This window comes from Pseudomonas sp. B5(2017) (genome assembly GCF_002112825.1).
GTDB classification, from domain to species: Bacteria; Pseudomonadota; Gammaproteobacteria; order Pseudomonadales; family Pseudomonadaceae; genus Aquipseudomonas; species Aquipseudomonas putida_Z.
On record NZ_NEIR01000006.1, the window covers coordinates 1 to 56,949 of the forward strand.

General features: G+C 61.7%; 54 protein-coding genes (1 of these 54 only partly in view). 37 read left to right on the forward strand and 17 right to left on the reverse strand.

What is annotated here, in order from left to right; translation table 11 throughout:
- Positions 1-36 precede the first annotated feature (36 nt).
- On the reverse strand, positions 37-936 hold the full coding sequence (locus tag CAG00_RS10395; RefSeq protein ID WP_085664219.1) for a LysR family transcriptional regulator: 900 nt from the start codon (positions 934-936) through the stop codon (positions 37-39).
- A 108-nt stretch (positions 937-1,044) separates the two neighbouring features.
- Between CAG00_RS10395 and betC the strand changes: the two genes are divergently transcribed.
- The 3 genes from betC (at position 1,045) to CAG00_RS10415 (ending at position 5,216) form a co-directional block, all read left to right on the forward strand.
- Positions 1,045-2,562 carry a choline-sulfatase gene (betC, locus tag CAG00_RS10400; protein ID WP_085664220.1) on the forward strand — a complete coding sequence of 506 codons (1,518 nt, stop codon included), beginning with the start codon at positions 1,045-1,047 and terminating at the stop codon, positions 2,560-2,562.
- Between the two features lie 14 nt (positions 2,563-2,576).
- Entirely contained in the window at positions 2,577-3,506 is a 930-nt protein-coding gene (choX, locus tag CAG00_RS10405) for a choline ABC transporter substrate-binding protein (RefSeq protein WP_085664221.1), read from the forward strand.
- A gap of 144 nt (positions 3,507-3,650) precedes the next feature.
- A complete protein-coding gene (locus tag CAG00_RS10415) occupies positions 3,651-5,216 on the forward strand; it encodes a SulP family inorganic anion transporter (RefSeq protein ID WP_085664222.1) in 1,566 nt (521 codons plus the stop codon).
- A 131-nt stretch (positions 5,217-5,347) separates the two neighbouring features.
- On the opposite strand, the gene aroE is transcribed toward CAG00_RS10415, so the two are convergent.
- Together aroE and hemF are read right to left on the reverse strand one after the other, a co-directional pair.
- Positions 5,348-6,172 (reverse strand): shikimate dehydrogenase, encoded by an 825-nt coding sequence (gene aroE / locus CAG00_RS10420; protein WP_085664223.1) that lies wholly within the window; start codon positions 6,170-6,172, stop codon positions 5,348-5,350.
- A 25-nt stretch (positions 6,173-6,197) separates the two neighbouring features.
- Complete coding sequence (hemF, locus tag CAG00_RS10425) at positions 6,198-7,109, reverse strand: oxygen-dependent coproporphyrinogen oxidase (protein ID WP_019098072.1); 912 nt, start codon at positions 7,107-7,109, stop codon at positions 6,198-6,200.
- A 134-nt stretch (positions 7,110-7,243) separates the two neighbouring features.
- On the opposite strand from hemF, the gene CAG00_RS10430 reads away from it, so the two are divergent.
- Complete coding sequence (locus tag CAG00_RS10430) at positions 7,244-8,221, forward strand: NADPH:quinone reductase (RefSeq protein WP_085664224.1); 978 nt, start codon at positions 7,244-7,246, stop codon at positions 8,219-8,221.
- A gap of 395 nt (positions 8,222-8,616) precedes the next feature.
- On the opposite strand, the gene CAG00_RS10445 is transcribed toward CAG00_RS10430, so the two are convergent.
- The 3 genes from CAG00_RS10445 to dprA form a co-directional block, all read right to left on the reverse strand.
- Positions 8,617-8,928 (reverse strand): hypothetical protein, encoded by a 312-nt coding sequence (locus tag CAG00_RS10445; protein ID WP_013970269.1) that lies wholly within the window; start codon positions 8,926-8,928, stop codon positions 8,617-8,619.
- 441 nt (positions 8,929-9,369) lie between these two features.
- The gene (locus tag CAG00_RS10450; RefSeq protein ID WP_085616043.1) at positions 9,370-9,927 is read right to left on the reverse strand and encodes an L-threonylcarbamoyladenylate synthase; all 558 of its coding nucleotides are present in this window, start codon (positions 9,925-9,927) and stop codon (positions 9,370-9,372) included.
- A gap of 42 nt (positions 9,928-9,969) precedes the next feature.
- Positions 9,970-11,067 carry a DNA-processing protein DprA gene (gene dprA / locus CAG00_RS10455; protein WP_085664225.1) on the reverse strand — a complete coding sequence of 366 codons (1,098 nt, stop codon included), beginning with the start codon at positions 11,065-11,067 and terminating at the stop codon, positions 9,970-9,972.
- Positions 11,068-11,274: 207 nt separating this feature from the next.
- Here dprA and def point away from each other — a divergent pair, with 207 nt between their 5' ends.
- The 5 genes from def to CAG00_RS10480 are packed head-to-tail and all read left to right on the forward strand — an operon-like array spanning position 11,275 to position 15,804.
- Positions 11,275-11,781: a peptide deformylase gene (gene def, locus CAG00_RS10460; protein ID WP_003260000.1), complete on the forward strand. Its 507-nt coding sequence runs from the start codon at positions 11,275-11,277 to the stop codon at positions 11,779-11,781.
- 60 nt (positions 11,782-11,841) lie between these two features.
- Positions 11,842-12,774 carry a methionyl-tRNA formyltransferase gene (fmt, locus tag CAG00_RS10465; RefSeq protein WP_085664226.1) on the forward strand — a complete coding sequence of 311 codons (933 nt, stop codon included), beginning with the start codon at positions 11,842-11,844 and terminating at the stop codon, positions 12,772-12,774.
- On the forward strand, positions 12,771-14,081 hold the full coding sequence (gene rsmB / locus CAG00_RS10470) for a 16S rRNA (cytosine(967)-C(5))-methyltransferase RsmB (protein WP_085664227.1): 1,311 nt from the start codon (positions 12,771-12,773) through the stop codon (positions 14,079-14,081). The genes fmt and rsmB overlap by 4 nt, the downstream gene beginning before the upstream one ends.
- Before the next feature lie 23 nt (positions 14,082-14,104).
- A complete protein-coding gene (trkA, locus tag CAG00_RS10475) occupies positions 14,105-15,478 on the forward strand; it encodes a Trk system potassium transporter TrkA (RefSeq protein ID WP_013970264.1) in 1,374 nt (457 codons plus the stop codon).
- Positions 15,479-15,489: 11 nt separating this feature from the next.
- Positions 15,490-15,804 (forward strand): tetratricopeptide repeat protein, encoded by a 315-nt coding sequence (locus tag CAG00_RS10480; RefSeq protein ID WP_085616036.1) that lies wholly within the window; start codon positions 15,490-15,492, stop codon positions 15,802-15,804.
- 97 nt (positions 15,805-15,901) lie between these two features.
- Here CAG00_RS10480 and CAG00_RS10485 read toward each other — a convergent pair whose 3' ends face one another.
- Together CAG00_RS10485 and CAG00_RS10490 are read right to left on the reverse strand one after the other, a co-directional pair.
- Positions 15,902-16,789, reverse strand: a complete 888-nt coding sequence (locus CAG00_RS10485) for a lysophospholipid acyltransferase (RefSeq protein ID WP_003260003.1) — start codon at positions 16,787-16,789, stop codon at positions 15,902-15,904.
- Positions 16,790-16,830: 41 nt separating this feature from the next.
- Positions 16,831-17,382 carry a DNA-3-methyladenine glycosylase I gene (locus CAG00_RS10490; protein ID WP_003260004.1) on the reverse strand — a complete coding sequence of 184 codons (552 nt, stop codon included), beginning with the start codon at positions 17,380-17,382 and terminating at the stop codon, positions 16,831-16,833.
- Between the two features lie 83 nt (positions 17,383-17,465).
- Here CAG00_RS10490 and glyQ point away from each other — a divergent pair, with 83 nt between their 5' ends.
- From glyQ to CAG00_RS10510, 4 genes are read left to right on the forward strand one after another with little or no spacing between them, the layout of a single operon-like run.
- On the forward strand, positions 17,466-18,413 hold the full coding sequence (glyQ, locus tag CAG00_RS10495; RefSeq protein ID WP_025337182.1) for a glycine--tRNA ligase subunit alpha: 948 nt from the start codon (positions 17,466-17,468) through the stop codon (positions 18,411-18,413).
- Positions 18,410-20,461 carry a glycine--tRNA ligase subunit beta gene (gene glyS / locus CAG00_RS10500; RefSeq protein WP_085588885.1) on the forward strand — a complete coding sequence of 684 codons (2,052 nt, stop codon included), beginning with the start codon at positions 18,410-18,412 and terminating at the stop codon, positions 20,459-20,461. Before glyQ ends, glyS begins: the two co-directional genes overlap by 4 nt.
- A gap of 3 nt (positions 20,462-20,464) precedes the next feature.
- Entirely contained in the window at positions 20,465-20,992 is a 528-nt protein-coding gene (gene gmhB / locus CAG00_RS10505; protein ID WP_025337180.1) for a D-glycero-beta-D-manno-heptose 1,7-bisphosphate 7-phosphatase, read from the forward strand.
- A gap of 46 nt (positions 20,993-21,038) precedes the next feature.
- Positions 21,039-21,824, forward strand: coding sequence for a 1-acyl-sn-glycerol-3-phosphate acyltransferase (locus CAG00_RS10510; RefSeq protein WP_025337179.1), 786 nt, complete (start codon positions 21,039-21,041; stop codon positions 21,822-21,824).
- A 323-nt stretch (positions 21,825-22,147) separates the two neighbouring features.
- Here CAG00_RS10510 and CAG00_RS10515 read toward each other — a convergent pair whose 3' ends face one another.
- Positions 22,148-23,767: an MFS transporter gene (locus tag CAG00_RS10515; protein WP_085664228.1), complete on the reverse strand. Its 1,620-nt coding sequence runs from the start codon at positions 23,765-23,767 to the stop codon at positions 22,148-22,150.
- A gap of 98 nt (positions 23,768-23,865) precedes the next feature.
- A complete protein-coding gene (locus CAG00_RS10520; RefSeq protein WP_085664229.1) occupies positions 23,866-25,512 on the reverse strand; it encodes a GMC family oxidoreductase in 1,647 nt (548 codons plus the stop codon).
- A gap of 297 nt (positions 25,513-25,809) precedes the next feature.
- On the opposite strand from CAG00_RS10520, the gene CAG00_RS10525 reads away from it, so the two are divergent.
- Positions 25,810-26,697 (forward strand): LysR family transcriptional regulator, encoded by an 888-nt coding sequence (locus CAG00_RS10525; protein WP_013970255.1) that lies wholly within the window; start codon positions 25,810-25,812, stop codon positions 26,695-26,697.
- On the opposite strand, the gene CAG00_RS10530 is transcribed toward CAG00_RS10525, so the two are convergent.
- The 3 genes from CAG00_RS10530 to CAG00_RS10540 are packed head-to-tail and all read right to left on the reverse strand — an operon-like array spanning position 26,686 to position 29,696.
- Positions 26,686-27,504, reverse strand: a complete 819-nt coding sequence (locus CAG00_RS10530) for a sulfite exporter TauE/SafE family protein (RefSeq protein WP_013970254.1) — start codon at positions 27,502-27,504, stop codon at positions 26,686-26,688. The two genes, CAG00_RS10525 and CAG00_RS10530, sit on opposite strands and share 12 nt — an antisense overlap.
- Complete coding sequence (locus CAG00_RS10535) at positions 27,501-28,772, reverse strand: FAD/NAD(P)-binding oxidoreductase (protein ID WP_085664230.1); 1,272 nt, start codon at positions 28,770-28,772, stop codon at positions 27,501-27,503. Before CAG00_RS10535 ends, CAG00_RS10530 begins: the two co-directional genes overlap by 4 nt.
- 39 nt (positions 28,773-28,811) lie before the next feature.
- Positions 28,812-29,696, reverse strand: a complete 885-nt coding sequence (locus CAG00_RS10540; protein ID WP_085664231.1) for an MBL fold metallo-hydrolase — start codon at positions 29,694-29,696, stop codon at positions 28,812-28,814.
- 222 nt (positions 29,697-29,918) lie between these two features.
- On the opposite strand from CAG00_RS10540, the gene CAG00_RS10545 reads away from it, so the two are divergent.
- Both CAG00_RS10545 and CAG00_RS10555 read left to right on the forward strand, forming a co-directional pair.
- Positions 29,919-31,211, forward strand: a complete 1,293-nt coding sequence (locus tag CAG00_RS10545) for a sigma-54-dependent Fis family transcriptional regulator (protein ID WP_085664232.1) — start codon at positions 29,919-29,921, stop codon at positions 31,209-31,211.
- 278 nt (positions 31,212-31,489) lie between these two features.
- Positions 31,490-31,897: an RcnB family protein gene (locus CAG00_RS10555; RefSeq protein WP_015268427.1), complete on the forward strand. Its 408-nt coding sequence runs from the start codon at positions 31,490-31,492 to the stop codon at positions 31,895-31,897.
- A gap of 63 nt (positions 31,898-31,960) precedes the next feature.
- Here CAG00_RS10555 and gyrB read toward each other — a convergent pair whose 3' ends face one another.
- The 4 genes from gyrB to dnaA are packed head-to-tail and all read right to left on the reverse strand — an operon-like array spanning position 31,961 to position 38,185.
- Positions 31,961-34,381 carry a DNA topoisomerase (ATP-hydrolyzing) subunit B gene (gene gyrB / locus CAG00_RS10560; protein WP_013970249.1) on the reverse strand — a complete coding sequence of 807 codons (2,421 nt, stop codon included), beginning with the start codon at positions 34,379-34,381 and terminating at the stop codon, positions 31,961-31,963.
- Between the two features lie 4 nt (positions 34,382-34,385).
- Positions 34,386-35,489 carry a DNA replication/repair protein RecF gene (gene recF / locus CAG00_RS10565; RefSeq protein ID WP_003260018.1) on the reverse strand — a complete coding sequence of 368 codons (1,104 nt, stop codon included), beginning with the start codon at positions 35,487-35,489 and terminating at the stop codon, positions 34,386-34,388.
- A 13-nt stretch (positions 35,490-35,502) separates the two neighbouring features.
- Positions 35,503-36,606 (reverse strand): DNA polymerase III subunit beta, encoded by a 1,104-nt coding sequence (dnaN, locus tag CAG00_RS10570; protein ID WP_003260019.1) that lies wholly within the window; start codon positions 36,604-36,606, stop codon positions 35,503-35,505.
- A gap of 40 nt (positions 36,607-36,646) precedes the next feature.
- Positions 36,647-38,185, reverse strand: a complete 1,539-nt coding sequence (gene dnaA, locus CAG00_RS10575; protein WP_085664233.1) for a chromosomal replication initiator protein DnaA — start codon at positions 38,183-38,185, stop codon at positions 36,647-36,649.
- Between the two features lie 168 nt (positions 38,186-38,353).
- Here dnaA and CAG00_RS27855 point away from each other — a divergent pair, with 168 nt between their 5' ends.
- From CAG00_RS27855 to CAG00_RS10675, 21 genes are all read left to right on the forward strand, one after another.
- Positions 38,354-38,695 carry a hypothetical protein gene (locus CAG00_RS27855; protein WP_139832759.1) on the forward strand — a complete coding sequence of 114 codons (342 nt, stop codon included), beginning with the start codon at positions 38,354-38,356 and terminating at the stop codon, positions 38,693-38,695.
- 85 nt (positions 38,696-38,780) lie between these two features.
- A complete protein-coding gene (gene rpmH, locus CAG00_RS10580) occupies positions 38,781-38,915 on the forward strand; it encodes a 50S ribosomal protein L34 (protein WP_003253163.1) in 135 nt (44 codons plus the stop codon).
- Positions 38,916-38,928: 13 nt separating this feature from the next.
- The gene (gene rnpA / locus CAG00_RS10585) at positions 38,929-39,333 is read left to right on the forward strand and encodes a ribonuclease P protein component (RefSeq protein WP_003253166.1); all 405 of its coding nucleotides are present in this window, start codon (positions 38,929-38,931) and stop codon (positions 39,331-39,333) included.
- Positions 39,326-39,571 carry a membrane protein insertion efficiency factor YidD gene (gene yidD / locus CAG00_RS10590; protein WP_015268406.1) on the forward strand — a complete coding sequence of 82 codons (246 nt, stop codon included), beginning with the start codon at positions 39,326-39,328 and terminating at the stop codon, positions 39,569-39,571. Before rnpA ends, yidD begins: the two co-directional genes overlap by 8 nt.
- Before the next feature lie 2 nt (positions 39,572-39,573).
- Positions 39,574-41,256, forward strand: coding sequence for a membrane protein insertase YidC (gene yidC, locus CAG00_RS10595; protein WP_025341164.1), 1,683 nt, complete (start codon positions 39,574-39,576; stop codon positions 41,254-41,256).
- A gap of 88 nt (positions 41,257-41,344) precedes the next feature.
- Complete coding sequence (gene mnmE / locus CAG00_RS10600; protein ID WP_085664234.1) at positions 41,345-42,715, forward strand: tRNA uridine-5-carboxymethylaminomethyl(34) synthesis GTPase MnmE; 1,371 nt, start codon at positions 41,345-41,347, stop codon at positions 42,713-42,715.
- Between the two features lie 570 nt (positions 42,716-43,285).
- A complete protein-coding gene (gene mnmG / locus CAG00_RS10605) occupies positions 43,286-45,178 on the forward strand; it encodes a tRNA uridine-5-carboxymethylaminomethyl(34) synthesis enzyme MnmG (protein WP_085664235.1) in 1,893 nt (630 codons plus the stop codon).
- A complete protein-coding gene (gene rsmG / locus CAG00_RS10610; protein ID WP_013970242.1) occupies positions 45,175-45,825 on the forward strand; it encodes a 16S rRNA (guanine(527)-N(7))-methyltransferase RsmG in 651 nt (216 codons plus the stop codon). Before mnmG ends, rsmG begins: the two co-directional genes overlap by 4 nt.
- An 18-nt stretch (positions 45,826-45,843) precedes the next feature.
- Entirely contained in the window at positions 45,844-46,635 is a 792-nt protein-coding gene (locus CAG00_RS10615) for a ParA family protein (RefSeq protein ID WP_012274913.1), read from the forward strand.
- Positions 46,636-46,644: 9 nt separating this feature from the next.
- On the forward strand, positions 46,645-47,517 hold the full coding sequence (locus CAG00_RS10620) for a ParB/RepB/Spo0J family partition protein (RefSeq protein ID WP_075046821.1): 873 nt from the start codon (positions 46,645-46,647) through the stop codon (positions 47,515-47,517).
- 149 nt (positions 47,518-47,666) lie between these two features.
- Positions 47,667-48,074 (forward strand): F0F1 ATP synthase subunit I, encoded by a 408-nt coding sequence (locus CAG00_RS10625; RefSeq protein ID WP_008092225.1) that lies wholly within the window; start codon positions 47,667-47,669, stop codon positions 48,072-48,074.
- 16 nt (positions 48,075-48,090) lie between these two features.
- A complete protein-coding gene (atpB, locus tag CAG00_RS10630) occupies positions 48,091-48,960 on the forward strand; it encodes a F0F1 ATP synthase subunit A (protein ID WP_003260030.1) in 870 nt (289 codons plus the stop codon).
- Positions 48,961-49,104: 144 nt separating this feature from the next.
- On the forward strand, positions 49,105-49,362 hold the full coding sequence (gene atpE / locus CAG00_RS10635) for a F0F1 ATP synthase subunit C (RefSeq protein ID WP_003097235.1): 258 nt from the start codon (positions 49,105-49,107) through the stop codon (positions 49,360-49,362).
- Between the two features lie 56 nt (positions 49,363-49,418).
- Positions 49,419-49,889 carry a F0F1 ATP synthase subunit B gene (locus tag CAG00_RS10640; protein ID WP_003260032.1) on the forward strand — a complete coding sequence of 157 codons (471 nt, stop codon included), beginning with the start codon at positions 49,419-49,421 and terminating at the stop codon, positions 49,887-49,889.
- A gap of 12 nt (positions 49,890-49,901) precedes the next feature.
- Entirely contained in the window at positions 49,902-50,438 is a 537-nt protein-coding gene (locus CAG00_RS10645) for a F0F1 ATP synthase subunit delta (RefSeq protein ID WP_003253191.1), read from the forward strand.
- Between the two features lie 21 nt (positions 50,439-50,459).
- Positions 50,460-52,004 carry a F0F1 ATP synthase subunit alpha gene (gene atpA, locus CAG00_RS10650; RefSeq protein ID WP_013974906.1) on the forward strand — a complete coding sequence of 515 codons (1,545 nt, stop codon included), beginning with the start codon at positions 50,460-50,462 and terminating at the stop codon, positions 52,002-52,004.
- Positions 52,005-52,052: 48 nt separating this feature from the next.
- A complete protein-coding gene (gene atpG / locus CAG00_RS10655; protein WP_013974905.1) occupies positions 52,053-52,913 on the forward strand; it encodes a F0F1 ATP synthase subunit gamma in 861 nt (286 codons plus the stop codon).
- Between the two features lie 27 nt (positions 52,914-52,940).
- Entirely contained in the window at positions 52,941-54,317 is a 1,377-nt protein-coding gene (atpD, locus tag CAG00_RS10660) for a F0F1 ATP synthase subunit beta (RefSeq protein ID WP_013974904.1), read from the forward strand.
- Between the two features lie 43 nt (positions 54,318-54,360).
- Positions 54,361-54,780, forward strand: coding sequence for a F0F1 ATP synthase subunit epsilon (locus tag CAG00_RS10665; protein WP_003260039.1), 420 nt, complete (start codon positions 54,361-54,363; stop codon positions 54,778-54,780).
- A gap of 121 nt (positions 54,781-54,901) precedes the next feature.
- Positions 54,902-56,269, forward strand: a complete 1,368-nt coding sequence (gene glmU / locus CAG00_RS10670) for a bifunctional UDP-N-acetylglucosamine diphosphorylase/glucosamine-1-phosphate N-acetyltransferase GlmU (RefSeq protein ID WP_085664236.1) — start codon at positions 54,902-54,904, stop codon at positions 56,267-56,269.
- Positions 56,270-56,574: 305 nt separating this feature from the next.
- A protein-coding gene (locus CAG00_RS10675; protein WP_015268400.1) for a DeoR/GlpR family DNA-binding transcription regulator crosses the window boundary here: on the forward strand, positions 56,575-56,949 show its beginning. Its footprint extends 402 nt past the window's final position; only the first 375 of its 777 coding nucleotides appear in the window; its start codon is at positions 56,575-56,577; its stop codon lies beyond the right edge, outside the window.

Consider the following 56,949-nt stretch of genomic DNA (forward strand, 5'->3'; position numbering starts at 1 on the left):
TTGCCGGCGATGGGCCGCAAAGCGGCCCCGGGGATGTCACAGGCTGCGCTCGCGCTCCAGCCAATCCACGAACCGCTCGATCAACGCCCCACGCCGCTTGCGTGGTGGCAGCACCGCGTAATACCCGCGCGCCGAGCGCAAACTCCCCTCCAACGGCCGGCACAGCAACCCCTGCTCCACCAGCCCATCCACCAGATGCCCCCAGCCAATCGCCACCCCTTGCCCGGCAATCGCCGCCTGGATCAGCAACGTATAGTTATCAAACCGCAACTGCCCGGCCGGCGGCGGGCTGGCCACCCCAAACCCGCGAAACACCCCCGCCCAGTCAAACCAACGGCTAGCCTGCTCGCCCTTCAAGTGCAGCAAGGGCAATCGTTGCAAAGCCACGGCTGACAAGGGTTTGCCATGAATCAGCCGGGGGCTGCACACAGGGAAAACCTCCTCATCGAACAGCCAGCGGCTCTCGCCCTGGTGAAAACGCCCGTCGCCAAACAGCACCGCCACATCGATGTCCGGTCGCAACATGCCCTGGCTGCGCTCACCGGTCACCAGGCTCACGTCCACCTGTGGATAAGCCTCGTGAAAACGCTGCAGCCGTGGCATCAGCCAGAACGCCGCAAAGGCGAAGTCGGTAGCCACCTGCAGCACTTCGCGCTGGCCGCGCCCACTGGCCTGGGCAATGCCGTCCTCCATGGCCTGCAGGCCCTGATGCACCTGTTCGAACAGCACCTGGCCAGCCTCGGTCAGCTCGATACCCCGGTAAATGCGGTCGAACAGGCGCGTGCCCAACTGTGCCTCCAGCCGTTTTACTTGCTGGCTCACCGCTGGCTGCGTGGTACCCAGCTCCAGCGCCGCGGCGGTAAAGCCGCGCAACCGTGCGGCGGCCTCGAACACGCGCAAGGTATCCAGCGACAGCTCGGCAAGGTGGTCAAACATAAGCGTGGCTAATCCCAGTTATTGCCCACCGTGGGCTTTACCCATGTTATCCACAGTCGCATCTTGATAGGCAAGCGGTTCGCATAACCCTCAACGATGGAAGCCACCATGACGCGCCCGAATATCCTGTTCATCATGGCCGACCAGATGGCCGCGCCCTTGCTGCCGATCTACGCCTCTTCGCCGATCCAGATGCCGCACCTGAGCCGCCTTGCCGAACAGGCGGTGGTGTTCGACTCGGCCTACTGCAACAGTCCGTTGTGCGCGCCGTCGCGCTTCACTCTGGTCAGCGGCCAGTTGCCCAGTCGCATCGGCGCCTACGACAACGCCGCCGACTTCCCCGCCGACGTGCCGACCTACGCCCACTATCTGCGCCGCCTTGGCTACCGCACCGCGCTGTCGGGCAAGATGCACTTCTGCGGCCCGGACCAGTTGCATGGCTACGAAGAACGCCTGACCAGCGACATCTACCCGGCCGACTACGGCTGGGCGGTGAACTGGGATGAACCGGACGTGCGCCCGAGCTGGTATCACAACATGTCCTCGGTACTGCAGGCCGGCCCGTGCGTGCGCACCAACCAGCTGGATTTCGACGAGGAGGTGGTGTTCAAGGCGCGCCAGTACCTGTACGACCATGTGCGCGAAAACGATGGCCGACCGTTCTGCCTGACCGTGTCGATGACCCACCCGCACGACCCCTACACCATCCCCCGGCGCTATTGGGATCGCTACGAGGGTGTGAATATCCCCATGCCCCGCGCCGAATTCGACCAGGCAGAACTCGACCCGCACTCGCAGCGCCTGCTGAAGGTCTACGACCTGTGGAACAAGCCGCTGCCTGTGGACAAGATCCGTGACGCCCGCCGTGCCTACTTCGGCGCCTGCAGCTACATCGATGACAACATCGGCCTGCTGCTGCAGACCCTGGAGGAATGCAACCTGGCCGACGACACCCTGATCGTGTTCTCCGGCGACCACGGCGATATGCTTGGCGAGCGTGGCCTCTGGTACAAGATGCACTGGTTCGAGATGTCGGCGCGGGTGCCGCTGCTGGTGCACGCGCCGAAGCGCTTCGCGCCAGCCCGGGTCAGTGCCTCGGTGTCTACCTGCGACCTGCTGCCGACCTTGGTCGAGCTGGCCGGAGGTGCTGTGGATAACCACCTGCACCTGGATGGCCGCTCGCTGGTCGGCCACCTGCAAGGGCAGGGCGGCCATGACGAAGTGATCGGCGAATACATGGCCGAAGGCACCGTCGGCCCGCTGATGATGATCCGCCGCGGGCCGTACAAGTTCGTGTACAGCGAAGACGACCCATGCCTACTCTATGACCTGAGCCGCGACCCGCACGAGCGGGAGAACCTCACCGGCAGCCCGGAACACCAGGCGCTGCTGCAGGCATTTGTCGATGAAGCACAGCAACGTTGGGATATCCCCAGCCTGCGCCAGCAGGTTCTTGCCAGCCAGCGGCGCCGCCGCCTGGTGGCCGAGGCGCTGGCCATCGGCAAGCTGAAAAGCTGGGACCACCAACCGCTGGTGGACGCCAGCCAACAGTACATGCGCAACCACATCGATCTCGACGACCTCGAGCGCAAGGCACGTTATCCACAGCCCGCCCCCCTGGATTGAGAAAAGAGGCCGCCATGCACAAGTTCTCCGCCGCCGTGTTCGCCCTGGCCCTGAGCCTGGGTACCGCCACGGCCCACGCCGCCGACAGCGACGCGCAATGCACCACCGTGAAGATGGCCGACCCCGGCTGGAGCGACATCGCCACGACCAACGCCTTGGCCCGCCTGCTTCTGGAAAGCTTGGGTTACCGGGTGAAAATCGACAGCCTGGCCGTGCCGATCATCTACGGCGGCCTCAAGGATGGCCGCGTCGATGCCTTCCTCGGCAACTGGATGCCGGCACAGCAGGGCTTTCATGAGAAGTTCATCGCCAACGGCGATGTGCAGCAGCTTTCACGCAACCTGGAAGGAACCGAGTTCACCCTGGCAGTGCCCGACTATGTGTGGAATGCCGGGGTGAAGGATTTTGCCGACTTGCAGAAACACGCCGACCAGTTCGACAAGAAGCTGTACGGGATCGGTTCCGGGGCACCGGCCAACCTGTCGTTGAAGGAAATCATCGACAAGAATGAGTTCAACCTAGGCCAGTGGAAGCTGGTGGAGTCCAGCGAGCAGGCGATGCTGGCGCAGGTCGACCGGGCGGTGAAGAAACAGCAGTTCATCACCTTCCTCGGCTGGACCCCGCACCCGATGAACGTGAAGCTGAAGATGCATTACCTGAGCGGCGGGGAGAAGTGGTTTGGCAGCAAGGGCGAGGTGTATACCCTGACCCGCAAGGGTTATCCACAAGCCTGCCCGAATGCGGCCAAGCTGCTGGGCAACCTGAAGTTCACGCTGGACATGGAAAACACCATCATGGCCGAAGTTGTGGACAAGAAGATGAGCTTCGATGATGCGGCCAAGGCTTGGCTGAAGGCGCACCCCGAGTTGCTGGAAGGGTGGTTGACCGGGGTGACGACCAAGGCCGATGGCAATGCGCTGGAGGCCGTCAAAGCCAAACTGTAACCTCACAAGCAAAACCTCTATTCCTGTGGGAGCGGGCATGCCCGCGAACACCGGCGAAGCCGGTGCCATCCACCGCGGCGGCTTCTTCGCGGGCGCGCCCGCTCCCACAGGGATTGGCGAAACAGTAAGGAATGTGGATAACCCATGCATCGCCTCACTCACCTGCTGCCCTTCCTCTCCTGGCTCCCCCGCCAATCGGGCCGCAGCCTGCGCCAGGACCTGCTGGTGGGCCTGAGCGGTGCAATCCTCGCCCTGCCGCAATCCATCGCCTATGCCCTGATCGCCGGCCTGCCGGCCGAGTACGGGCTGTACGCCGCCATCGTGCCAGTGCTGATCGCCTGCCTGTGGGGCTCGTCCTGGCACCTGATCTGCGGCCCGACCGCTGCCATCTCCATCGTCCTCTACGCCAGCATCAGCCCGCTGGCCGTGGCCGGCAGCGCCGACTATGTCACCTTGGTGCTGCTGCTGACCTTCCTCGGCGGCATCTTCCAGTTGCTGCTGGGGCTTTTGCGCTTCGGCGCACTGGTCAATTTCGTCTCCCATTCCGTGGTGCTCGGCTTCACCCTGGGCGCCGCTGTCGTCATTGCCCTGGGCCAGCTGCCCAACCTGCTGGGCATGGACCTGCCAAGCCAGGCCACGGCGTTGAAGACCGTGCAGGACCTGGCCAGCCATGCCGGCGAGGTCGACCTGCCTTCCTTGATTCTGGGCCTGACCACAGTGGTGATCGGCGTGGCCTTCAAGCTCTGGCGCCCACGCTGGCCCAGCCTGTTGATAAGCCTGATTTTGGTAAGCCTGCTGGCCTGGCTGCTGCCTGGGTTCTTTGGCCATGTGCCGCGTGTGCCGGCATTCACCGGGCAGCTGCCACCCTTCAGCCCGCTGCCCTTGCTGGATGTGGAACTGATACTGCGCCTGCTGCCCAGCGCCGTGGCAGTGGGCATGCTCGGGCTGGTCACCAGCCTGTCGATCGCCCGCTCGTTGTCGGCACGTTCGGAGCAGTTGACCGACGCAGACCAGGAAATACGCGCACAGGGCCTGTCGAACATCGTCGGTGCGTTTTTCTCCGGTTACCTGTCTTCCGGCTCCTTCACCCGCTCCGGGCTGAGCTACGACGCCGGCGCCCGCTCGCCCATGGCCGGGGTATTCTCGGCGCTGTGGGTGGCGGTGTTCGCCGTTGCCGGGGCCGGTCTGATCGCGCACCTGCCGATCCCGGCCATGGCCGGCAGCATCCTGCTGATCTGCTGGGGGTTGGTGGACCACCGGGGGATTCGTGCGCTGTTCCGGGTCAGCCGCTCGGAGTTTCTGGTAATGGCACTGACGGCGGCAGCGACCTTGTTGCTGGAGCTGCAGACGGCGATCTATGCCGGAGTGCTGGCGTCGCTGTTCTTCTATCTGAAGCGCACCTCGCGACCACGGGTGCAACAAAGCCGTGAAGGGGAGGCGGACGTGCTGCGGGTGGGCGGGTCGATCTTCTTTGGTGCGGCGCATTACCTGCAGGTGCGCTTGCAGCGCTGCCAGGGGCCGCATGTAGTGATCGATGCGCGGCAGGTGAACTTCATCGACTACTCGGGTGTGGATATGTTGCACCGCGAGGCGCGGCGGTTGCGGCGGGCGGGGGGGAGTCTGACCCTGCACCGGGCCAGGCCGCAGGTGATCGAGGAATTGCAGAAGCTGGAAGGGGTGGAGCTTTGTCCGATCCGGTTTGAGGAGTGATAGCTGAGATCCTGGGGCTGCTTTGCAGCCCATCGCGACGCAAGGCCGCTCCCACAAGGGTATGGTGTACGCCGATCCAATGTGGGAGCGGCCTTGTGTCGCGATGGGCCGCAAAGCGGCCCCCAACAATCTCAGCCCCGAGCCAGCTGCCGGCGCAACTCAGCCAACACTGGCGCCGTATCCGGCCGCACCCCACGCCAGATATAGAAAGCCTCAGCCGCCTGCTCAGCCAGCATCCCCAGCCCATCCAGCACCTTGGCCGCCCCCAGCTTCTCTGCCCACTGGCAAAACGGCGTAGGCTCCTTGCCATACATCATGTCGTAGCAAACCGTGCGCCCCGCCTCGACCAGGCTGTCGGCAATCGGCGGCAACTCACCGGCCAGGCTCGCCGAGGTGGCATTGATGATCACATCCACCGGTTCCTGCAACCAGGCAAACCCGCTGGCTACCACCGGCCCCAGCTCATCGAACTCACGCGCCAGCTGCTCGGCCTTCTCCACAGTCCGGTTGGCAATCACCAGCGACTGCGGCTTGTGCGCAAGGATCGGCTCCAGCACCCCACGCACCGCACCACCAGCACCCAGGATCAGAATGCGTTTGCCCGCCAGTTCGACCCCGGCATTCACCGTCAGGTCGCGCACCAGGCCAGCGCCATCGGTGTTGTCGCCCTGCAGGCTGCCATCGGCCAGCTTGCTCAGCGTGTTCACCGCGCCAGCGCGCTGGGCACGCGGGGTCAGGCTGTCGCACAGGCGGAAGGCCTCTTCCTTGAACGGCACGGTGACGTTGCCACCGCGGCCTTGCTTGAAGAAGCCGCGCGCGCAGTCGCTGAACTCGTCCAGCGGCGCCAGCAGGGTGGCGTATTCCAGGTCCTGGCCGGTCTGTTCGGCGAACAGGCGATGGATCAGCGGCGACTTGCTGTGGCCGATGGGGTTACCAAAAACGACGTACTGGTCCATGACGGCTCCTTGATTATCCACAGGCTTACTGGCCGAGCCAGTCGCGGTCCTGCAGGAAGTACTCGGTCAAGCGCGCTTCTTCGCTGCCGGGCGCGGCCTTCCAGTCGTAGCCCCAGCGCACCTGCGGCGGCAGCGACATGAGGATGGACTCGGTGCGGCCACCGGACTGCAGGCCGAACAGGGTGCCACGGTCGTATACCAGGTTGAACTCCACGTAGCGGCCACGGCGGTATTCCTGGAACTCGCGCTGCTGCGGGGTGTAAGGGGTGTCCTTGCGGCGCTGGATGATCGGCAGGTAGGCGTTGACGTAGGCGTCACCGATGGCGCGGATGAAGGCGAAGCAGGTGTCGAAGTCCCACTCGTTCAGGTCGTCGAAGAACAAGCCACCGATGCCGCGTGGCTCGCCACGGTGCTTGAGGTGGAAGTAGCGGTCGCACCAGGCCTTGTAGCGCGGGTACACGTCGGCGCCGAACGGCGCGCAGGCCTGCTCGGCCACACGGTGCCAGTGGATGCAGTCTTCTTCATTGCCGTAGTACGGTGTCAGGTCGAAGCCGCCGCCGAACCACCAGACAGCCTCTTCACCTTCCTTTTCGGCGATGAAGAAGCGCACGTTGGCGTGGGAAGTGGGCACATGCGGGTTGTGCGGGTGGATCACCAGCGACACGCCCAGGGCCTCGAAGCCACGGCCCGCCAGCTCGGGGCGGTGGGCACTGGCCGACGGCGGCAGACCAGCGCCGAACACGTGGGAAAAGTTGACCCCGCCTTTCTCGATCACCTTGCCATCGCCGATCACCCGCGTGCGGCCCCCGCCACCGGCTTCGCGCACCCAGGCGTCCTCGACGAAGCGGGCGCCGCCGTCTTCAGCTTCGAGGGCAGAGCAGATGCGGTCTTGCAGGTCGAGCAGGTAGGCTTTCACGGCCTCGGTGCGGCTAGTCATCGGGTCACCAGGAACGGGCAGGGAAGAATTCGCCGCGTAGCATACCACCCCCAGCCCGCGCGCCGCAGTTGACGGCGATCAAGCAAAGGCGTCCGATAGAAGGCCTTTCCCGACCCATACGACAGGAGTGCGAGATGGCCAAGCGTATCCAGTTCAGCCAGCATGGCGGCCCGGAAGTGCTGCAGTTTGTGGAATTCGAACCTGCCCCGCCAGGGCCACAGCAGGTGCGTGTACGTAACCATGCGATCGGCCTGAACTTCATCGATACCTACTTCCGCAGCGGGCTGTATGCACCGCCATCCCTGCCTTCGGGGCTGGGCACTGAAGCGGCTGGCGTGGTCGAGGCCGTGGGCGAGGGCGTGACCCGGCTGAAAGTGGGTGACCGCGTGGCCCATGCCGGCGGCCCGCTGGGCGCGTATAGCGAGGTGCATACGCTGCCGGAAGCCAACCTGGTGAAGCTGCCCGACACCATCAGCTTCGAACAGGCGGCGGCGGTGATGCTCAAGGGTTTGACCGTGCAGTACCTGCTGAAGCAGACCTATGAGGTGAAGGCGGGTGACGTGATCTTGTTCCACGCAGCAGCTGGCGGCGTGGGTTCGTTGGCGTGCCAGTGGGCCAAGGCCTTGGGCGCCAAGCTGATCGGGACCGTGAGCTCTGCCGAGAAGGCCGAGCGGGCCAAGGCGCTGGGGGCGTGGGCGACCATTGATTACAGCCGTGAAGACGTGGCCCAGCGGGTGCTGGAGCTGACCGACGGCAAGAAATGCCCTGTGGTGTATGACGGTGTGGGTGCCGACACCTGGCTGACCTCGCTGGACTGCCTGCAGCCGCGCGGGTTGATGGTGAGCTTTGGCAATGCCTCGGGGGCAGTGAGCGGGGTGAACCTGGGGATTCTGGCGCAGAAAGGGTCGCTGTATGTGACCCGGCCGACTTTGGCGACCTATGCCAACAGTGCCGAGAATACCCAGGCCATGGCCGATGACCTGTTCGCCATGATTGGCAGCGGCAATCTGGTTGTGGATATCCAGCAGCGGTATCCGCTGAGTGAGGCGGCAAAGGCACAGGCAGAGCTGTCGGCGCGCAGGACTGTGGGGTCGACTGTACTGATCCCCTGAGCCCACTCCCACAGGTTCCCAAGAACTGGGGCCAATCACTTTACCTGTGGGAGCGGGTTTACCCGCGAAGAAGACACCGCGGTGCATGGCACCGGCTTTGCCGGTGTTCGCGGGTGAACCCGCTCCCACAGGTACTGCGTCGGCGTTGAATACGGCGCTATCCCTGTGGGAGCGGGCATGCCCGCGAAGCAAGCACCGCGGTGCATGGCACCGGCTGCGCCGGTGTTCGCGGGCGCGCCCGCTCCCACAGGTACTGCACCAGCGTTGAATACAGCGTTATACCTGTGGGAGCGGGTTTACCCGCGAAGAAGACACTGCGGTGCATGGCACCGGCTTTGCCGGTGTTCGCGGGTGAACCCGCTCCCACAGGTACTGCGTCGGCCTTGAATATGGCGCTATGCCTGTGGGGGACGGGTGGTTGGTATCGACTCGATACCATCGAGAATCGCCTCCACCAATCCCTCCGCAAGTTCAATGGAATGCAGGCTCGACCAATACATGCCACGGCCTTCTTCGCGCAGGTACTCGAGGGCTTTCGAGCCCGTTTCGTAGGCGCCTCGCAGATACAGAGCTACATGAACCAAGGCGTCCTCGGCGGAAATGTTCGGGTTTACGGTGAACAGCGGTTCGTGGCCGGCATCGCAGCGACCGAAGGGACGAGTAGAGGTGCAGGGAAGCGGTGGATCGGGGACTATTTTCTTCATCATTGGAAAATGCTCCTCATTGCCGCCACCAATCACTACCACGTGAATGGGTGGCGACTGTACGCGAGGTGGTAGACCCGGGCATTTTCCAATCCAGGCAGGCTCGAAAGCCTCCCACGCACAGTCACCATAGACTGCCATGGAAAAAATGCATCCGGGCTACCACACCCGATCGCCAAGGTATTCAGCGACGGATGAAGCCTAGAGGCACTGGTTCCCACTGAGAAGGTGATGGCAGGGGACGCGGCTCGTAGGATATTTCCCAAGCCGCAAGCTGGACAGCCATTCGAGACAAAATCAGAAAAATCCGCGGGGACTTGGCCCTGACCTGTGGGAGCGGGCATGCCCGCGAACACGGGCGAAGCCCGTGCCAGACACCACGTTGGATTCTTCGCGGGCTCGCCCGCTCCCACAGGAGGTCGCGGCCAGGCCTGTGGATATGTATCAGCCCGGGCGAACGACTTCGCCAGTCACCAGGTCACGAATCACACTCGGGTTCTTCCTTCCACCCAATGCGCCACCCAGTACCAGATCCAGCTGGCCATGGAAGTACTGCTCCACCCGCAACCGGGTCTTCGCCGCCGGGCGCCCGCCCGGGTTGCACGAAGTGGAAATCAACGGCCCCACCAACGCACACAGCTCGCGCACCAACGGGTGGTCGCTGACCCGCAGCGCCACGGTGTCATGCTCCCCGGTCACCCACTCGGGCAACAGGTCCTGGTGCGGTACCAGCCAGGTGTTCGGCCCCGGCCAGGTGCTGCCCATGCGGTCGATCCAGTCTTCGGGGAAATCCTCGAACAAGAAGTCGAACTGGCGGATGTTGTCGGCTACCAGGATCAGGCCTTTATCCACAGGCCGCGACTTCAGCGCCAGCAGGCGATACACCGCGTCCTCGTTCCACGGGTCGCAGCCCAGGCCCCAGACCGCTTCCGTCGGATAGGCGATCACTGCGCCCGCCCGGATCTCACGTGCGGCTTGTTGCACACGAAAACTGCTCACCATTTCTGTTACTCCGCCTATATACCTTGCTTGTGAGCAGTGTACTTAGCCCGCGCGGGCAAACCAACGCCCGGCTTCATTGCTGACCCGGCCTTCCAGCTCCAGTTCGGTCAGCTGCGCCAGCACGTCGGCCAGCGGCAGCTCGCTGCAGTGGGCCAGGCTTTCGCTGGTTTGTGGCGCAGCATGCAGCAGGGCGAGCAGGGGATGGTCGAATTTATCCACAACCGCAGGCGGCAGGTTCTGCCAGCCCTGCAGGCTTTCCAATATCTGCTCCACGCTCTCCACCAGCAGCGCGCCGTCACGGATCAACTGGTGGCAGCCCTTGGCACCGGGGTGGTGAATGGAGCCCGGTATGGCATACACCTCGCGGCCTTGCTCGGCAGCCAGGCGTGCGGTGATCAGCGAACCACTGGCCAGGCTGGCCTCGACCACCAGCACGCCCAGCGACAGGCCACTGATGATGCGATTGCGCCGTGGGAAGTTGCCAGGTAGCGGCCCGGCATCCAGCGGGTACTCGGAAACCAGCGCGCTACCGTTGTCGATCATCGCTTGCGCAAGCGACTTGTGGCGCTGTGGATAAAGTTTTTGCAACCCCGTACCTAGGACGCCAACCGTGCCCCCACCAGCCTGCAATGCGGCCCGATGAGCGGCACCGTCGATGCCCACGGCCAAGCCGCTGGTAATGGTGAAACCGGCCTGCGCCAGGTAGCGGGAAAATGCCGCAGCAGTGTCGAGCGCCGGGGGTGAAGCACGCCTGCTACCCACAATTGCCAGCTGTGGGCGCTCGAGCAAGGCCGGGTTGCCAGCGACGAAAAGCAGCGGAGGGGCATCGTCGATTTCCGCCAATAGTGGCGGGTAGCCAGGGCCGTCCCACATCAGTAAATGCTGGCCCGGGCGCTCTAACCAGGCCATTGCGGCCAGTGCGCCCTCACGTACTTCGGCACTGCGCCGGGCATCGATGGTGGCCTGTGGTATGCCCAATGCGCGCCACGCGCCGGCCGGTGCGCACAGTGCCGAAGAGGCACTGCCAAAGGCCTCCAGCAAGGTGTTAAAGCGACGCAATCCCATTTCCGGCAGCCGGTGCAGGCGTAATCGCGCCTCCAGTTCGGCAGGCGGAAGAGGCGACGAATGGTAAGTCTGCATGGGGATCATCCTTGATCGAATTGGGGCCATCGACGTGGCACAAACTGTGGATAACTTTGTTGATAACGCTTTGACAACCTGTCCATCGAATGGGCTATAAGCGGCCCTTGAAAACCCTAGCCGAGCTTTGCCAGGTGCTGAAATCCCCGTTTCCCTTTATTATGTGTGCTCAGTTTTCAACCGAACGCACAGTGACTGCCTGACCTTATGGCCATCTTGAACATTCTCGAATTCCCGGACCCGCGCCTGCGCACCATCGCCAAGCCGGTGACGGTGTTCGACGACGCCCTGCGTCAGCTGATCGACGACATGTTTGAAACCATGTACGAAGCCCCTGGCATCGGCCTGGCCGCCACCCAGGTCAACGTGCACCAGCAGGTCGTGGTCATGGACCTCAGTGAAGACCGCAGCGAGCCGCGCGTCTTTATCAACCCCACGGTCGAAGAGCTGACCCATGACATGGGCCAGTACCAGGAAGGCTGCCTGTCGGTACCTGGCTTCTACGAGAACGTCGACCGCCCGCTGCGTGTGCGGGTCAAGGCCCAGGACCGCGACGGCAAGCCGTACGAACTGGAGTGCGAAGGCCTGCTGGCGGTGTGCGTGCAGCACGAATTCGATCACCTCAACGGCAAGCTGTTCGTCGACTACCTGTCGCAGCTCAAGCGCGACCGGATCAAGAAAAAGCTGGAAAAGCAGCACCGCCAGCAAGCCTGATCCCCACCTTCCAGAAGGCTTGCTCCGGCAAGCCTTTTTCTTTTTTGAAGCGAGAACTCCATGCGCATCGTCTTTGCAGGCACTCCAGAGTTTGCCGCCGAACACCTCAAGGCCTTGCTCGACAGCCCCTACGAGATCGTGGCCGTCTACACCCAGCCCGACCGCCCGGCCGGCCGCGGCCAGAAGCTGATGCCGAGCGCGGTCAAGCAACTGGCTGTGGCCCATGACATCCCGGTGTTCCAGCCGCCGACCCTGCGCAACGCCGAAGCCCAGGCCGAACTGGCCGCGCTGAAGCCGGACCTGATGGTGGTGGTCGCCTATGGCCTGATCCTGCCGCAGGTGGTGCTGGATATCCCGCGCCTGGGCTGCATCAACAGCCATGCCTCCCTGCTGCCACGCTGGCGCGGTGCCGCACCGATCCAGCGCGCCGTGGAAGCCGGCGACGCCGAGAGCGGTGTGACCGTGATGCGTATGGAAGCAGGCCTGGACACCGGCCCGATGCTGCTCAAGGTAGTCACCCCGATCAGCGCCGAAGACACCGGCGGCAGCCTGCACGACCGCTTGGCCGAGATGGGCCCGCCCGCAGTCGTCCAGGCCATTGCCGGCCTGGCCGACGGTTCGCTGCAAGGCGAAGTGCAGGACGATGCCCTGGCCACCTACGCGCACAAGCTGAACAAGGACGAAGCGCGCATCGACTGGAGCCGTCCGGCCGTCGAGCTGGAACGCCTGATCCGTGCCTTCAACCCGTGGCCGGTTTGCCACAGCACCCTCGATGGCGAAAGCGTGAAAGTGCTGACCGCCAACTTGTCCACAGCGACAGGCACCCCCGGCGAGATCCTCTCCGCCAGCAAGGACGGCCTGGTGGTCGCCTGCGGTGACCAGGCGCTGAGCCTGACCCGCCTGCAACTGCCCGGCGGCAAGCCGCTGAACTTCAGCGACCTGTTCAACAGCCGTCGCGAGAAATTCGCCAGCGGCAAGGTGCTGGGCCAATGAACCCACGCCTCGCCGCCGCCCGTGCCCTTGCCGCTGTGCTCAGTGGCAAGGCCTCGCTGAACAGCTCGCTGCCGGCGCAACTGGACAAGGTCGATGAACGCGACCGCGGCCTGACCCAGGACCTGGCGTTCGGCACCGCGCGCTGGCAGCCACGCCTCGACCTGCTGGCCGCGCAGCTGCTGCAGAAGCCGTTCAAGGCCGCCGATGCCGATGTGCAGGCGCTGCTGCTGGTCGGCCTGTACCAGCTGTTCTACAGCCGTATTCCGGCCCACGCGGCCATTGGCGAGACCGTCGGCTGTGCCGACAAGCTGAAGAAGCCGTGGGCCAAGGGCCTGCTCAATGCCGTGCTGCGCCGCGCCCAACGCGAAGGCGAAGAATTGCTGGCCGGCATGGAGCGCGACCCGGTGGTACGCACTGCCCACCCGCGCTGGCTGCAGAAGTCGCTCAAGGCCTTCTGGCCGGAGCAGTGGGAGGCCATCTGCGCCGCCAACAACGCCCACCCGCCGATGATCCTGCGGGTCAACCGTCGCCACCATAGCCGCGATGCCTACCTGGCACTGCTGGCCGAGGCAGGTGTAGTCGCCAGCGCCTGCCAGTACAGCCGTGACGGTATCGTGCTGGCCGAAGCCTGCGATGTGCGCGGCCTGCCAGGCTTTGCCGAAGGCTGGGTGAGCGTTCAGGACGAAGCCGCGCAGCTGTCCGCCGACCTGCTGGAACTGGCCCCCGGCCAACGCGTGCTCGACGCCTGCTGTGCACCGGGCGGCAAGACCTGCCACCTGCTGGAAGCCGAAGCCGGTCTGGCCCACGTTGTGGCCATCGACCTCGAAGCCAAGCGCCTGACCCGCGTGCGCGAGAACCTCGACCGCCTGCAACTGGACGCCGAGCTGATCGCCTGCGATGCCCGCGACACCGCCAGCTGGTGGGACGGCAAGCCGTTCCAGCGCATCCTCCTCGACGCACCATGCTCGGCCACCGGCGTGATCCGCCGTCACCCGGACATCAAGCTGACCCGTCAGGCCGACGACATCCCGGCCCTGGCCACGCTGCAAGGCGAGCTGCTCGATGCCCTGTGGCCGACCCTGGAAGTGGGCGGCATGCTGCTGTACGCCACCTGCTCCAGCCTGCCGACCGAGAACACCGAAGTGATCGATGCCTTCCTCGCCCGCACCCCGGGCGCCCGTGAGCTGGACCTGGCCACCGAAGCCGGCCTGCGCCAGCCCCACGGCCGCCAGTTGCTGGCCCAGGAGGGCGGCCACGACGGTTTCTACTATGCCAAGCTGATCAAGATCGCCGCCTCGCGCGGATAAGAACAAAAGGTAGGGAGTAGCGGATGAAGATCATCATCCTCGGCGCAGGGCAGGTAGGCGGTACGCTGGCGGAGCACCTGGCCAGCGAAGCCAACGACATCACCGTGGTCGACACTGACGGCGACCGCCTGCGCGACCTGGGCGACCGCCTGGACATCCGCACCGTGCAAGGCCGCGGCTCGCTGCCTACGGTGTTGCGCCAGGCCGGTGCCGACGACGCCGACATGCTGGTGGCGGTAACCAACAGTGACGAGACCAACATGGTCGCCTGCCAGGTGGCCTATTCGCTGTTCCACACCCCGACCAAGATCGCCCGGGTGCGCGAGTCGGCCTACCTGACCCGTGAAGAGCTGTTCGACAACGACCATATCCCGGTCGACGTGCTGATCAGCCCCGAGCAGGTAGTGACCAACTACATCAAGCGCCTGATCGAGCACCCGGGCTCGCTGCAGGTAATCGACTTCGCCGAAGGCAAGGCCCAACTGGTGGCAGTGAAGGCGTACTACGGCGGCCCATTGGTAGGCCAGCAACTGCGCCAGATCCGCGCGCACATGCCCAACGTCGACACCCGCGTGGCGGCCATCTTCCGCCGCGACCGCCCGATCACCCCGCGGGGCGACACGGTGATCGAAGCCGACGACGAAGTGTTCTTCATCGCCGCGAAGAAGGACATCCGCGCGGTGATGGGTGAGCTGCGCCGTATCGACGAAACCAACAAGCGTGTGGTCATCGCCGGTGGCGGGCAGATCGGCGAACGCCTGGCCGAGGCCATCGAAAGCCGCTACCAGGTGAAGATCATCGAGATGAGCCCGGCCCGTTGCCGACACCTCTCCGACACCCTGGAAAGCACCGTGGTGCTGCAGGGCAGCGCCTCGGACAAGGACCTGATGCTGGAGGAGAACATCGCCGACGCCGACATCTTCCTGGCCCTGACCAACGACGACGAGGCCAACATCATGTCGTCGCTGCTGGCCAAGCGCCTGGGTGCGCGCAAGGTGATGACCATCATCAACAACCCGGCCTATGTCGACCTGGTGCAGGGTGGCGACATCGACATCGCCATCAGCCCGCAGCTGGCCACCATCGGCACCTTGCTGGCGCATGTGCGCCGGGGCGACATCGTCAGCGTGCACTCGCTGCGCCGTGGCGCGGCCGAAGCTATCGAAGCGGTGGCGCACGGGGATTCGAAGTCGAGCAAGGTGGTCGGCAAGGCGATCGAAGACATCGCCCTGCCGCCGGGCACTACCATCGGCGCGATCATTCGTGACGAAGAGGTGATGATTGCCCACGACGACACCATGATCGAATCGGGCGACCATGTGATCCTGTTCGTTGTGGATAAAAAGCATATTCGGGATGTGGAGAAGCTGTTCCACGTCGGCTTGAGTTTCTTCTAGGAGCACAGGGCATGCGCGAATCGCTGGAGAAGATGCTGGCCAAGGGTGTGGATAACCCGTTGTTGAGGTTCGGCTTGGGCAAGGCCTGGCTGGACGAAGGCAATGGTGCTGAAGCGGCGCTGCATCTGGCACGGTGCGTGGAACAGGACCCGAAGTACTCGGCGGCGTGGAAGCTGCTGGGCAAGGCGCATCAGCTGCAGGGTGACCTGGCGGCGGCGCGCAAGGCCTGGGAGGAGGGGATCGTGGCGGCGCAGGCCCATGGGGACAAGCAGGCAGAGAAAGAGATGACCGTGTTCCTGAAGAAGCTCAACAAGACATCAGGTTAACGCGGTCCCTGTGGGAGCGGGTTCACCCGCGAATGCGATGTTGGATTCACCGACGCATTCGCGGGTAAACCCGCTCCCACAGGGGACAGTGAAAATCTCAATACCAGCGCGGCTCGCCAGCCGGGCGCTTCTTGAAGCGCTTCATGCTCCACATGTACTGGCTCGGGTACTCGCGCACATAGCGCTCGACCACCTTGCTCATCGCCGCTGCCGACACGGTCACGTCGGTGCTGTACATCTCTTCTGGCGCCGCCTCCAGGAACACCTTGAAGCCCGAGCCATCCGGCAGCCGCAGGGCATGCAGGAACACCCCCACCGCCTTGCCCCCGGCCAGCATGTTCGGCACGAACTTGCTGGTCAGCGCCTGAGTACCCAGGAACGGCACGAACACCCCCGCCGACTCCGCCGGCTCCGGGTCGGCAGGAATACCCACCTGGCCACCACGGCGCACTTCCTTGATCACGCTGAGGATGCCTTCCTTGGTCGAAGGCGCCACGCGGTTGCCCATCTGCACCCGCTGCTCACGCAGCAGGTCATCCACCGCCTTCAGCTTCGGCGGGCGGTAGAAGATGATCGGTTTGCACTGGTTGCAGTAGAAGTGGTTCAGCACTTCCCAGTTGCCCAGGTGGCTGGTGATGCCGACCACGCCCTTGCCCGAGGCCAGGGCCTGCTCCAGCACTTCCAGGCCGTGCACTTCCTTGACCAGCTCCAGCGAGCGCTGCGGCGGCCAGATCCAGGCACAGGCACTTTCGACGAAGGATTTACCGATATCCTTCAACGCGCGGCCAACCAGCTGCTCGCGCTCGGCCGGGTCCATCTCCGGGAAGCACTTGGCCAGGTTGATGCGCACGACATTGCGCGAGCCGTTGGGGATCTTCCACATCAGCCAGCCGATACCGGCGCCGACGCGCTGCACAGCGCCCCAGGGCAGCTTGGCAAACAGACGCAGCACCCCGACCATCAGGGCGCCCTTGAACTTTTCCACAGGCGAATTCCTTATTTCAGCAAGGCGCGCATTGTAACCCCTCAGCGCAACAAGGCGGCGTAGCGATCGCAATCGGTGGTGTGGTCCATGACCATGCCGGTGGCCTGCATGAAGGCATAGCAGATGGTCGGGCCAACGAACGTGAAGCCGGCTTTCTGCAGGGCTTTGCTCATCGCCTTGGCTTCATCGGTAACCGCTGGCACCTCGCTGCGGCCCGTGAAGTGGTTGATCTTCGGCGCACCACCAACGAATGACCAGAGCCAGTCGGCGGGGTTGTCCACAGCCAGCCAGGCCTGGGCATTGCGCCTGGCAGCCTTTAGCTTGAGGCGGTTGCGGATGATGCCGGCATCCTGCATCAGCTCCTCGATGCGTTCGTCGCTCATGACGGCGAGTTTCACAGGATCGAAGCCGTGCATCACCTCGCGATAACGCTCGCGCTTACGCAAAACGGTGATCCACGACAGCCCCGCCTGGAACCCTTCGAGCAAAAGCATCTCGAACAGCAACGCCGGGTCACGCTGGGGCGTTCCCCATTCCTGGTCATGGTAGGCCTGGTACAACGGATCGTCGGTACACCAAAAGCAGCGTGGCATAAGGCTCCAATGAGTAGAGGGCGAGGCGAATCAGGTTATACTCCCGCTCTTTACATCCGCATCCCCAGATACAGGTGAATTTCGTGAGCCAGCCTACGCCAGCCGTGCGTACCTTCCAAGACCTGATCCTCGCCCTGCAGAACTACTGGGCCGAGCAAGGTTGTGTGGTGCTTCAGCCCTACGATATGGAAGTAGGCGCCGGCACTTTCCACACCGCTACATTCCTGCGCGCCGTGGGTCCAGAAACCTGGAACGCCGCCTATGTGCAGCCTAGCCGTCGCCCTGCCGACGGGCGGTATGGCGAAAACCCCAACCGCCTGCAGCACTACTACCAGTTCCAGGTGGTACTGAAGCCCAACCCGGCCAACTTCCAGGAGCTGTACCTCGGCTCGCTGAAAGCCATCGGCCTGGACCCGCTGGTCCACGACATTCGCTTCGTCGAAGACAACTGGGAATCGCCGACCCTCGGCGCCTGGGGCCTGGGCTGGGAAATCTGGCTCAACGGCATGGAAGTCACCCAGTTCACCTACTTCCAGCAGGTAGGCGGTATCGAGTGCTACCCGGTCACCGGTGAAATCACCTACGGCCTGGAGCGCCTGGCCATGTACATCCAGGGCGTCGACTCGGTGTACGACCTGGTGTGGGCCGACGGCCCGTTCGGCAAGGTCACCTACGGCGACGTGTTCCACCAGAACGAGGTGGAGCAGTCGACCTACAACTTCGAGCACGCCAACGTCGAGAAGCTGTTCGAGCTGTTCGACTTCTACGAAAGCGAAGCCAACCGCCTGATCAAGCTGGACCTGCCGCTGCCGACCTATGAAATGGTGCTGAAGGCCTCGCACACCTTCAACCTGCTGGACGCCCGCCGCGCCATCTCGGTAACCGAGCGCCAGCGCTACATCCTGCGTGTACGTACCCTGGCCCGGGACGTGGCGCAAAGCTATCTGCAAGCCCGCGCACGCCTGGGCTTCCCGATGGCCACCCCTGAACTGCGTGACGAAGTGTTGGCTAAGCTGGAGGCTGCACAATGAGTGCTCAAGATTTCCTGGTAGAACTGGGCACCGAGGAGCTGCCACCGAAGGCCCTCGCCAGCCTTGGCGAAGCCTTCCTGGCGGGTATCGAGAAAGGCCTGCAGGCCGCTGGCCTGAACTACACCGGCAAGCAGGTTTACGCCGCGCCGCGTCGCCTGGCCGTGCTGATCCGCCAGCTGGACGTGCAGCAGCCTGACCGCAGCATCAATATCGACGGCCCGCCCCTGCAGGCTGCTTTCAAAGACGGCGAGCCGACCCAGGCTGCCTTGGGCTTTGCCAAGAAATGCGGTGTGGATCTGTCGGAAATCGACCAGACCGGCGCCAAGCTGCGTTTCTCCCAGCACATCCCGGGCAAGGCCACCGCTGGCCTGCTGCCGACCATCGTCGAAGATTCGCTCAACGACCTGCCGATCCCCAAGCGCATGCGCTGGGCGGCCAGCCGTGAAGAGTTCGTGCGCCCGACCCAATGGCTGGTGATGCTGCTGGGCGACCAGGTGGTCGACTGCACCATCCTGTCGCAGAAGGCCGGCCGTGAATCCCGTGGCCATCGCTTCCACCACCCGGAAAACGTGGTCATCACCACCCCGGCCAACTACGTCGAAGACCTGCGCAAAGCCTACGTGCTGGCCGACTTCGCCGAGCGCCGCGAGCTGATCAGCAAGCGTACCGCCGAACTGGCCATGCAGCAGGAAGGCAGCGCCATCGTGCCGCCGGCACTGCTGGACGAAGTGACCGCCCTGGTCGAGTGGCCGGTGCCGCTGGTGTGCTCGTTCGAGGAGCGTTTCCTCGAAGTGCCGCAGGAAGCCCTGATCACCACCATGCAGGACAACCAGAAGTACTTCTGCCTGCTGGACAGTGAAGGCAAGCTGCTGCCGCGCTTCATCACCGTGGCCAACGTCGAGAGCCGCGACCCGAAGCAGATCGTGCAAGGCAACGAGAAGGTCGTGCGCCCACGCCTGACCGACGCCGAGTTCTTCTTCAAGCAGGACAAGAAGCAGCCGCTGGAAACCTTCAACGAGCGCCTGAAGAACGTGGTGTTCCAGGCTCAGCTGGGTACCGTGTACGACAAGGCCGAGCGCGTTTCCAGGCTGGCCGCCTTCATCGCCCCGCTGATCGGCGGCGACGCCCAGCGCGCCGGCCGTGCCGGCCTGCTGTCGAAGTGCGACCTGGCCACCGAGATGGTCGGCGAATTCCCTGAGATGCAGGGTGTTGCCGGTTACTACTACGCGCTCAACGACGGTGAGCCGGAAGACGTGGCCCTGGCCCTGAACGAGCAGTACATGCCGCGCGGTGCCGGCGCCGAGCTGCCGCAGACCCTTACCGGTGCTGCCGTGGCCATCGCCGACAAGCTCGACACCCTGGTCGGCATCTTCGGCATCGGCATGCTGCCTACCGGCAGCAAGGACCCGTACGCCCTGCGCCGTGCCGCCCTGGGCGTGCTGCGTATCCTGATCGAGAAGCAGCTGGACCTGGACCTGACCGGTGCGGTCGAGTTCGCGGTCAAGCAGTTCGGCACCAAGGTCAAGGCCGCCGGCCTGGCCGAACAGGTGCTGGAGTTCATCTTCGACCGCCTGCGTGCGCGTTACGAAGACGAAGGCATCGACGTGGCCACCTACCTGTCGGTACGTGCCCTGCAACCAGGTTCTGCCCTGGACTTCGACCAGCGCGTGCAGGCTGTACAAGCCTTCCGCAAGCTGCCGGAAGCCGAGGCCCTGGCCGCGGTGAACAAGCGCGTGTCGAACCTGCTGAGCAAGGCCGAAGGCGCCATCGCCGATCACGTCGAGCCGAAGTACTTCGACAACGCCAACGAGTTCTCCCTGTACTCGGCCATCCAGCAGGCCGACCAGGCCGTGCAACCGATGGCTGCTGCACGCCAGTACAGCGAATCGCTGGCCCGCCTGGCGGCCCTGCGTGACCCGGTCGACGCCTTCTTCGAGGCGGTGATGGTCAACGCCGAGGATGCCAAGGTACGCGCCAACCGTTATGCCCTGCTCAGCCGCCTGCGCGGCCTGTTCCTGGGCGTGGCCGACATTTCGCTGCTGGGGTAAGCCTTGAAACTGCTGATTCTCGACCGTGACGGAGTCATCAACTACGACTCCGACGCCTATATCAAGACGCTGGACGAGTGGGTGCCGATCCCTGGCTCGGTCGAAGCGATCGCGCAGTTGAGCAAGGCGGGCTGGACGGTGGCCGTGGCCACCAACCAGTCCGGCATTGCCCGTGGCTACTATGCGCTGGCAACCCTCGAGGCCATGCACGCGCGCCTGCGCGCGCTGGTGGCCGAGCAGGGTGGCGAGGTGGGTCACATCGTGTATTGCCCGCACGGGCCGGACGAAGGCTGCGATTGCCGCAAGCCCAAGCCTGGCATGCTGCGGGCGATCGCCGAGCATTACCAGGTCGGCCTGGAAGGCGTCTGGTTCGTTGGCGACAGCAAAGGTGACCTGGAGGCCGCCCTGGCCGTCGGTGCACAACCCGTGCTGGTGAAAACCGGCAAGGGCGAGCGGACCCTGGAAAAAGGCGTCCCGGAAACTACACTGATTTTCGACGATCTGGCAGCTATCGCCAGAGAACTAATTTAAACAGTGCGCCTTCGGGCGCATTTTTCTCAGGCGGGCATGCCCCGCAATGGTACAAGCCACTATGTCGATCCTGCAGGCGATCAGAATCTTTCTTTTTTACCTGCTGCTGGGCACCAGTTCGCTGCTGTGGTGCTCGCTGAGCTTCTTCGTCGCGCCGTTCCTGTCGTTCCCCAAGCGCTACAAGTTCATCAACGTGTACTGGTGCCGTTGCGCGTTGTTCCTGGTGCGCACCATCCTGGGTATCGACTACAAGATCACTGGCGCCGAGAACGTGCCTGATGAGCCTTGCGTGATCCTGTCCAACCACCAGAGCACCTGGGAAACCTTCTTCCTTTCCCAGTATTTCTCGCCGCTGAGCCAGGTGCTCAAGCGCGAGTTGCTGTACGTGCCGTTCTTCGGTTGGGCCATGGCCATGCTGCGGCCGATCGCGATCAACCGCGATAACCCCAAGGAAGCCCTGCGCCAGGTAGCCAGCAAGGGTGACGAGCTGCTCAAGCAGAAGACCTGGGTGCTGATCTTCCCGGAAGGCACCCGCGTGCCATTCGGCACCATGGGCAAGTTCTCCCGTGGCGGTACCGCGCTGGCAGTGAATGCCGGGCTGCCGGTGCTGCCGATTGCCCATAACGCCGGCAAGTTCTGGCCGAAGACCGGTTGGGGCAAGCGCGCTGGCACCATCGAGGTGGTGATTGGCGAACCGATGTACGCCAACGGCACCGGGCCACGGGCCATCGCCGAGCTCAACGACCGCGCCGCGGCGTGGAACGAAGCGACCCAGCGGGCCATGGGTTCGCTGCCGCCAGCAGAGGAAAAACCCCAGGAACAGATGGCCTGACCATCTGTGGATAACTTGTGAACTGTTTTTGGATTAAAAGCCTGAATTGATAGCTAAGTGTTTGAATTAGCTGTTTATTTCTGTGTATGACATTTTTCTGAAAATCGTGCATAAGTTTTTTCTGGGCATAAGAAAACCGGCTTTTACAGCCGGTTTTTTTATGGGCTCATGCGGGTGTGGGTGATCGGTGTAGGAGCGGCCTTGTGTCGCGACAGGGCTGCAAGGCAGCCCCAGCAATTTGCGCATCACTGCTGATGCCCCGGGGCCGCTTTGCGGCCCTTTCGCGACACAAGGCCGCTCCTACAAGAAGCCCGTGCCAACCGTCAGATTTTGTCGATATCCACGTCCTTGGTTTCTTTCAGGCAGAAGATCCCCACCACCAGGCTGACCCCGGTCACCAGCACCGGGTACCACAGCCCGTAGAAGATATCCCCGGTATACACCACCAGCGCGAACGACACCGTTGGCAGGAAGCCACCGAACCAGCCGTTGCCGATATGGTAGGGCAGCGACATGGAGGTGTAGCGGATGCGGGTCGGGAACAGCTCGACCATCACCGCCGCCAGCGGGCCATAGGTCATGGTCGCGATCAGGATCATCGCCACGATCAGCACCACCACCATCACCTGGTTGACCTGCCCAGGGTCGGCCTTGGCCGGGTAGCCGGCCTGTTCCACCGCCGCACGCATGGCCGCTTCGTCGAAGCCGTTGATGGTCTTGTCACCGATGTTGACCACCACATCGCTGCCGGCCACATCCACCGAGCTGTACGGTAGGCCCTGCTTGACCAGGAAGGTCTTGACCTTGTCGCACGGGCTGTCGAAACGCGCCTTGCCCACCGGGTCGAACTGGAAGGTGCAGCCTTGCGGGTCGGCAGTGACAACGATCGGCGCCTGGCGGCTGGCCGCGTCGATCTGTGGGTTGGCGTAGTGGCTCAGCGCCTTGAACAGCGGGAAGTACAGCACCGTGGCCAGGAGCAGGCCGAGCATCAGGATCGGCTTGCGGCCAATACGGTCGGACAACCAGCCGAAGAACACGAAGAACGGCGCACCAATGACCACGCTGATGATCAGCAGGGTGTTGGCCTGGGCCGGGTCCATCTTCAGCATCTGGGTCATGAAGAACAGCACGTAGAACTGCGCCGTGTAGAAGGTCACAGCCTGCCCGGCGTTGATGCTGAACAGGGCGGTGAGCACCACTTTAAGGTTCGGCCAGGAGGTGAACGACTCACGGATCGGCGACTTGCTGACCTTGCCCTGGGCCTTCATTTTCACGAAGGCCGGCGACTCGTGCATGCTCATGCGGATCCAGGTGGAAATCGCCAGCAGCACGATCGACAGCAGGAACGGCAGGCGCCAACCCCAGGTTTCGAACTGGTCGCCACTGATATAGCGGCTGCCCAGCACCACCACCAGCGACAACAACAGGCCAAGGGTGGCGGTGGACTGGATGAAACCCGTGTGGAAACCGCGCTTGCCGGGCGGTGCATGCTCGGCCACATAGGTGGCCGCGCCGCCGTATTCACCACCCAGCGCCAGCCCCTGCAGCATGCGCAGGACCACCAGGATGATCGGTGCCGCGATGCCGATGCTGGCGTAGGAGGGCAACAACCCCACCGCGAAGGTGGACAGGCCCATCAGCACGATGGTGACCAGGAAGGTGTACTTGCGCCCGATCATGTCGCCCAGCCGGCCGAACACCAGCGCACCGAACGGCCGCACCAGGAAGCCGGCGGCAAAGGCCATGAGGGCGAAGATGAAGGCGGTGGTGTCGTTCACGCCAGCGAAGAACTGCTTGCTGATGACCGCTGCCAGCGCACCATAGAGAAAAAAGTCATACCACTCGAAAACTGTCCCGAGGGATGACGCGAAAATGATCTTGCGTTCTTCACGACGGCTGGAGCTGCTGGCCGCCGCACCCTGCTCTTGGATGTAATCCGACATCGTTGCTGTCCTCGGCCCGCAGGCCACAGTGATTATTCTTGTTGTTCCACTGTCGGCAGCTTCTGACCGCCAGCTGCCGGTACTGCACGCACCCGGGGTCAGGGCGTCGGTATCGCGTCTTCGTTCAGATAGGTCTGGGTAGCAGCTCCTTTGAGGATCAGTTGAGCCGCCTTCTCGGCGATCATCAGGGTGGGTGAACAAGTATTGCCGGAGGTGATCTGCGGCATGATCGAGGCGTCCGCCACGCGCAGGCCAGGGATGCCGTGTACGCGCAACTGGTTATCCACAACGTCCAGTTCGCTATTGCCCATGCGGCAGGTGCCTACCGGGTGGAAGATGGTGGTACCTATCTTGCCGGCGGCTTCGAACAGCTCTTCTTCGGTTTGCAGGGCTGGGCCCGGCAGGTATTCCTTTGGGTCGAACGCAGCGAGGGCAGGGGCCTGGACGATACGCCGGGTAAGGCGAATGGAATCGGCGGCGACGCGCAGGTCCTGGGGGTCGCTGAGGTAGTTGGGGTCGATCAGCGGTGTGCTGTTCATGTCGCTGCTGCGGATATCGATACGCCCGCGGCTGGCCGGGCGCAGGTTGCACACCGAGGCGGTAAAGGCCGGGAACCTGTGCAGTGGCTCGCCGAAGCGTTCAAGTGACAGCGGCTGCACGTGGTACTGCAGGTTGGCAGTGGCCTGCTCCGGGCTCGAACGCACGAACGCGCCCAGTTGGCTCGGCGCCATGGCCAGCGGGCCACTGCGGTCATAGAGGTAGCGCAGACCCATGCCCATCTTGCCCCACAGGCTGTTGGCCATCTGGTTCAGGGTTCGGGTATTGCGGATCTGGTAGATCAGGCGCAGTTGCAGGTGATCCTGCAGGTTGCCGCCAACACCGGGCATGTCGTGACGCACGCCAATGCCCAGGCTTTCCAGTAACTGCCGCGGGCCGATGCCGGAGCGCTGCAGGATACCGGGAGAGCCCACAGCACCCGCACAGAGGATGATCTCGCGACGTGCCGCAAACTCGTGCCAGGCACCCTGCCAGAACGCCTTTACCGCCCGTGCACGGGTGTTGTTGAGCAGCACCTGGTCAACCTGAACGCCGGTCAGCACGGTGAGGTTGGGGCGGTCCTTGATCGGCCGCAGGAAAGCCTTGGAAGCGTTCCAGCGCACACCGCTGCGCTGGTTGACCTGGAAATATCCACAGCCCTGGTTGTCGCCGGTATTGAAGTCATCGACCTTGCCGATGCCGCTTTGCTCGGCGGCATCACGGAAGGCATCGAGGATCGGCCAACTGTAGCGCTGGCGCTCGACCCGCCATTCGCCATCACCACCGTGGTGCTCGCTGGCGCCGGCAAAGTGGCTTTCGCTGGCCTTGAACAACGGCAGTACGTCCTTCCAGGCCCAGCCGTCGTTGCCTTGCTCGGCCCAACGGTCGTAGTCGGCGGCCTGGCCGCGCATGTAGATCATGCCGTTGATCGAGGAGCAGCCACCCAGCACCTTGCCGCGTGGATAGCCCAGCGCACGACCGCCCAGGCCGGCCTGAGCCTCGGTCTTGAAGCACCAGTCGGTGCGCGGGTTGCCGATGCAATAGAGGTAACCGACGGGGATATGGATCCAGGGATAGTTGTCGCGCCCACCCGCTTCCAGCAGCAGCACTCGGCAGGAAGGGTCGGCGGACAAACGATTGGCCAACAGGCAACCGGCGGGACCGGCCCCTACGACCACGTAGTCGAAGACAGAATCGGCTGATGGCATGTGCAACCTCGGGCCTGATTATTATTCTTGTCCCGATCCATCTTAGTGAGTAATTTCGTGGAGGAAACACGAGATTTCGCGCAGCCGCTGTGCGTTTTAGCACAGCGATCATCACGGCAACGGCGCGGTCCTGTAGGAGCGGCCTTGTGTCGCGATGGGGCGCGCAGCGGCCCTGAGTCAGCACATGTGGTCCTTCAGGTAGACCGAGTTTGCTGAATTCAGGGCCGCTGCGCGCCCCATCGCGACACAAGGCCGCTCCTACAAAGGTTCGCGCGGTCTGGATGCATAGGGACAAGCATGTTCGACTGGAACGATCTGCGGTTTTTCCTCGAGTTGCAGCGCAGCGGCCGCCTGCTTACCGCCGCCAAGCGCCTCAACACCACCCACAGCACCGTGGCCCGGCACATCGAGAGCATCGAGCAAAGCCTGGGTACTGCGCTGTTCGTGCAGCATGCCCAGGGCTATGAACTGACCCCATCGGGCCAGGCCCTGCTCAAGCACGCCGAAGCCATGGAGAACGTCGCCCTGCTGGCGCAGGAAGAAATCACCCAGGCCATCACGCCGCTGGGCAAGATTCGCCTGGGGGTGACCGAAGGCATCGGCATCATGTTCTTCACCCCGCGCATGAATGCGCTGTTCGACCGCTACCCCGGCCTGGAAGTGGAGCTGGTGGCGGTACCGCGCTTCGTCAGCATCCTCAACCGCGAGGCAGAGATCAGCATCCACCTGGAACGGCCCAACGCCGACCTGCTGATCACCCGCAAGCTCACCGACTATCGCCTGGCCCTGTACGCCAGCCAGGACTACCTGGATCGCGCGCCCCCGCTGCGCAACCGCGAGGACCTGGCCCGGCACAGTTGGATCGGCTACGTCGACGACTTGCTGTTCAGCCAGGAACTGCTGTTTCTCAACAGCTTCTGTCGGGCCCCCAACGTGGTGTTTCGCAGCACCAGCGTGATCGCCCAGCAAACCGCCGCCCGCGCCGGGTTGGGCATCGCCGTACTGCCCAACTACATGGCCCGCCACGACCCGACGCTGGTGCGCGTGCTGCCTGGCGAAACCATCCAGCGCAGCTACTGGATCTGCACCCGCCGCGAACTGCACAAGTCGGTGCGCCTGCGGGTAGTGTGGGACTACCTGCTGGCGCTGTGCGCGGCAGAACAGAGCGAGCTGCTAGCCCAGTAGCGCCTTGCCGGCCAGCAGTAGGGCCGCAGCCCAACCGGCCACGGCAAACATCTGCTGCAAGCGCGGCCCGGCCAGCCTGGCCGCCAATGGCCGCGCCAGCAGCAGGCCGAGCACCGCACCGACGGCGAACGGGGCGCCAACCTGCCAGTGCATGACCCCTGCCAGGCTGGCGCTGACCACACTGCCGGTGGACACCAGCGCGATCACTGCCAGCGAGGTGGAAACGATGCTGGCCATGCGCAGGTTGGTGTAGCGGTTAAGGGCCGGGATGATGACAAAGCCACCGCCCACGCCGAGCAGGCCGGACAGCAGCCCGGACAATGCGCCGGTGAAGGCCAGGGCGCGCGCGCAGGGCAGGGTCCAGCGCAAACGGCCCTGCAGCGGGTTCAGCACGCAGGGTTCGATGTAGCGATGGGCATCATTGGCTTCGCCGCGCAGTTCCTTGGCCGCCTTGCGCCAGATGCGCAGGCAGGCATAAACCAGCACCCCGGCGAACACCAACTGCAGCGGCGTGTTCGGCAGGCGGTGCGCCAGCATCAGCCCAAACGGCGCCGCTGCCACACCGATCAATGCGATGAACAGCGCCGCGCGGTAGCGCACCAGGCCCTGCCGCAAGCCCAGCACAGCACCCACCGCTGCCGCCATGCCTACGGCCAGCAGGCCGACCGGTGCCGCCTCGACCATCGACAGCCCCAGGCCAAACACCAGCAAAGGCACTGCGAGAATGCCACCGCCGGCACCGGTCAACGCCAGCACGGCACCGATGATCGCGCCCAGGCCCGCTCCCAGTATTTGATGTTCGATCACTGCCGGCCCTCGGCTACCAGTGGCTGTGGCCGTGCCAGCCACTCGCGGCCCTTGAGCATGCCTTTCCAGTACAAGGGTGGCAGCACCTGCGCCTTGAGCAACCAGGCCAGACGTGTCGGCTTGCGGCCATCCAGCAACCAGTTGGGGAAGCTTGGAGCCAGCTTGCCGCCATAGGTGAACTCGGCCAGGACGATCTTGCCGCGCTCGACGGTGAGCGGGCACGAGCCATAACCATCGTACTGGGCCAGGGTAGGCAACCTGCCCAGGGCCACCAGCACGTTGTTGGCAACGACCGGAGCCTGCTTGCGTGCAGCGGCGGCGGTCTTGGCATTGCTGGTGTTGGTCACGTCCCCAAGGGCATGGACATTGGTGAAGTGGCGATGGCGCAGGGTGTGCGGGTCGACATCGACCCAGCCGACGCTGTCGGCCAACGGGCTTTCACGAATGAAGTCCGGTGCCACCTGCGGCGGTACCACGTGCAGCATGTCGAAGGCCTCGATACGGGTTTCGCTGCTGCCATCGGCCAAGGTGCGCACGAAGGTGGCGCGCTTGTTCGGGCCGTCCACGGCGACCAGGCGGTGGGAAAAATTGAGATCCACGGCGTACTTGTCGATGTACTTCATCAGTGCGGGCACGTAGTCCGCCACTCCGAACAACACTGCGCCGGCATTGAAGAAACTGGCTTTCACAGCCCCCAGGTGACCGTGCCGCAGCCAGTGGTCGCAAGACAGGTACAGCGCCTTCTGCGGCGCGCCTGCGCACTTGATCGGCATGGGTGGCTGGCAAAACAGGGCTCGGCCTTGCTTGAGCTTCTGTACCAGTTCCCAGGTGTAGGGCGCCAGGTCGTAGCGGTAGTTGGAGGTGACGCCGTTGCGGCCCAAGGTCTCGCTGAGGCCATCAATGGCCGCCCAATCCAGCTTGAGGCCGGGGCAGACCACCAACTGTTCATAACTGATGGCGCGGCCGCCTTCGAGGAGGACCAGTTGGCCCAGCGGGTCGAACCCCTGCACGCGTGCCTTTATCCAGCGCACGCCGCGCGGAATGGTCGAGGCCATGGTGCGGGCAGTGCTTGGCGCCTTGAACACACCGGCACCGACCATGGTCCAGCCGGGCTGGTAGTAATGCACTTCGGCGGGGTCGATCAAGGTCACATCCAGCGACGGGTCACGGCTGATCAAGCTGGAAGCGGTGGCGATTCCGGCGGCGCCGGCACCGACGATGACCACTTTGTGGTGGTCGGTATTGGCAGGGGACAACAAGGCAGGCATGGCGGTAAATCCTGTAAATCTGGTTATGGGGCAGGGCGGTCACAGCTTGTTCAGCGGAATCTTCAGGTAGCTCACACCGTTATCTTCCGGCGCGGGGAATTGGCCGCTGCGCATGTTCACCTGCACCGAAGGCAGGATCAGCACGGGCATGTCGAGGGTCTTGTCGCGGGCTTCACGCATGGCGACGAAGCTGTCCTCATCGATGCCCTGGTGGATATGAATATTGTTGGCGCGCTGCTCGGCCACGGTGGTGACGTACTGCATGTCACGGCCACCTGGCAGGTAGTCGTGGCACATGAACAGCCGGGTCTGGTCGGGGAAGGCCAGCAGGCGACGGATCGAGCGGTACAGGGTGCGGGCATCGGCCCCAGGGAAGTCGCAACGGGCGGTACCGTAGTCGGGCATGAACAGGGTGTCGCCGACGAACACCGCTATCTCGCCGGCGTCCTCGATCATGAAGCTCATGCACGCAGGCGTGTGCCCCGGGGTGTGCAACGCGCGGGCATGCAGGTTGCCAATGCGGAAACCTTCCTCGTCCTCGAACAACACATCGAACTGGCTGCCATCGCGGGCGAAGCCAGGCTCGGCGTTGAACAGGGCACCGAACACTTTCTGTACCTGGGTGATGTGCGCGCCGATGGCGGTATGGCCGCCGAGCTTTTCCTTCAAATAGGCCGCCGCCGAAAGGTGGTCGGCATGCACATGGGTTTCCAGCACCCACTGCACGCTGGCTTCAAGCTCGGTCACGCGCTGGATCAGGCGGTCCGCCGACGCAGTGCAAGTGCACCCGGACTTGGGGTCGTAATCCAGCACACTGTCGATCAATGCGCATTGGCGGGTTTCACGGTCCATGACCAGGTAGCTGATGGTCGAGGTCGCCTTGTCGTAAAAGGCATCCACGTGCAGGTTGTTGCCGATGATCATCGCGTTCTCCAATTTATCCGCCCAGCCTTGTACAGGCGTAGGCAGTGCCAGGAGGTTTATCAAGATGCATGCCAGGCATTTTCCTGCGCTTGGGCCAATGAAACCGGCCCGTTGCTGACAATTGCCGACGACAGTGGCAGCGCAGATGGCAGTCGACTGTCAGCCAATGGCAGTGTTTGGCAGTCCTTGTTACCCTGCGCCGGTCATCCAATCGGTGCCGTCATGCCTGAAGCCCATCCCCTCATCCTAGCTTTGGTTTCCTATCTTGAGCACGATGCCCTGCCAACCATCGTGCTGGATACCGACTACAACATCCTGGCGGCCAACGCTGCCTATCGCCGCCAGTTCGGTCGCCATGAGCAGGCGCCACTGGGTGAGAAATGCCACAAGGTCTCGCACCACTACGCCGTGCCTTGCGACCAGGCCGGCGAGCATTGCCCGATGCGCAAGGCGTGGCACAGCAAGGTTCCGGAGCGGGTGTTGCACATTCATCACACACCACGCGGCCCCGAGCATGTGGATGTCGAGCTGCGGCCGATCCTGGATGAACAGGGCAGGGTGGTGGCCTTTGTCGAACGCCTGACCAGCATCACCTTCGCGTCGGCGCAGCCTCAGGAACAAGGCCTGGTCGGCCGGGCGCCTGCGTTCAAGGCGGCCCTGGCCAGCCTGCAACGTGCGGCGCCGGCGCAGATCCCGGTATTGCTGCAGGGTGAGTCGGGTACCGGCAAGGAACTGTTCGCCCGTGCGGTGCACATGGGCAGCCCCAGGGCCAACGGCCCATTGGTGGTGGTCGACTGTACCGGCCTGACCGAGTCGTTGTTCGAGAGCGAGTTGTTCGGCTACGAGAAGGGCGCGTTCACTGGCGCCAACCAGCGCAAGATCGGCCTGGCTGAAGCGGCGCATGGCGGCACCCTGTTCCTCGATGAAATTGGCGAAGTACCGCTGGCGATGCAGGTGAAGCTGCTGCGCCTGATCGAGTCCGGCAGTTTCCGCCCGGTGGGTAGCCTGCGCACGGTGCATTCGGATTTTCGCCTGGTGTCGGCAACCCATAAACCGCTCAGGCAAATGGTCGCGGACGGCACCTTCCGTGAAGACCTGTACTACCGCATCAGCGGCTTCCCGATCCGTCTGCCGGCGTTGCGCGAACGGGTAGAAGACCTGCCCTTGCTCGCCCAGAGCCTGCTGCAGCGCATGGCAGGCAAGCCGACGCCCAGGCTGAGCGACGAAGCTTTGCAGCAGCTTGGGCTGCATCCATTCCCGGGCAACATTCGCGAACTGCGCAACATTCTGGAAAGGGCGCGCTTGTTTGCCGATGACGGGCTGATCCGGCCCGAGCATTTGCCGGAGGATATCGGCCCAGCGGGGGCGATCAAGACAGGTGGCCGGCGCAATCACCTGGGTGAGCTGGCGCAGGCACTGGAACAGTTCAAGGGCTCGCGCAGTGAACTGGCCCGTCACCTTGGCCTGAGCGAGCGTACCCTGTATCGCCGGTTGAAGGAGCTTGGCCTGAATTGACGCGTTGGCTGTGCTGGCCGTATCGCCGTACAGGCCCTTAATACGGCGCAATACCTGTGGGAGCGGGTTTACCCGCGAAGAATTTGACGCGGTGGATGGCACCGGCTTCGCCGGTGTTCGCGGGTAAACCCGCTCCCACAGTGATGGCGCTTCACGGACCTTTACCGGACCTTTACCTCTGTCCTGACATTAAGCGGGAATGATTGTGGTCTGATCAGTTAACCGAACCTGGCAACCAGTCAGCTTCCGCCAGGCGTCAACATGCAGAGGACCGCAAAATGAAGAAAACCCTGACCGTGATCTGCGCCGCGCTCATGCTCAGCGCCCCCTTGGCCAGTTTCGCGCAGCCAGGCCCACCTGACCGGCATGATGGCGGCCCATCGCACCAGGGCAACCCACCGCATGGTCAGCCACAGTACCAAGGCCGACATGACAATGGCCGCGGTCCCGCCTACCGCGACCCGAACTTCCGCCCACAACAGGGCATGCCGGTTCCGCATCAGCAGTGGCAGCGTGGCCATGTGGTTGACCCGCATTATCGTGGCGACCGTTACTGGGTGACCGACTGGAAAGCACGCCACCTGTATGCGCCACCGCGTGATCACCGTTGGTTGTATGTGAACGGGGACTATGTGCTGGTGGCTATTGCCAGTGGTGTGATCGTCAACGTCCTCAGCGGTTACTGATTTCTGCAGGCACTAAAAAGCCCGCTTTCGCGGGCTTTTTAGTGCCTGGCGATCTACACCGGATCAGAAGTCCAGGTTCGATACCGACAGCGCGTTGCTTTCGATGAAGTCACGACGTGGCTCGACCGCATCACCCATCAGGGTGTTGAAGATCTGGTCGGCTGCGATCGCATCCTCGATGGTGACCTTGAGCATACGGCGGACGGTTGGGTCCATGGTGGTTTCCCACAGCTGCTCAGGGTTCATCTCGCCCAGCCCTTTGTATCGCTGGATGGTGTGGCGCTTGGTGGTTTCGTTCATCAGCCAATCCAGGCCTTCCTTGAACTCGACAATTGCCTTGCGGCGCTCACCGCGCTGCACGTAAGCACCTTCGCCCAACAAGCTGGACAGCTTGGCACCAATGTTGACTACGGTACGGTAGTCATTACTGCCAAAGAAGTCACGGTTGAAGGTGACGTAGCTGGCCAGGCCGTGGGAGGTAACTTCCACTTCTGGCAACCATACGTTGCGCTCTTTGTCTTCGCGCAGGCTGGCTTTGTAAACCAGTCCGGACTTCTGGCTGTTGTTCAGACGTTCCTGGAACTGGGCCAGCCAGGCTTGCATCACCGCGTGGTCACCCAGCTGTTCCAGGCTCACCTCCGGCAGGTAGATGAAGTGCTCGGTCAGCTCTTCCGGGTACAAGCGAGACAGACGCTTGAGTGTCTTCATGACACTACGGAATTCATTCACCAGTGCTTCCAACTGCACACCGGAAACCGCTGGTGCCGACTCGTCCAGGTGCAGGCTGGCATCTTCCAGGGCCGACTGGGTCATGTACTCTTCCATGGCCTCGTCGTCCTTGATGTACTGCTCCTGCTTGCCTTTCTTCACCTTGTACAGCGGTGGCTGGGCAATGTAGATGTAGCCGCGCTCGACCAGCTCCGGCAGCTGACGGAAGAAGAAGGTCAGCAGCAGGGTACGGATGTGCGAACCGTCAACGTCAGCATCGGTCATGATGATGATGTTGTGATAACGCAGCTTGTCGATGTTGTACTCTTCGCGGCCGATACCGCAGCCCAGTGCAGTGATCAGCGTGCCCACTTCCTGGGACGAGATCATCTTGTCGAAGCGCGCTTTCTCGACGTTGAGGATTTTACCCTTCAACGGCAGGATTGCCTGGGTACGACGGTTGCGGCCTTGCTTCGCCGAGCCACCCGCGGAGTCACCCTCCACCAGGTACAGTTCGGAAAGGGCAGGGTCCTTTTCCTGGCAGTCCGCCAGTTTGCCTGGCAGGCCGGCAATATCCAGCGCGCCTTTACGGCGAGTCATTTCACGGGCTTTACGTGCCGCTTCACGGGCACGGGCAGCATCGATCATCTTGCCAACGACGGCCTTGGCCTCGTTCGGGTTTTCCAGCAGGAAGTCGGCGAAGTACTTGTTCATCTCCTGTTCCACGGCGGTTTTCACCTCCGAGGAGACCAGCTTGTCCTTGGTCTGCGAGCTGAACTTAGGGTCCGGCACCTTCACCGAGATGATGGCGGTCAGGCCTTCACGGGCGTCGTCGCCAGTGGTCGCCACCTTGTTCTTCTTGGCCAGGCCTTCCTGTTCGATGTAGCTGTTCAGGCTACGGGTCAGCGAGGAACGGAAGCCCACCAGGTGAGTACCGCCATCACGCTGCGGAATGTTGTTGGTGAAGCACAGCAGGTTTTCGTTGAAGCTGTCGTTCCACTGCAGGGCGACTTCAACACCCACGCCATCGTCACGCTGGACGTTGAAGTGGAATACCTGGGAGTTGACCGGGGTCTTGTTGGTGTTCAGGTACTCGACGAACGCACGCAGGCCGCCTTCGTACTTGAAGAACTCTTCCTTGCCGCTACGTTCATCCTTCAGCAGGATGCCAACGCCCGAGTTGAGGAACGACAGCTCGCGGATACGCTTGGCCAGGATGTCCCAGCTGAAGTGAATGTTCTTGAAGGTTTCAGCCGAAGGCTTGAAGTGGATGTGGGTACCGGTGGTTTCGCTGTCACCGACAACCGCCATCGGCGCCTGTGGAACACCGTGAACGTAGGTCTGTTCCCAAATTTTGCCGCTACGGCGAACGGTCAGTACCAGTTTCTCGGACAGGGCGTTCACAACAGAAACACCTACGCCGTGCAGACCGCCGGATACCTTGTAGGAGTTGTCGTCGAACTTACCGCCAGCGTGCAGCACGGTCATGATGACCTCGGCTGCGGAAACGCCTTCTTCTTTATGCACGTCGACCGGAATGCCGCGACCGTTGTCGCGCACACTGATGGATTCGTCCGGGTGGATGATGACGGTGATGTCATCGCAGTGACCGGCGAGGGCTTCGTCGATCGAGTTGTCGACCACCTCGAAGACCATGTGGTGCAGGCCGCTACCATCATCGGTGTCGCCAATGTACATGCCGGGGCGCTTGCGCACGGCATCCAAACCTTTCAGCACCTTGATGCTGGAGGAGTCGTACGTTTGATTTTCGCTCATGCATTCACTCCCGATGGTCGTGGGTCTGGGTGATACGGCCTTGTTCCACGTGGAACAAAGCAACTGGCGTTTCCGTCTGCCAGCCTTCCCTCAGTAATTCGTGATCTACACAGGTGATGAACACCTGGCAGCGTAATTCTTCAAGCAAGCGACACAGCGCGCGGCGATGCTGGTCGTCCAGTTCGGACGGCAAGTCATCCACGAGATAAATACAGTGACCGCGGCGAGCCTGACTAACGAGGTGGCCTTGGGCAATGCGCAATGCGCACACCACCAGCTTTTGCTGACCACGCGACAGGATGTCGGCTGCATTGTTGGCAGCCAGACGAAGACGCAGATCAGCACGCTGCGGACCGGCCTGGGTGTGGCCCATCTGCTGATCGCGAAGGAGAGAGGAAGCGAGTACTTCTTGCAGTTCCCGGTCCTTGTCCCAGCCTCGGTAGTAGCTAAGGGTCAACCCGTCCAGCTCGACCAGTTCGCTCAGGGTTCGCTCGAAGACGGGCTTCAAGGCCTTGATGTAGTTGCGACGGTATTCATCTATTTCCGCACTGGCCAGGCACAATTCCCGGTCCCAGGCGGCTTGCGAAGCTGGGTCAAGTGTACCATGCCGCAACCATGAGTTCCGCTGCCGCAGTGCCTTCTGCAGCCGTTGCCAGGCTGGCAGAAAACGAGGTTCCACGTGGAACACCCCCCAATCCAAGAACTGGCGGCGTATTTTCGGAGCGCCTTCCAACAAGCGGAAACTGTCCGGATTGATGAGCTGAAGCGGTAGCAATTCAGCCAGTTGCGCCGCACTCCGCGCATTCTGCCCATCGATGCGAATTGTGAACTCCCCCTGCCGCTCCCGGGATACACCCAGGTTACTGCTGCCACCCTCGGCCAATTGCACTTCGCCGAACACGGTACAGGCCGGTTGTTCGTACTGGATAACCGGGTTCAGGCGGGTGCTGCGGAACGAGCGCGCCAGCCCGAGCAGATGCACGGCCTCAAGCACGCTCGTTTTGCCGCTGCCGTTGGCGCCGTAAAGGATGTTGATGCGGGGGGACGGTGAGAGTGTCACCGGGTGCAAGTTGCGCACCGCGGTGACCATGATACGTCGAAGAGACATTTCGCCTGCTACGTTACAGACGCATCGGCATGACAACGTAGGAAGAATCGTCATTGCCAGCTTCCTGCAGCAGGGCACTGCTGTTGGAATCGGACAGGATCAGACGAACTTGCTCGGTAGTCATTACGCCCAGCACGTCCAGCAGGTAGCTGACGTTGAAGCCGATTTCCAGCGAGCTACCTTCGTAGTCCACGCTGATTTCTTCTTCAGCTTCTTCCTGCTCGGGGTTGTTGGCCTGGATCTTCAGTTGGCCAGCAGCCAGTTGCAGGCGGATACCGCGGTACTTTTCGTTGGAAAGAATCGCAGTACGGCTGAAGGCTTCACGCAGCGCCTGGCGGTCGCCGACCACCAGCTTGTCACCGCCCTTGGGCAGTACGCGCTCGTAGTCCGGGAACTTGCCGTCCACCAGCTTGGAAGTGAAGGTGAATTCACCGGTGGTGGCGCGAATGTGGTGCTGGCCCAGGACGATGCTGACCATGCCTTCCGGGTCGGTCAGCAGGCGTGCCAGTTCGAGGATACCTTTGCGTGGCACGATGACCTGGTGGCGATCATCCTGCTCGATCGGTGCGCTCATGGAGCACAGCGCCAGGCGGTGACCGTCAGTGGACACAGCTCGCAGGGTGTTGCGGGAAACCTCCAGCAGCATACCGTTGAGGTAGTAGCGCACATCCTGCTGGGCCATGGCGAAACTGGTGCGCTCGATAAGGCGGCGCAGCTTGCTCTGTTCCAGGTTGCAGGTCAGCGAGCCCGGGCCTTCTTCCACGGTCGGGAAGTCATTGGCTGGCAGGGTCGACAGGGTAAAGCGGCTGCGGCCGGCCTTGACCAACAGTTTCTGCTCGTCGACCTTGATATCGATCAGGGCGTCGTTCGGCAGGCTTTTGCAAATGTCCATCAGCTTGCGTGCCGGGACAGTGATTTCGCCAGGCTCGGCCGGCTCTTCCAGTTGCACGCGGCCTACCAGTTCGACTTCCAGGTCGGTACCAGTCAACGACAGTTGCTGGCCTTGCACCACCAGCAATACGTTGGACAGGACCGGCAAGGTCTGGCGGCGCTCGACGACACCGGCGACCAGTTGCAGGGGTTTCAACAGGGCTTCGCGTTGAATGGTGAAATGCATGGTCTAGTCCCTTGCCTTCAATTAGCTGCGCAGACGGCCATCAGGTCGTCAGCGTCCGCAGCAGGTTCTTGTAGTCCTCGCGGATGTCCGCGTCGGATTCCTTCAGTTCGTTGATCTTGCGGCAGGCATGCAGCACGGTCGTATGGTCGCGACCACCGAACATGTCGCCGATTTCCGGCAGACTGTGGTTGGTCAGTTCCTTGGACAGCGCCATGGCCACCTGGCGTGGACGCGCCACGGAACGCGAACGACGCTTGGACAACAGATCGGAGATCTTGATCTTGTAGTACTCGGCGACGGTACGCTGAATGTTATCCACACTGACCAGCTTGTCCTGGAGCGCCAGCAGGTCCTTGAGCGACTCACGAATCAGTTCGATGGTGATGTCGCGGCCCATGAAGTGCGAGTGAGCGATCACCCGCTTCAATGCGCCTTCCAGTTCACGGACGTTGGAACGGATGCGCTGGGCAATGAAGAAGGCCGCGTCATGCGGTAGTTCGACCTTGGCCTGGTCGGCCTTCTTCATCAGGATCGCCACGCGGGTTTCCAGCTCTGGTGGCTCGACGGCAACCGTCAGGCCCCAACCAAAGCGCGACTTCAGGCGCTCTTCCAGGCCTTCGATCTCCTTGGGGTAGCGGTCAGAAGTAAGGATTACCTGCTGACCACCCTCGAGCAGGGCGTTGAAGGTGTGGAAAAACTCTTCCTGCGAGCGCTCTTTACGGGCAAAGAACTGGATATCGTCGATCAGCAACGCATCCACCGAGCGGTAGAAACGCTTGAATTCGTTGATGGCGTTGAGCTGCAGCGCCTTGACCATGTCCGCGACGAAGCGCTCCGAATGCAGGTACACGACCTTGGCGTTCGGGTTTTTCTTCAGCAGGTGGTTACCCACAGCATGCATGAGGTGGGTTTTACCCAGGCCCACACCACCATAGAGGAACAGCGGGTTGTAACCATGCTTGGGGTTGTCTGCCACCTGCCAGGCAGCCGCGCGCGCCAACTGGTTCGACTTACCTTCGACGAAGGTGTCGAACGTGAAGGTGCGGTTCAGGTAACTGGTGTGTTTGAGCGCACCTTCAACCTGCACGGTGCGCTGTTCGGCCCGGGCACTGCCAGCCGACGCAGAAGCCGGCTCGGCCATGGCATCGAAGCTGTCACGCGAGGATGGCTCGGCCAGTTCATCGACCAGCACAGGCTCGGCAGCCGCCACAGCGACGGGTTCGACCGCTGCCGGCACTGCCTTCTGTGTCTGGCTCTGGGCCTGGGTCTGGGCCAGCGAGGCGGCCACCGCAGCACTCACTGGCGCGTTGGGTGCGGCACGTGGCGCGGAGCTACGACGGCTGCCGATCAACAAGGAAAGGGCAGGCGCAATGCCGCTGCCGTTTTCGCCCAACAGCTCGAGCAAACGACCCAGGTACTTTTCATTGACCCAATCGAGAACGAAACGGTTAGGCGCATAGACGCGCAACTCGTCGCCTTCGGCTTCGACCTGTAGCGGACGGATCCAGGTGTTGAATTGCTGGGCAGGCAGTTCATCGCGCAGAAGCTCCACGCACTGCTGCCAAAGTTCCACTGACACGGATATCCCCTGAGTTTGAAAGCCGGATGAGGCAAAAACAAACCGCCATTGTACCGGTCGAGCGTTCAGTTATCCACATGTGGACACGTTAGGAACCATGACAAAACAGCCATTTATCGACCAAAACGACTTCTTCGCACTGTGAATAAGCCCTGTGGATAAGCAGCCATGAGCGCTATGCACAACCCTGAGGTCAAGCCTGTTGATAACTCTGCTGTGGATAAGCGGCTATTTAATCCACAGCTTTTGACCACGAAGAAAACAAGCGCAGCACCGGTTGAGAACACAGTTGTAAAACTCTGTACAGCCCGGATTTTATGGCCTCAAGCTGGTTATCCACAGAAGGTTATCCACTTAAGATTTATAGATTCTTCAGAAAAGCTTTTTATATGTCTCTTCTTTTTTTTCATGTTGTCCCCAATTCGTGTGTCCGATCAAGCACCCTTGGGCGATGGACAAGCACGCACCGTCCATCACGTGCTCTATATGGAAAGACTGGTTGGAAATTGACCTACGGGCTTGCTTTCTCTAGAATCGCCGGTCTCTTAAAAAGGGGGCCATCCCGGCCCGTCGTCGACAAACCAGGTAACACGCCATGAAACGTACTTTCCAACCAAGCACCATCAAGCGCGCGCGCACCCACGGCTTCCGTGCCCGTATGGCTACCAAGAACGGCCGCGCTGTTCTGTCGCGTCGTCGTGCCAAAGGCCGTAAGCGTCTGGCCATTTGATTTTTCGGCACAGGTGGTGAGTCAGGACTTCAGTCGGGAAAAGCGACTGCTTACACCCCGACATTTCAAAGCGGTCTTCGACTCCCCAACCGGCAAGGTTCCAGGGAAAAACCTGCTGATCCTTGCTCGCGAGAACGGCCTCGATCACCCACGCCTTGGCCTGGTGATCGGCAAGAAGAGCGTCAAGCTCGCCGTTCAACGCAACCGCCTCAAGCGCTTGATGCGCGATTCCTTTCGCCTGAACCAGCAATTGCTTGCCGGGTTGGACATTGTGATCGTCGCGCGCAAGGGATTGGGTGAGATAGAAAACCCGGAATTGCACCAACACTTTGGCAAACTCTGGAAACGCCTGGCGCGCAGCCGGCCCACTCCAGCAGTGACCGCCAATTCCGCAGGGGTAGACAGCCAAGATGCGTAAACTGGCGCTCGTTCCGATCCAGTTTTACCGTTACGCCATTAGTCCTCTGATGGCCAACCACTGTCGTTTCTTCCCCAGTTGCTCCTGTTACGCTTATGAAGCCATCGAAAACCACGGCCTCTGGCGTGGTGGGTGGCTAGCCGTTCGTCGCCTGGGGCGTTGTCATCCGTGGAACGACGGCGGTTTCGATCCCGTTCCTCCCGCTCCTTCCTCCCGAACTTCTTCGATAGCCGAGTAATCATGGATATTAAACGCACGATCCTGATCGTCGCCCTGGCAATCGTGTCCTACGTCATGGTCCTCAAGTGGAACCAGGACTACGGCCAGGCTGCCCTGCCGACTCAGAATACTGCTGCCAGCACCGTTGCCCCGGGTTTGCCGGATGGCGTACCGGCCGGTAACGCCGGCGCCAGCGCCGATGTGCCAAGCGCCAACGCCGAAACCAGCGCAGCCGAACTGGCACCGGTTGCGGTCAGCAAGGACCTGATCCGGGTCAAGACCGATGTCCTGGAGCTGGCTATCGATCCGGTCGGTGGTGACATCGTCCAGCTGAACCTGCCGCAGTACCCACGTCGCCAGGACCACCCGGACATTCCGTTCCAGCTGTTCGACAACGGTGGCGAGCGTGTCTACCTGGCACAAAGCGGCCTGACCGGCGTCAACGGTCCGGATGCCCGTCCTGCCGGTCGCCCTCTGTACGCTACCGACAAGAAGGGTTACCAGCTGGCCGATGGCCAGGAACAACTGGTGGTCGACCTGAAGTTCAGCGACAACGGCGTCAACTACATCAAGCGCTTCAGCTTCAAGCGCGGCGAGTACGACCTGACCGTCAGCTACCTGATCGACAACCAGAGCGGTCAGGCCTGGAGCGGCAACATGTTTGCCCAGCTCAAGCGTGACGCCAGCTCCGATCCGTCGTCGAGCACTGCCACCGGCACCGCCACCTACCTGGGCGCAGCCCTGTGGACAGCTTCCGAGCCTTACAAAAAGGTCTCGATGAAGGACATCGACAAAGGTAGTTTGAAAGAAAATGTGTCCGGCGGCTGGGTTGCCTGGCTGCAGCACTACTTCGTGACCGCCTGGATTCCGGCCAAGTCGGACAACAACGTTGTCCAGACCCGCAAGGACAGCCAGGGCAACTACATCATCGGCTACACCGGCCCGGCCATCAGCGTGCCTGCTGGCGGCAAGGTCGAAACCAGCGCCATGCTGTACGCCGGCCCGAAAATCCAGTCCAAGCTGAAAGAGTTGTCCCCAGGCCTGGAACTGACCGTCGACTACGGCTTCCTGTGGTTCATCGCCCAGCCGATCTTCTGGCTGCTGCAACATATCCACAGCCTGCTGGGTAACTGGGGCTGGTCGATCATCGTGCTGACCATGCTGATCAAAGGCCTGTTCTTCCCGCTGTCGGCTGCCAGCTATCGTTCGATGGCGCGCATGCGTGCCGTTGCGCCGAAGCTCGCTGCACTGAAGGAACGCTTCGGTGACGATCGCCAGAAGATGTCCCAGGCGATGATGGAGCTGTACAAGAAAGAGAAGATCAACCCGCTGGGCGGCTGCCTGCCGATCCTGGTGCAGATGCCAGTGTTCCTGGCCCTGTACTGGGTACTGCTGGAAAGCGTGGAAATGCGCCAGGCTCCATGGATGCTGTGGATTACCGACCTGTCGATCAAGGATCCGTTCTTCATCCTGCCGATCATCATGGGCGCCACCATGTTCATCCAGCAGCGCCTGAACCCGACGCCGCCGGATCCGATGCAGGCCAAGGTGATGAAAATGATGCCGATCATCTTCACCTTCTTCTTCCTGTGGTTCCCGGCTGGTCTGGTGCTGTACTGGGTTGTGAACAACTGCCTGTCGATCGCACAGCAGTGGTACATCACCCGCAGCATCGAAGCAGCCAGCAAAAAAGCTGCTGCTTGACAGGCTACTGCGCTAGCCTGTGAATAAAAAACGCCCCCTAGTGGGGCGTTTTTGCTATCTGTCGTTTTTGTCGTAGAGGCTTTCGAGCATGAACACTGTGCGTGAAACCATCGCCGCCATCGCCACCGCCCAGGGCCGCGGCGGTGTGGGTATTGTCAGGTTGTCCGGCCCTCTGGCTGCCAAGGCCGGCCAGTTGATCACCGGCCGTACGCTTACCCCGCGCCACGCCCATTACGGCCCGTTCCGCGACGAGGAAGGCCTGGTACTGGACGAAGGGATCGCGCTGTTCTTCCCCGGGCCGAATTCGTTCACCGGCGAGGACGTGCTGGAACTGCAGGGCCATGGTGGCCCGGTGGTGCTGGATATGCTGCTGCAGCGCTGTGTACAGGTTGGTTGCCGGCTGGCTCGCCCGGGTGAGTTCAGCGAACGTGCATTCCTCAATGACAAGCTCGACCTGGCCCAGGCCGAAGCCATTGCCGACCTGATCGAAGCCAGTTCCAGCCAGGCTGCGCGCAACGCACTGCGTTCGCTGCAGGGCGAGTTCTCCAAGCGCGTGCACAGCCTGACCGAAGCACTGATAGCCCTGCGCATATACGTCGAGGCGGCGATCGACTTCCCCGAAGAAGAAATCGACTTCCTCGCCGATGGCCATGTACTTTCGATGCTCGATATCGTTCGCGGCGAGTTGTCCACAGTGCAGCGGGAAGCCGGGCAGGGTGCCTTGCTGCGTGACGGCATGACCGTGGTCATCGCCGGTCGGCCGAATGCCGGCAAGTCGAGCCTGCTGAACCAGCTGGCCGGGCGGGAAGCGGCCATCGTCACCGATATTGCCGGCACCACGCGGGACATCCTGCGCGAACATATCCACATCGACGGTATGCCGCTGCACGTAGTCGATACTGCCGGTTTGCGCGACACCGATGACCATGTGGAAAAGATCGGCGTGGAACGTGCGCTGAAGGCCATTGGCGAGGCAGACCGTGTGTTGTTGGTGGTGGATTCCACTGCGCCCGAGGCCAGCGACCCGTTCGCCCTGTGGCCAGAATTTCTCGACCAGCGGCCAGACCCGGCCAAGGTGACGCTGATTCGGAACAAGGCCGATCTTAGTGGTGAGCGGGTAGCGCTGGAACAGTGCGATGACGGCCATGTAACGATCACCCTCAGTGCCAAAGGGGACGATGCAGGGCTGCAGTTGCTGCGTGACCACCTGAAGGCCTGCATGGGTTATGAACAGACGGCCGAGAGTGGTTTCAGCGCTCGCCGGCGCCATCTGGATGCCCTGCGCCAGGCCAGTGAGCACCTGGAACATGGCCGTGCACAACTGACCCTGGCTGGCGCGGGTGAGCTGTTGGCGGAAGACCTGCGGCAGGCGCAGCAGGCCCTGGGGGAGATTACCGGGGCATTCAGCTCTGATGACCTGCTGGGGCGGATTTTCTCCAGCTTCTGCATCGGCAAGTAATTCACAGCCAGGCAAAACCAAGAGCCGCTCCTTCGGGAGCGGCTTTTTTTTGCCTCAAATTTCGCAGCTTCTACGGAAATCGCGCCGCACCTGAAGGCTGTGCAGAACCCTGTGGGAGCGGGTTCACCCGCGAAGAGGCCGGTGCAGGTTCACATTTTTTTCATTCACCTACCCCAATCTGCTCTCAGGAGCCCTGTGGAAAACTCGCCTTCAGCTCCGTTGATAAGCAGGCTTTTTTTCTGAGGACAAACCCGCTTGTGGGTAAACAGCCATTTAATCCACAGGCTAAATCGTGTTATCCATAGCCCTCATGGTACTCCAGCCACAGGGTTTAATTTTTCTCTACACTGCATGAATAAAGGCCTGCATAACCTTATCCACAGTAAAGCTTGTGCATAAGAATAAACATAAAAACAAAGCTTTTTTAAATTCTTCCTCTTTGATTTCTGTTGGCTGCCACTCATCCACAGACTGGTCAAAATTTGCTCAGACGGTTTCTTTAAAGGGGGTGAAGTCCCTATACTTGTCCGCTTACCTTCTCTATTCGCAAAAACAGGCACGAGGTGCGTGGTGGATTTCCCTTCCCGTTTTGAAGTGATCGTCATCGGCGGCGGCCATGCCGGTACCGAGGCTGCGCTTGCGTCTGCACGCATGGGTGTGAAAACCCTGCTGCTGACCCATAACGTGGAAACCCTCGGTCACATGAGCTGCAACCCCGCCATTGGCGGTATTGGCAAAAGCCATCTGGTCAAAGAGATCGATGCCCTCGGCGGCGCCATGGCGCTGGCCACCGACAAGAGCGGCATCCAGTTCCGCGTTTTGAACAACCGCAAGGGCCCGGCCGTACGCGCCACCCGTGCACAGGCCGACCGCGCCATCTACAAGGCAGTGGTGCGCGAAATCCTGGAAAACCAGCCGAACCTGTGGATATTCCAGCAGTCCTGCGACGACCTGATCGTCGAGCAGGACCAGGTCAAAGGCGTGGTGACCCAGATGGGCCTGCGTTTCTTCGCCGAATCGGTGGTACTGACCACCGGTACCTTCCTCGGCGGGCTTATCCACATTGGTTTGCAAAATCATTCCGGTGGTCGCGCCGGCGATCCACCTTCGATCGCCCTGGCCCACCGCATGCGTGAACTGCCGCTGCGCGTCGGCCGCCTGAAAACCGGTACCCCGCCACGCATCGACGGCCGCTCGGTGGACTTCTCGGTGATGACCGAGCAGCCAGGCGATACGCCGATCCCGGTGATGTCGTTCATGGGCAATGCCCAGATGCACCCGCGCCAGGTGAGCTGCTGGATCACCCACACCAATGCGCGCACCCACGAGATCATCGCCTCGAACCTCGACCGTTCGCCGATGTACTCGGGTGTCATCGAAGGTGTCGGCCCGCGCTACTGCCCGTCGATCGAAGACAAGATCCACCGCTTCGCCGACAAGGAAAGCCACCAGGTGTTCATCGAGCCGGAAGGCCTGACCACCCATGAGCTGTACCCCAACGGTATTTCCACTTCGCTGCCGTTCGACGTGCAGTTGGAGCTGGTGCGGTCGATCCGCGGCATGGAGAACGCCCACATCGTTCGCCCGGGCTATGCCATCGAATACGACTACTTCGACCCGCGCGACCTCAAGTACAGTCTCGAGACCAAAGTCATCGGCGGCCTGTTCTTCGCCGGCCAGATCAACGGCACCACCGGTTACGAAGAAGCCGGCGCCCAGGGTTTGCTGGCCGGGACCAACGCCGCCCTGCGGGCGCAGGGCCGAGACAGCTGGTGCCCGCGCCGCGACGAGGCGTACATCGGCGTACTGGTCGACGACCTGATTACCCTGGGTACCCAGGAGCCGTACCGCATGTTCACTTCGCGTGCCGAGTACCGCCTGATCCTGCGCGAAGACAACGCCGACCTGCGCCTGACCGAAAAGGGCCGCGAACTCGGCCTGATCGACGACCAGCGTTGGGCCGCCTTCTGCGCCAAGCGCGACGGCATCGAGCGCGAGGAGCAGCGCCTGAAGTCGACCTGGGTACGCCCGAACACCGAGCAAGGCCAGGCCATTGTGGATAAGTTCGGTACCCCGCTCAGCCACGAATACAGCCTGCTCAACCTGCTGGCGCGCCCGGAAATCGACTACGTCGGGCTGATCGAGGCAACCGGCGGCGAAGCGATCGATCCACAGGTCGCCGAGCAAGTCGAAATCCGCACCAAGTACGCCGGCTACATCGATCGCCAGCAGGATGAAATCGCACGTTTGCGTGCCAGCGAAGACACCCGCCTGCCTGTGGATATCGATTATTCGACGATTTCCGGCCTGTCCAAGGAAATCCAGGGCAAGCTGGGCCAGACCCGACCGGAAACCCTGGGTCAGGCTTCGCGTATCCCGGGCGTGACCCCGGCGGCGATTTCCCTGTTGCTGATTCACTTGAAAAAACGCGGCGCTGGCCGCGAATTGGAGCAAAGCGCTTGAGTTCCCTGGTCACCCCGCAACACGCTGAAGAGTTGTCCACAGGTGCGCGCCAGCTCGGTGTCGAGCTGAGCGCCGAGCATCACGAAAAGCTGCTCGGCTACCTGGCCCTGTTGATCAAATGGAACAAAGCCTACAACCTCACCGCCGTGCGCGACCCCGACGAGATGGTGTCGCGTCACCTGCTCGACAGCCTCAGTGTCATGCCGTTTATCCACAGCGAGCGTGACAACTGGCTGGATGTCGGTAGTGGCGGTGGCATGCCCGGTATCCCATTGGCTATCCTGCATCCGCACAAGCGCGTGACGGTGCTGGACGCCAATGGCAAGAAGACCCGCTTCCTCACCCAGGTGAAAATGGAGCTCAAGCTGGACAACCTCACGGTTATCCACAGTCGGGTCGAAGCCTTCCAGCCGACACAACCGTTCAGCGGAATTATCTCCCGCGCCTTCAGCAGCATGGAGAACTTCACCAACTGGACCCGCCACCTGGGCGACACCGGGACGCAATGGCTTGCAATGAAGGGGCTGCATCCTGCCGATGAACTGGTAGCATTGCCCGCAGACTTCACAGTGGAAAGCGAGCAGGCCCTGACCGTTCCAGGTTGCCAGGGCCAGCGCCATCTGCTGATACTGCGCCGCAAGGCATGACTGGGAACACACGCAACAATGGCTAAGGTATTCGCAATCGCGAACCAGAAAGGTGGTGTGGGCAAGACAACCACCTGTATCAATCTCGCCGCCTCGCTGGCCGCGACCAAGCGTCGTGTGCTGCTGATCGACCTCGATCCGCAGGGCAACGCCACCATGGGCAGCGGTGTGGACAAGCACGAGCTCGAGCACTCGGTCTACGACCTGTTGATCGGGGAATGCGACCTGGCCCAGGCCATGCATTACTCCGAGCACGGTGGTTTCCAGTTGCTGCCGGCCAACCGTGACCTGACCGCCGCCGAAGTGGTGCTGCTGGAAATGCAGGTCAAGGAGAGCCGCCTGCGCAACGCCCTGGCGCCGATTCGCGAGAACTACGACTACATCCTCATCGACTGCCCTCCGTCGCTGTCGATGCTCACGCTCAACGCCCTGGTCGCCTCCGATGGCGTGATCATCCCGATGCAGTGCGAGTACTACGCACTGGAAGGTCTCAGCGACCTTGTGGATAACATCAAGCGCATCGCCGCCCGGTTGAACCCGGAGCTGAAGATCGAGGGCCTGCTGCGGACCATGTACGATCCGCGCCTGAGCCTGAACAACGATGTCTCGGCGCAGCTGAAGGAGCACTTTGGCCCGCAGCTGTACGACACGGTCATTCCGCGCAACATTCGCCTGGCCGAGGCCCCGAGCTTCGGCATGCCGGCCCTGGCCTACGACAAGCAATCGCGAGGCGCGCTGGCTTATCTGGCCCTGGCCGGGGAACTGGTACGCCGTCAACGCCGTCAATCACGCACTGCACAAACAACTTAAGGAATCCGTATGGCCGTCAAGAAACGGGGTCTCGGACGTGGGTTGGATGCACTGCTCAGTGGTCCTTCCGTCAGCGCGCTCGAAGAGCAGGCTGTGAAGATCGACCAGAAAGAACTGCAACACCTGCCGGTCGAGCTGATCCAGCGTGGCAAGTACCAGCCGCGCCGGGACATGGACCCGGAGGCGCTGGAAGAGCTCGCGCACTCGATTCGCAACCATGGCGTGATGCAACCGATCGTGGTGCGCCCGATCGATGGCAACCGCTTCGAGATCATCGCCGGTGAGCGCCGCTGGCGCGCCACCCAGCAGGCTGGCCTGGACAAGATCCCGGCGATGGTCCGCGAAGTGCCCGACGAAGCCGCCATCGCCATGGCGCTGATCGAGAACATCCAGCGCGAAGACCTCAACCCGCTGGAAGAGGCCCTGGCCCTGCAGCGGCTGCAGCAGGAGTTCGAGCTCACCCAGCAACAGGTGGCCGATGCCGTGGGCAAGTCGCGGGTGACCGTGGCCAACCTGCTGCGCCTGATCACCCTGCCTGACGCGATCAAGACCATGCTCGCCCATGGCGACCTGGAGATGGGCCACGCCCGTGCATTGCTCGGCCTGGAAGAACACCGCCAGGAAGAGGGGGCGCGTCATGTTGTCGCACGTGGCCTCACCGTGCGCCAAACCGAGGCACTGGTTCGTCAGTGGCTCAGCGACAAACCTGATCCGGTCGAACCGAGCAAACCTGATCCGGATATCGCACGCCTTGAACAGAGGCTCGCAGAGCGCCTGGGCTCGGCCGTGCAGATCCGCCATGGCAACAAGGGCAAAGGCCAATTGGTTATTCGCTACAACTCGCTTGACGAGTTGCAAGGCGTGCTTGCTCACATCCGCTGAAACAATTCCCGTTGTAGCGCGCAGTCGGAAATCACTACCGAATAGTTGAATAGGGGTTAATCCACCCCTATACTCTGCGCGCATTTTGTCGGCACAAATTATGCCAAGTCATAACTGACTTGCTGGTCGACTTCCGAGGAGCAGTTGTGATGGAAATCCGCACGCCAAACCGCCTGCCTTTCCATCGCTGGGCGGTTTTCCCGGTACTGCTGGCTCAATTCGTCGTACTGCTGCTGGCAACGTTGGTGTTGTGGCAGTGGAAAGGGGCGGTCAGTGGATATTCAGGCCTTTGCGGAGGTTTGATTGCCTGGCTACCCAATGTGTATTTCGCCTGGAAGGCTTTTCGCTTCAGCGGGGCCCGGGCGGCACAAGCCATCGTCAAGTCGTTCTACGCTGGCGAGGCAGGCAAGATGATTTTGACGGCAGTGCTTTTTGCACTGACCTTCGCAGGAGTGAAGCCACTGGCGCCGTTAGCAGTATTCGGCGTCTTCGTGTTGACCCTTTTGGTCAGCTGGTTCGCGCCCCTGCTGATGAATAAAAGACTTTCGAGACCTTAGGGCGTTTGAGGCAACCATGGCAGCAGAAACCGCTTCGGGCTATATCCAGCACCACTTGCAGAACCTGACCTACGGTCAACTACCAGACGGCAGCTGGGGCTTCGCCCATTCGGCTGCAGAAGCCAAGGCAATGGGCTTCTGGGCGTTCCACCTGGACACCCTGGGTTGGTCCGTCGCGCTGGGTCTGATCTTCCTGTTCATCTTCCGCATGGCGGCCAAGAAGGCGACTTCCGGCCAACCTGGCGGCCTGCAGAACTTCGTAGAAGTGATGGTGGACTTCGTCAACGGCAGCGTGAAGGACTCCTTCCACGGCCGTAGCCCGGTAATCGCTCCGCTGGCGCTGACCATTTTCGTCTGGGTATTCCTGATGAACGCCGTCGACCTGGTACCGGTCGACTGGATTCCTCAGCTGGCCATCCTGATCTCCGGTGACCCGCACATTCCGTTCCGCGCCGTGTCGACCACCGACCCGAACGCGACCCTGGCCATGGCCTTCTGCGTGTTCGCCCTGATCATCTTCTACAGCATCAAGGTCAAGGGCCTGGGCGGCTTCATCGGTGAGCTGACCCTGCACCCGTTCGGCAGCAAGAACATCTTCGTTCAGATCCTGCTGATTCCGGTCAACTTCCTGCTGGAATTCGTCACCCTGATCGCCAAGCCGATCTCGCTGGCACTGCGTCTGTTCGGCAACATGTATGCCGGCGAACTGGTGTTCATCCTGATCGCTGTAATGTTCGGCTCCGGCCTGCTGTGGCTCAGCGGCCTGGGTGTGGTGCTGCAATGGGCGTGGGCTGTGTTCCACATCCTGATCATCACCCTGCAAGCTTTCATCTTCATGATGCTGACCATCGTCTACCTGTCGATGGCCCACGAAGATAACCATTAAGACCGCCTGGCGTGTCTGATAGCCTTCCCCGCCTGTTCGGGGGGAGGGCTTAAAAAGTCCGCAAGGGCATGCTGTACCAAACGATTTGTTTTACCGCTTCAAACTAAAAACCTAACCAATACGACGTAAAAGTCGGGAGGAAAGATGGAAACTGTAGTTGGTCTGACCGCTATCGCTGTTGCTCTGCTGATCGGCCTGGGTGCTCTGGGTACCGCCATTGGTTTCGGCCTGCTGGGCGGCAAGTTCCTGGAAGGCGCTGCTCGTCAACCAGAAATGGTTCCGATGCTGCAGGTTAAAATGTTCATCGTTGCCGGTCTGCTCGACGCCGTAACCATGATCGGTGTTGGTATCGCTCTGTTCTTCACCTTCGCGAATCCGTTCGTTGGTCAGATCGCCGGCTAATCACTCGTCACCACGAGTTGATGGCTGTATGAATTAAGACCGAGCGAGGTGTTGGCGTGAACATTAATGCAACCCTGATTGGCCAATCCGTTGCTTTTCTGATTTTTGTACTCTTCTGCATGAAGTATGTATGGCCTCCGGTCATCACTGCCCTGCAAGAGCGCCAAAAGAAGATTGCCGACGGCTTGGACGCTGCCAACCGCGCAGCTCGCGACCTGGAGCTGGCCCAAGAGAAAGCGGGTCAGCAACTGCGTGAAGCTAAAGCACAGGCAGCCGAAATCATCGAGCAAAGCAAGAAACGCGCTGCTCAGCTTGTCGAGGAAGCCCGTGATCAGGCCCGCGTCGAAGCTGACCGTGTGAAAGCTCAGGCTCTGGCCGAGATCGAACAGGAACTGAACAGCGCTAAAGACGCCCTGCGTGCCCAAGTGGGTGCCCTGGCCGTTGGTGGTGCTGAAAAGATCCTTGGCGCCACAATCGATCAAAACGCGCATGCGGAGCTGGTTAACAAACTGGCCGCTGAAATTTAAGCGAGGGCGATCATGGCAGAACTGACCACGTTGGCCCGACCTTACGCTAAGGCTGCCTTTGAGCATGCCCAGGCCCATCAGCAACTGGCCAATTGGTCAGCCATGCTCGGCCTGGCTGCTGCGGTGTCGCAAGACGACACCATGCAGCGCCTGCTCAAGGCCCCGCGACTGACGAGCGCAGAAAAGGCCGCCACGTTCATTGACGTGTGCGGTGACAAGTTCAATGCACAGGCACAGAATTTCATTCATGTTGCCGCGGAAAACGACCGTCTCCTGCTTCTGCCGGAGATTGCCGCCCTGTTCGACCTGTACAAGGCCGAGCAAGAGAAATCCGTGGACGTGGAAGTCACCAGTGCCTTCGCGTTGAACCAAGAACAGCAAGACAAACTCGCCAAGGTTCTCAGTGCACGGTTAGGCCAGGAAGTGCGCCTGCACGCGTCGGAGGATGCCAGCCTGATTGGCGGCGTCGTCATCCGCGCTGGTGACCTGGTAATCGATGGCTCTGTTCGCGGCAAAATCGCGAAACTGGCCGAAGCATTGAAATCTTGAGTTTGAAGGGGCAGCAGAGCAATGCAGCAACTCAATCCTTCCGAAATTAGTGAAATCATCAAGGGCCGCATCGACAACCTCGATGTGAGCTCCCAAGCCCGTAACGAAGGTACCGTTGTTTCGGTATCCGACGGTATCGTGCGGATCCACGGTCTGGCCGACGTCATGTACGGCGAAATGATCGAGTTCCCTGGCAGCGTATTCGGCATGGCCCTGAACCTGGAGCAAGACTCCGTAGGTGCAGTGATCCTGGGTGCCTATGACACCCTCGCCGAAGGCATGAGCGCCAAGTGCACCGGTCGCATCCTGGAAGTTCCGGTCGGCAAAGGCCTGCTGGGCCGCGTCGTCGACGCTCTGGGTAACCCGATCGATGGCAAAGGTCCTCTGACCACCACCGAAACCGACGCGGTCGAAAAGGTCGCTCCAGGCGTGATCTGGCGTAAGTCGGTAGACCAGCCTGTACAGACTGGCTACAAGTCCGTCGACGCCATGATCCCTGTCGGCCGTGGCCAGCGCGAGCTGATCATCGGTGACCGTCAGATCGGCAAGACCGCCATGGCCATCGACGCCATCATCAACCAGAAAGACTCCGGTATTTTCTGTGTTTATGTTGCTGTCGGCCAGAAGCGTTCCACCGTTGCCAACATCGTTCGCAAGCTGGAAGAAGCCGGCGCCCTGGCCAACACCATCGTGGTCGTTGCCAGTGCTTCGGAATCCGCCGCACTGCAGTTCCTGGCGCCATACGCCGGCTGCACCATGGGCGAGTTCTTCCGTGACCGCGGTGAAGACGCCCTGATCGTTTACGATGACCTGTCCAAGCAGGCCGTTGCCTACCGTCAGATCTCCCTGCTGCTGCGCCGTCCACCAGGACGTGAAGCGTACCCAGGTGACGTGTTCTATCTCCACTCCCGTCTGCTGGAGCGTGCATCGCGCGTTTCGGAAGAGTACGTCGAGAAGTTCACCAACGGTGCTGTGACTGGCAAAACCGGTTCCCTGACCGCCCTGCCGATCATCGAAACCCAGGCTGGCGACGTTTCCGCCTTCGTTCCGACCAACGTGATTTCCATCACCGACGGTCAGATCTTCCTGGAATCGGCCATGTTCAACTCGGGCATCCGCCCTGCAGTGAACGCCGGTGTTTCGGTATCCCGCGTAGGTGGTGCCGCTCAGACCAAGATCATCAAGAAGCTGTCCGGTGGTATCCGTACCGCTCTGGCTCAGTACCGTGAACTGGCTGCATTCGCCCAGTTCGCTTCCGATCTGGACGAAGCGACCCGCAAGCAGCTGGAGCATGGTCAGCGCGTTACCGAACTGATGAAGCAGAAGCAGTACGCGCCGATGTCCATCGCGGACATGGCCCTGTCGCTGTACGCCGCTGAGCGTGGCTTCCTGACTGACGTAGAAGTCTCCAAGATCGGTAGCTTCGAGCAAGCACTGATCGCCTTCTTCAACCGTGATCACGCTGAACTGATGGCGAAGATCAACGTGAAGGGTGACTTCAACGACGAAATCGATGCAGGCCTGAAAGCCGGTATCGAGAAGTTCAAGGCCACCCAGACCTGGTAAGCCGCAGCGGGGGCTCAGGCCCCCGCTTGCTAACCTGATAGGTGATACATGGCAGGCGCAAAAGAGATTCGCAGTAAGATTGCGAGCATCAAAAGCACGCAAAAAATTACCAGCGCCATGGAGAAAGTGGCGGTCAGCAAGATGCGCAAAGCACAAATGCGCATGGCTGCTAGCCGTCCTTACGCGGAGCGTATCCGCCAGGTGATCGGTCATCTGGCCAACGCCAACCCGGAATACCGCCACCCGTTCATGATCGAGCGCCCTGTAAAGCGCGCCGGTTATATCGTGGTGAGCAGTGACCGTGGTCTGTGCGGTGGCTTGAACACCAACCTGTTCAAGGCCCTGGTCAAGGACATGAACGAAAACCGCGAACAGGGCGTGGAAATCGACCTGTGCGTGATCGGCAGCAAGGGTGCGACTTTCTTCCGCATCTTTGGCGGTAACGTCGTAGCCGCGATCAGCCACTTGGGCGAAGAGCCATCGATCAACGATCTGATCGGCTCCGTCAAAGTAATGCTGGACGCCTACCTGGACGGCCGTATCGATCGCCTCTCGGTGGTTTCGAACAAGTTCATCAACACCATGACCCAGAAGCCAACGGTCGAGCAATTGGTACCGTTGGTGGCAACCCCGGATCAGGATCTCAAGCATCACTGGGACTACCTGTACGAACCCGACGCAAAAGAGCTGCTGGACGGCTTGATGGTGCGTTACGTGGAGTCGCAGGTGTACCAGGCGGTGGTCGAGAACAACGCTGCTGAACAAGCGGCCCGGATGATCGCCATGAAGAACGCCACAGACAACGCCGGTGATTTGATCAAAGAGCTTCAGTTGATCTACAACAAGGCGCGTCAGGCTGCGATCACCCAGGAGATCTCGGAAATCGTCGGCGGCGCTGCCGCGGTTTAACGGTTCAAATATTCAGAGGATCCAGCTATGAGTAGCGGACGTATCGTTCAAATCATCGGCGCCGTCATCGACGTGGAATTCCCACGTGACGTCGTGCCGAGTGTTTACAACGCGCTGAAAGTACAAGGCGCGGAAACCACCCTGGAAGTTCAGCAGCAGCTGGGCGACGGCGTGGTTCGTACCATTGCGATGGGCTCGACCGAAGGCCTGAAGCGCGGTCTGGAAGTCGTTGACTCCGGCGCTGCCATTTCCGTTCCTGTTGGTAAGGCCACCCTGGGCCGTATCATGGACGTACTGGGCAACCCGATCGACGAGGCCGGCCCGATCGGCGAAGAAGAGCGTCGCGGTATCCACCAGCCAGCGCCTTCGTTCGCTGACCAGGCAGGCGGTAACGACCTGCTGGAAACCGGCATCAAGGTTATCGACCTGGTTTGCCCGTTCGCCAAGGGTGGTAAGGTTGGTCTGTTCGGTGGTGCCGGTGTCGGCAAGACCGTAAACATGATGGAACTGATCCGTAACATCGCCATGGAACACAGCGGTTACTCCGTGTTCGCTGGTGTGGGTGAGCGTACTCGTGAGGGTAACGACTTCTACCACGAGATGAAGGACTCCAACGTTCTCGACAAGGTAGCACTGGTCTACGGTCAGATGAACGAGCCACCAGGAAACCGTCTGCGCGTAGCGCTGACCGGCCTGACCATGGCCGAGAAGTTCCGTGACGAAGGTAACGACGTTCTGCTGTTCGTCGACAACATCTATCGTTACACCCTGGCCGGTACCGAAGTATCCGCACTGCTGGGCCGTATGCCTTCGGCAGTAGGTTACCAGCCGACCCTGGCTGAAGAGATGGGCGTTCTGCAAGAGCGTATCACCTCCACCAAGGAAGGTTCGATCACCTCCGTTCAGGCCGTATACGTACCTGCGGACGACTTGACCGACCCGTCGCCAGCGACCACCTTCGCCCACTTGGACGCCACCGTCGTTCTGTCCCGTGACATCGCCTCCCTGGGTATCTACCCAGCGGTCGACCCACTGGACTCGACTTCGCGCCAGCTGGACCCGAACGTGATCGGCAACGAGCACTACGAGACCGCTCGTGGCGTTCAGTATGTTCTGCAGCGCTACAAAGAGCTGAAGGACATCATCGCGATCCTGGGTATGGACGAACTGTCCGAAGCCGACAAGCAACTGGTAGCCCGCGCTCGTAAGATCCAGCGCTTCCTGTCGCAGCCGTTCTTCGTGGCCGAAGTCTTCACCGGTTCCCCAGGCAAGTACGTTTCCCTGAAAGACACCATCGCTGGCTTCAGCGGCATCCTCAAAGGTGACTACGACCACCTGCCAGAACAAGCGTTCTACATGGTCGGCAGCATCGACGAAGCGATCGAGAAAGCCAAGAAACTGTAATTCCTGCGCCCCGCAAGGGGCGCTATCAGGTTGAGGCAAGCAGATGGCTATGACAGTCCATTGCGATATCGTCAGCGCGGAAGGAGAGATCTTCTCCGGCCTGGTCGAGATGGTAGTTGCGCACGGTAACCTAGGTGATCTTGGTATCGCTCCGGGTCACGCGCCGCTGATCACCAATCTCAAGCCTGGTCCGATCACGCTGACCAAGCAGGGTGGCGCCCAAGAGGTGTTTTACATCTCTGGTGGTTTCCTCGAGGTTCAGCCGAACATGGTCAAGGTGCTTGCCGATACCGTGCAACGTGCTGCAGACCTGGATGAAGCTCAGGCTCAGGAAGCCCTCAAGGCTGCCGAGAACGCCCTGAATCTGAAAGGCGCGGACTTCGACTACGGCGCCGCCGCCGCACGTCTGGCCGAGGCCGCAGCTCAGCTGCGTACCGTCCAGCAAATGCGCAGAGGCAAGTAATCGGCCCTCGGCTGATAACTTCTGTAGCGATTGAGTAAAAGGGTAGCCTCGGCTACCCTTTTTCTTTTTCTGATTTCTCCCCCCGGTCATTTCACTGACCACCCAGGATTGGTAGCCAGTAATGTCACTCGATATCGTTATTCTCGCCGCCGGCCAAGGCACCCGCATGCGCTCGGCGCTGCCCAAGGTGCTGCACCCGGTAGCCGGCAACTCCATGCTCGGCCATGTTATCCACAGCGCGCGCCAGTTGCAGCCGCAAGGTATTCATGTGGTCATTGGCCATGGTGCCGAGCTGGTTCGCGAGCGCCTGGCCGCCGACGACCTGAACTTCGTCATGCAGGACAAGCAGCTGGGTACCGGCCATGCGGTTGCCCAGGCACTACCGGGCTTGACCGCCGAAACCGTGCTGGTGCTGTACGGTGATGTGCCGTTGATCGAAGTGGAAACCCTGCAGCGTCTGCTGGCCAAGGCCAACGAGCAGCAGCTGGGCCTGCTCACGGTGACCCTCGACGACCCGACCGGCTATGGCCGCATCGTGCGTGACGAGCAGGGCAAGGTGACCGCCATCGTTGAGCACAAGGACGCCAGCGATGCGCAGAAAGCGATCAAGGAAGGCAACACCGGTATTCTGGCCCTGCCAGCCGCGCGCCTGGCCGACTGGATGGGCCGTCTGTCGAACAACAACGCTCAGGGCGAGTATTACCTGACCGACGTCATCGCCATGGCTGTGGCCGATGGCCTGGTGGTGGCTACCGAACAGCCGCACGACCCGATGGAAGTGCAGGGCGCCAACGACCGTCGCCAGTTGTCGGAGCTGGAGCGCCACTACCAGTTGCGCGAAGGCCGTCGCCTGATGGCCCAGGGTGTCACCCTGCGCGACCCGGCGCGTTTCGATGTCCGCGGTGAAGTGACCGTTGGCCGTGACGTGCTGATCGACATCAACGTGATTCTCGAAGGCAAGGTGGTCATCGAGGATGATGTGCAGATCGGCCCTAACTGCGTGATCAAGAACACCACCCTGCGCAAAGGCGCAGTGGTCAAGGCCAACAGCCACCTCGAAGGCGCCGTGATGGGCGAGGGCAGCGATGCCGGCCCGTTCGCCCGCCTGCGCCCCGGCAGTGTGCTGGATGCCAAGGCCCATGTGGGTAACTTCGTCGAACTGAAAAACGCCCACCTCGGGGAAGGCGCCAAGGCCGGTCACCTGACCTACCTGGGCGATGCCGAAATCGGTGCGCGCACCAACATCGGCGCCGGCACCATTACCTGCAACTACGATGGCGCCAACAAGTTCAAGACCGTGATGGGCGAGGACGTGTTCATCGGCTCGAACAACTCGTTGGTAGCGCCTGTGGAAATCAAGGCTGGTGCGACCACTGCTGCCGGTTCGACCATCACCCAGACCGTGGAGGCAGGCGACCTGGCGGTAGCTCGTGCCCGTCAGCGCAACATCTCGGGTTGGAAGCGGCCGGAGAAGATCAAGAAGAGCTGAGTTATACACAGCTGTTTCGATCGAAAGCCGACTTATGTGAATAAGTCGGCTTTTTATTTTGCGGCATATCGCACCCTCTGTAGGAGCGGCCTTGTGTCGCGATGGGCTGCAAAGCAGCCCCGGCAATTTCTGTTTTCCCTCGAAAACCTGGGGCCGCGCTGCGGCCCATCGCGACACAAGGCCGCTCCTACAGAAGCCGCGCAAGTGTAGAGAGAATCTATCCACAGGGCAGTGACAACTTGACGAATCGCTCATCTTAGGTTTTGATTGCCACCATTATCTTTCGAACCGAAACTTAAGCGCTCATGTCGAAACGAAACACCCCGCAGCGGCGGCACAACATCCTGGCTTTGCTCAGCGAGCAGGGCGAGGTGAGTGTGGACGCGTTGGCCAAGCGTTTCGCTACCTCGGAAGTCACCATCCGCAAGGACCTCGCTGCCCTCGAAACCAACGGCCTGTTGCTGCGGCGCTACGGTGGCGCGGTCCCGGTGCCACAAGAGTTGCTCGGTGAACCTGCCCAGCCGGTGTCTTCCTATAAAAAGGCCATCGCCCGCGCCGCCGTGGCACGTATCCGCGAACATGCGCGCATCATCATCGACAGCGGTAGCACCACGGCAGCCATGATCCCCGAACTGGGGCGCCATCCTGGCCTGGTGGTGATGACCAATTCGATGAACGTG

Excerpts from the sequence above, each read along its gene's own strand:
- CAG00_RS10395 (WP_085664219.1), bottom strand. The coding sequence starts at position 936 with ATGTTTGACCACCTTGCCGAGCTGTCGCTGGATACCTTGCGCGTGTTC.
- betC (WP_085664220.1), top strand. The coding sequence starts at position 1,045 with ATGACGCGCCCGAATATCCTGTTCATCATGGCCGACCAGATGGCCGCG.
- choX (WP_085664221.1), top strand. The coding sequence starts at position 2,577 with ATGCACAAGTTCTCCGCCGCCGTGTTCGCCCTGGCCCTGAGCCTGGGT.
- CAG00_RS10415 (WP_085664222.1), top strand. The coding sequence starts at position 3,651 with ATGCATCGCCTCACTCACCTGCTGCCCTTCCTCTCCTGGCTCCCCCGC.
- aroE (WP_085664223.1), bottom strand. The coding sequence starts at position 6,172 with ATGGACCAGTACGTCGTTTTTGGTAACCCCATCGGCCACAGCAAGTCG.
- hemF (WP_019098072.1), bottom strand. The coding sequence starts at position 7,109 with ATGACTAGCCGCACCGAGGCCGTGAAAGCCTACCTGCTCGACCTGCAA.
- CAG00_RS10430 (WP_085664224.1), top strand. The coding sequence starts at position 7,244 with ATGGCCAAGCGTATCCAGTTCAGCCAGCATGGCGGCCCGGAAGTGCTG.
- CAG00_RS10445 (WP_013970269.1), bottom strand. The coding sequence starts at position 8,928 with ATGATGAAGAAAATAGTCCCCGATCCACCGCTTCCCTGCACCTCTACT.
- CAG00_RS10450 (WP_085616043.1), bottom strand. The coding sequence starts at position 9,927 with ATGGTGAGCAGTTTTCGTGTGCAACAAGCCGCACGTGAGATCCGGGCG.
- dprA (WP_085664225.1), bottom strand. The coding sequence starts at position 11,067 with ATGCAGACTTACCATTCGTCGCCTCTTCCGCCTGCCGAACTGGAGGCG.
- def (WP_003260000.1), top strand. The coding sequence starts at position 11,275 with ATGGCCATCTTGAACATTCTCGAATTCCCGGACCCGCGCCTGCGCACC.
- fmt (WP_085664226.1), top strand. The coding sequence starts at position 11,842 with ATGCGCATCGTCTTTGCAGGCACTCCAGAGTTTGCCGCCGAACACCTC.
- rsmB (WP_085664227.1), top strand. The coding sequence starts at position 12,771 with ATGAACCCACGCCTCGCCGCCGCCCGTGCCCTTGCCGCTGTGCTCAGT.
- trkA (WP_013970264.1), top strand. The coding sequence starts at position 14,105 with ATGAAGATCATCATCCTCGGCGCAGGGCAGGTAGGCGGTACGCTGGCG.
- CAG00_RS10480 (WP_085616036.1), top strand. The coding sequence starts at position 15,490 with ATGCGCGAATCGCTGGAGAAGATGCTGGCCAAGGGTGTGGATAACCCG.
- CAG00_RS10490 (WP_003260004.1), bottom strand. The coding sequence starts at position 17,382 with ATGCCACGCTGCTTTTGGTGTACCGACGATCCGTTGTACCAGGCCTAC.
- glyS (WP_085588885.1), top strand. The coding sequence starts at position 18,410 with ATGAGTGCTCAAGATTTCCTGGTAGAACTGGGCACCGAGGAGCTGCCA.
- CAG00_RS10510 (WP_025337179.1), top strand. The coding sequence starts at position 21,039 with ATGGTACAAGCCACTATGTCGATCCTGCAGGCGATCAGAATCTTTCTT.
- CAG00_RS10515 (WP_085664228.1), bottom strand. The coding sequence starts at position 23,767 with ATGTCGGATTACATCCAAGAGCAGGGTGCGGCGGCCAGCAGCTCCAGC.
- CAG00_RS10520 (WP_085664229.1), bottom strand. The coding sequence starts at position 25,512 with ATGCCATCAGCCGATTCTGTCTTCGACTACGTGGTCGTAGGGGCCGGT.
- CAG00_RS10525 (WP_013970255.1), top strand. The coding sequence starts at position 25,810 with ATGTTCGACTGGAACGATCTGCGGTTTTTCCTCGAGTTGCAGCGCAGC.
- CAG00_RS10535 (WP_085664230.1), bottom strand. The coding sequence starts at position 28,772 with ATGCCTGCCTTGTTGTCCCCTGCCAATACCGACCACCACAAAGTGGTC.
- CAG00_RS10540 (WP_085664231.1), bottom strand. The coding sequence starts at position 29,696 with ATGATCATCGGCAACAACCTGCACGTGGATGCCTTTTACGACAAGGCG.
- CAG00_RS10545 (WP_085664232.1), top strand. The coding sequence starts at position 29,919 with ATGCCTGAAGCCCATCCCCTCATCCTAGCTTTGGTTTCCTATCTTGAG.
- CAG00_RS10555 (WP_015268427.1), top strand. The coding sequence starts at position 31,490 with ATGAAGAAAACCCTGACCGTGATCTGCGCCGCGCTCATGCTCAGCGCC.
- gyrB (WP_013970249.1), bottom strand. The coding sequence starts at position 34,381 with ATGAGCGAAAATCAAACGTACGACTCCTCCAGCATCAAGGTGCTGAAA.
- recF (WP_003260018.1), bottom strand. The coding sequence starts at position 35,489 with ATGTCTCTTCGACGTATCATGGTCACCGCGGTGCGCAACTTGCACCCG.
- dnaN (WP_003260019.1), bottom strand. The coding sequence starts at position 36,606 with ATGCATTTCACCATTCAACGCGAAGCCCTGTTGAAACCCCTGCAACTG.
- CAG00_RS27855 (WP_139832759.1), top strand. The coding sequence starts at position 38,354 with ATGAGCGCTATGCACAACCCTGAGGTCAAGCCTGTTGATAACTCTGCT.
- rpmH (WP_003253163.1), top strand. The coding sequence starts at position 38,781 with ATGAAACGTACTTTCCAACCAAGCACCATCAAGCGCGCGCGCACCCAC.
- yidD (WP_015268406.1), top strand. The coding sequence starts at position 39,326 with ATGCGTAAACTGGCGCTCGTTCCGATCCAGTTTTACCGTTACGCCATT.
- yidC (WP_025341164.1), top strand. The coding sequence starts at position 39,574 with ATGGATATTAAACGCACGATCCTGATCGTCGCCCTGGCAATCGTGTCC.
- mnmE (WP_085664234.1), top strand. The coding sequence starts at position 41,345 with ATGAACACTGTGCGTGAAACCATCGCCGCCATCGCCACCGCCCAGGGC.
- CAG00_RS10615 (WP_012274913.1), top strand. The coding sequence starts at position 45,844 with ATGGCTAAGGTATTCGCAATCGCGAACCAGAAAGGTGGTGTGGGCAAG.
- CAG00_RS10620 (WP_075046821.1), top strand. The coding sequence starts at position 46,645 with ATGGCCGTCAAGAAACGGGGTCTCGGACGTGGGTTGGATGCACTGCTC.
- CAG00_RS10625 (WP_008092225.1), top strand. The coding sequence starts at position 47,667 with ATGGAAATCCGCACGCCAAACCGCCTGCCTTTCCATCGCTGGGCGGTT.
- atpB (WP_003260030.1), top strand. The coding sequence starts at position 48,091 with ATGGCAGCAGAAACCGCTTCGGGCTATATCCAGCACCACTTGCAGAAC.
- atpE (WP_003097235.1), top strand. The coding sequence starts at position 49,105 with ATGGAAACTGTAGTTGGTCTGACCGCTATCGCTGTTGCTCTGCTGATC.
- CAG00_RS10645 (WP_003253191.1), top strand. The coding sequence starts at position 49,902 with ATGGCAGAACTGACCACGTTGGCCCGACCTTACGCTAAGGCTGCCTTT.
- atpA (WP_013974906.1), top strand. The coding sequence starts at position 50,460 with ATGCAGCAACTCAATCCTTCCGAAATTAGTGAAATCATCAAGGGCCGC.
- atpG (WP_013974905.1), top strand. The coding sequence starts at position 52,053 with ATGGCAGGCGCAAAAGAGATTCGCAGTAAGATTGCGAGCATCAAAAGC.
- atpD (WP_013974904.1), top strand. The coding sequence starts at position 52,941 with ATGAGTAGCGGACGTATCGTTCAAATCATCGGCGCCGTCATCGACGTG.
- CAG00_RS10665 (WP_003260039.1), top strand. The coding sequence starts at position 54,361 with ATGGCTATGACAGTCCATTGCGATATCGTCAGCGCGGAAGGAGAGATC.
- glmU (WP_085664236.1), top strand. The coding sequence starts at position 54,902 with ATGTCACTCGATATCGTTATTCTCGCCGCCGGCCAAGGCACCCGCATG.